Genomic DNA, 54364 nt, shown 5'->3' on the forward strand with positions numbered 1-54364 from the left:
CGGTGAGCCAGATCGTCGTCGCCGACGCCGTGGCCGCGCTCAGCGACCTCGCCCGCGACGTCGTGGGTCGCGTACGCGCCGGGGGAGACCTGAGGATCGTCGGCATCACCGGCTCCAACGGCAAGACGACGACCAAGAACCTGCTGGCCCGCATCCTCTCCGACGAGGGCGACACCGTCTCGCCCCGCGCCTCGTTCAACAACGAGGTCGGCGCTCCTCTCACGATGCTCCGCGTCACCGACGACACCCGCTACCTCGTGAGCGAGTTCGGCGCGAGCGGCCCCGGGGCCATCGCCCACCTCGCCGGCCTCGTCACCCCCGACATCGGCGTCGTGCTGATGGTCGGCATGGCGCACGCCGGGGGCTTCGGCGGCATCGAGTCGACCTTCCACGCCAAGAGCGAGCTCGTGCGGGCGACGCGTCCCGGCGGCCTCGCCGTGCTCAACGCCGACGACCCCCGGGTCGCCGCGATGGAGCCGATCGCGCGCGAGCGCGACCTCGAGGTGCGGTGGTTCGGCCGGGGCGAGCGCGCGCAGGTGCGGGCCGTCGACGTCGAGGTCTCGGCATCCGGCACCCGCGCCGATCTGCTGGTCGACGGCGAGCCCCACACCCTCACCCTGCACGTGCTCGGCGAGCACCACGTCATGAACGCTCTCGCGGCCCTCACGGCGGCCATCGCCCTCGGCGTGTCGGCGGCCGACGCGATCGCGCGACTCGAGACCGTCGAGATCGCCGAGCGGTGGCGCATGCAGCCGCTCGGCTCCGACCGGGTGCGCATCATCAACGACGCGTACAACGCCAGCCCCGACTCCATGGCCGCAGCTCTTCGTACCCTCGCGCAGATCACCGGGCCCGACGAGCGCACGGTCGCGGTCCTCGGCGCGATGAGCGAGCTCGGGGAGTACGCCGACGAGGAGCACGATCGCGTGGGCCTGCTCGCGGTGCGCCTGCGCATCCAGCGCATCGTCATCGTGGGGCCCGAGGCGCGGCGCATGTTCCTCGAGGCCATCGCCCAGGGGTCCTGGGACGGCGAGGCGGTCTTCTTCGCCGACGCCGACGCCGCCTACGACTATCTCTCGACCGAACTGCGCGACGGTGACCGCGTGCTGGTGAAGTCGTCGAACTCGGCGGGGCTCCGGCATCTCGGCGACCGTCTGGGAGACTTGTTCGCGTGAGATCACTTCTGACGTCGGCGGCGATCTCGCTGGCCTTCACCCTCTTCCTCACCCCGGTGTTCCTCCGGTGGTTCCGGAAGTGGGGCTGGGGTCAGGTCATCCGCACGCCCGAGAACGTGCACAACCCCTCGCACGGGGCCAAGCGCGGCACGCCCACCATGGGCGGCACGATCTTCATCCTCGGCACGATGATCGGCTACTTCATCGGCTCGTACGCGGGCAACAACCCGCCCACGATCTCGGGCCTGCTCGTGCTGTGGCTCATGCTCGGCTTCGGCGTGGTCGGCTTCATCGACGACTACATGAAGATCCGCCAGCAGCGCAGTCTCGGCCTCTCGGGCTGGCGCAAGATCGCCGGCCAGGTCATCGTCGTCGTCCCCTTCGCGATCGTGGCGCTGAACGCCCGGAACGCCTTCGGCCAGGCCCCCGCGTCCGAGTACATCTCGGTCTTCCGCGACATCCAGGTGCTGTCGCTGTTCGCCCTCGGCCCGATCCTCGGGTGGCTGCTGTACCTCGCGTGGATCTCGCTCATCGGCACGGCGGCGTCGAACTCCGTCAACGTCGCCGACGGCCTGGACGGGTTGGCCGCGGGATCGGGCATCTTCGTCGTCGGCGCGTACAGCCTGATGGCCTTCTGGCAGAACAAGCAGATGTGCGCCGACGTGCTCGACGCCTCGGTGCAGGCCGGATGCTATGCCGTCCGCGACCCGTTCGACCTCGCCATCGTCTCGGCGTCGTTCGTGGGCGCCCTGGTCGGATTCCTCTGGTGGAACGCCCCCAAGGCCAAGGTCTTCATGGGCGACTGCGGGTCGATGGCCATCGGCGGCGTCATCGCCGCGATGGCGATCTTCACCCGCACCGAACTGCTGCTCGTGCTCATCGCCGGCGTCTACGTCATCGCGTCGGGGTCGGTCATCCTGCAGCGCGCGTACTTCAAGATCACGCGCGGCAAGCGCCTGTTCCTCATGAGTCCGCTGCACCACCACCTCGAGATGAGGGGGTGGCCCGAGGTCACCATCGTGGTGCGCATGTGGATCATCGCGGGGCTCCTCGCCGTCTCCGGCATCGGTTTCTTCTACGTCGAATGGCTCGCACGCGTATGACCTCTCTCGCCTCCCTCACCAGCTGGCACGCCGACTGGAAGGGCCTGCGCGTCGTCGTGCTCGGCCTGTCGGTCACCGGGTTCTCGGCCGCCGACACGCTCAGCGAGCTCGGCGCCGACGTGCTCGTGGTGACCGAGCGGGCGGATGCCGAGTACTCGCGGTTGCTGCCCGTGCTCGGCGTGCGGCTGCACGAGGGCCCGCTCGACACCGTCCCGCACGAGCTCACCGCGTTCGCGCCCGACGTGGTCGTGGCCTCGCCCGGATTCGCGCCCCACCACCCCGTCATCCGGTGGACTCAGGAGCAGGGCATCGCGCTCTGGGGCGACGTCGAGCTCGCGTGGCGCGTGCGCGACAAGGTGGTGCGTCCCGACGGCCGCCCCGCCGACTGGGTGCTCATCACCGGCACCAACGGCAAGACCACCACGACCCGGCTCACGGCCGAGATGCTCGTGGCGGCGGGCCTGCGCGCCGCTCCCGTGGGCAACATCGGCACCCCGGTGCTCGATGCCGTGCGCGATCCCAACGGGTTCGACGTGCTCGTCGTCGAGCTGTCGAGCCACCAGCTCTGGTACCTCAACCTGCAGACCGGCGACGACGCGCTGTCGCCGCACGCGGCGGTGTGCCTCAACCTCGCCGACGACCACCTCGAGTGGCACGGCGGGGCCGACGCCTACCGCGACGCCAAGGCCGGCGTCTACGCCCGCACGCGCGTGGCGTGCGTCTACAACAAGGCCGACGACGCCACCCGCGAGATGGTCGAAGACGCCGAGGTCGTCGAGGGCGCCCGCGCCGTCGGCTTCGACCTGGGCGTTCCGGGGCCGAGCGACGTCGGTGTGGTCAACGGCATCCTGGTCGACCGCGCCTTCCTCGAGGAGCGCGCCACCTCGGCCCTCGAGCTGACGACCGTCGCCGACCTGGCCGCCCGCGGCCTCGCCGCCCCCCACGTCGTCTCCAACATCCTCGCCGCGAGCGCCCTCGCGCGCTCGCTCGGCGCGACGCCGGCGCAGATCCACGACGCGCTCGAGCGGTTCCGTCTCGATCCGCACCGCATCCAGGTCGTCGGCGCTCACGCGGGCGTCACCTGGGTCGACGACTCGAAGGCGACCAACCCGCACGCGGCGGCCTCGTCGCTCGCCGCGTACCCGGGCTCGGTCTGGATCGTCGGGGGTCTGCTGAAGGGCGTCGACCTCGGCGAACTCGTCCGCGCCCGCGGTGGTGCGGTGCGCGCCGCGATCGTGATCGGCACGGTGCGCGACGATATCGTCGCGGCGTTCGCGCGACACGCCCCCGCGGTGCCGCTGTTCGAGGTCGACCACGCCGAGACTGAAGACGTCATGGCGCAGGTCGTGGAACTGGCGGCGGCCGTCGCCCGGGACGGAGACACGGTTCTCCTCGCCCCGGCAGCGGCGTCGTTCGATCAGTTCTCGTCCTACTCCGACCGCGGCGAACGCTTCGCCGACGCGGTGCGGACGTGGATCTCGCGGCACGACGACGGAGCATCTCGATCGCAGGACTGAGGGGACACGCGTGACCACGACGGCGCCTCGTTCCCGGCAGACCCCCGACGAGCCCGCCCGCGCGGGTCTCGCGGCGCGGGTGTCGCTCGGTCGGGCCTTCCGGCCGGTGCCGAGCGAGTTCCTGCTCATCACGTCGGCGGCGCTCCTGCTCACCGGCTTCGGCCTGGTGATGGTGCTGTCGGCCACCTCGGCTCTCGACGGTGCGCAGAGCCCGTTCGAGCACGTGCTCAAGCAGGGCGTGTTCGCCGTCATCGGCATCCCCCTGATGTTCGTGCTCAGCCGCGCCCCGCTGAAGTTCTGGAAGCGCATGGCGTGGCCGGCGTTGATCCTGGCCACGATGTTCCAGCTGCTGGTGTTCACCCCGCTGGGCATCTCGGCCAACGGAAACCGCAACTGGATCAACCTCGCGGGTATCCAGGCCCAGCCCGCGGAGTTCCTCAAACTCGCGCTCGCGCTGTGGCTGGGCTACGTGCTCTTCCGCAAGCAGACGCTGCTCGGCAACTGGCGCCACGTCTTCATCCCCATCGTTCCGGTGGGGGCGCTCGTCATCGCCACCGTCATGGGGGGCAAAGACCTCGGTACCGCCATGATCCTCGTGCTCGTGCTGCTCGGGGCGCTGTTCTTCTCGGGGGTGCGACTGCGCATCTTCCTGCTGCCGGCGATCGGGGCGATCGGGGCGGTGGCGATGCTCGCCATCACCAGCGCCGACCGCATGCGGCGCATCATGAGCTTCCTCGACCAGGACTGCATCGCGAACTACCTCGGCGACTGCTACCAGCCGCTGCACGGCATCTGGGGTCTGGCCGCCGGGGGAGTGTTCGGGGTGGGCCTGGGCAACTCGGCCGAGAAGTACGACTGGCTCCCGGCCGCGGCGAACGACTACATCTTCGCCATCGTCGGCGAGGAGCTCGGTCTGATCGGCTGCATCGTCGTGCTCGCGCTGTTCGCGCTCTTCGCCGTGGGGGCGTTCCACATCATCCGCCGCACCGACGACCCGTTCGTGCGCATCGTGTGCGGCGCGATCACCATCTGGATCATCGGCCAGGCACTGATCAACGTCGCGGTCGTGCTGCGCGTGTTCCCCGTGCTGGGTGTCCCGTTGCCGTTCATGTCGCAGGGTGGAACCTCGCTGCTGTCGGTGCTCATCGCCTGCGGCGTGCTGCTGTCGTGCGCGCGCACGCTGCCCGACCGCCGCGCCGTCGCCGAGCTTCCCGCGCGCGCCCCGCGGCGCCGTGCGGCGACCGCCCCGGCGACGAAGACCCGCACGCGCTGAGACGCGGGGAGTCGGCGCCGGGCCGCACCGCGCCGTCCGGAACGCGCTCCCGCGTCTCTGAGTAGGCGAACAGCGCACCCGGCCGCGCCCCGCGCCGCCCGGAACGCGCTCCCGCGTCGCTGAGTGGGCGAACAGCCCACCCGTGTCCGCCTCGCGCGGAACGCTCCGCGGTTCTGGCTAGGGTCGTACGGTGACGACTTACCTCCTCGCCGGCGGCGGTACCGCCGGGCACGTGAACCCCCTCCTCGCCGTCGCCGACGGTCTGCGCGCGCGCGATGCGTCGGCCGACGTGCTGGTGCTGGGCACCCGCGAGGGTCTCGAGGCCCGCCTCGTGCCGCTGCGGGGCTACGAGCTGCTCACGGTGGCGAAGGTGCCGTTCCCGCGTCGACCCAACCGGGCAGCGGCCGTGTTCCCGGCCCAGTTCCTGCGGGCGGTCGCGGTGGTGCGCCGCCTGATCCGCGAGCGTGGTGTCGACGTCGTGGTGGGCTTCGGCGGGTATGCCGCTGCCCCCGCGTACGTCGCGGCGCGCCGCGAGCGGGTGCCCTTCGTGGTGCACGAGGCCAACGCCAAGCCGGGGCTGGCGAACGTGCTCGGAGCGCGGGGGGCGGCGGGGGTGGGCGTGGCCTTCGAGGACACACCGCTGCGCGGCGCGCGCGTGGTGGGCATGCCGCTGCGGCGCGAGATCGTCGAGCTCGACCCCGCGGCCCTCCGCGACGAGGCCGCCACCCATTTCGGGTTGGATGCCGCCCGCCCCACGCTCCTCGTCTTCGGCGGCTCGCTCGGGGCGTTGCGACTGAACGCGGCGTTCGGCGAGGCATGGCGAGACGTGCTCGACGCCGGTTGGCAGCTGCTGCACGTCACCGGGCAGAACTCCGACCTGCCCGACCCCGGCGTCGACGGGTACGCCGTCGTGCGGTACGTCGACCGCATGGACCTCGCGTTCGCCCTCGCCGACTTCATCGTCTCTCGCTCGGGTGCGGCCACCGTGAGCGAGATCAGCGCTCTCGGCATCCCCGCCGTGTACGTTCCCTACGCCGTCGGCAACGGCGAGCAGCGGCTGAACGCCGCGGCGGCGGTCCGCGCGGGCGCCGCCCTGCTCATCGACGACGCGGACCTCACCCCCGAGCGCGTGCGGAGCGAGGTGGTGCCGCTGCTGCGCGACGACGAGCGCCGCAACACCATGCGCTCCGCGGCCGCGCGCACCGGCATCCGGGCCGGGACCGAGAACGTCATCGCCCTCGTCGACGAGGCGCTCGCCCGCTGACGCACGCTCCCGGGCGCGCCGAGGCCTGGGCCCCGGGTGGGCGACGTAAACTCGCATTCGCCATGATCAGACCCGACCTGAGTCTCCCCCTCCCCGAGTCCATCTCCTCCGCGCACTTCATCGGTGTCGGCGGCTCGGGCATGTCCGGACTCGCGCGCATGTTCCTCGACCGCGGCATCCGGGTGTCCGGGTCCGATCGCTCCGACAGCGCGGCGCTGCGCGACCTCGCCGCGCGCGGAGCCACGGTGCACGTCGGCCACGACGCGGCGCACCTCGGCGACGCCGACACGGTCGTGCACACGGGGGCGATCTGGCCCGAGAACCCCGAGTTCGTCACGGCGAAGCAGCGGGGGCTGCACGTCATCCACCGCTCGCAGGCGCTGCACTGGCTCATCGGCGGTCGCCGTCTCGTGTCGGTCGCCGGCGCGCACGGCAAGACCACGTCGACCGGCATGATCGTCACGGCGCTGCGTGCCCTCGACGAGGACCCGACGTTCGTCAACGGCGGCGTGATCGCCGACCTCGGCGCCTCCAGCGGCACGGGGGGCGACGAGCTGTTCGTGATCGAGGCCGACGAGTCCGACGGCACGTTCGAGCTGTACGACACCTCGGTGGCGCTCATCACCAACGTCGACCCCGACCACCTCGACCATTACGGCTCGCGCGATGCGTTCGACGCCGCCTTCGCCCGCTTCGCCGATGCCGCGCGCGAGGCCGTCGTCATCTCGTCCGACGACGCCGGCGCCCGCGCGGTGCGCGAGCGCATCACGCACGCCCACGTCGTCACCTTCGGCGAGGATCCCTCCGCCGACGTCCGGCTGACCGGCATCCGCACCGACGGCCCCGTCGCCTTCACACTCACCGCCGACGGCGAGAGCGTCGAGGTGCAGCTGCGCGTCCCCGGTGCGCACAACGCGGTCAACGCCGCGGGTGCCGTCGCGGTGCTGCGCGTGCTCGGCCACCCGCTCGCCGCCGCCGCCCGTGCCGTCGAGGGCTTCGGCGGCACGGTGCGTCGCTTCGAGTTGCACGGGGTGTCGCAGGGCGTCAGCGTCTATGACGACTACGCGCACCACCCCACCGAGGTCGCCGCGGCCCTCTCCGCCGCGCGCACGGTCGTGGGCGAGGGGCGCATCATCGCGATCCAGCAGCCGCACACGTACTCGCGCACGCAGGAGATGTACCGCGAGTTCGCCGAGGTGCTCGAGACGCACGCCGACCACACCGTCATGCTCGACGTCTACGGCGCCCGGGAAGACCCGGTGCCGGGAGTGACGGGCGAGCTCGTCAGCGGCGCCTTCGCCGATCCGGCGCACGTGCACTACGTGCCCGACTGGCAGGCGGCTGCCGACTACACGGCCGACATCGCCCGCCCCGGCGACTACGTCATCACCCTCGGGTGCGGCAACGTCTACCAGATCATCCCGCAGGTGCTCGAGGCGCTCTCCCGCACCGAGGCCGCGGCGGTCTGAGCGTGCGCCGGCCGTCGCCCCTGCCCCCGCCCCCGGCGTCGGAGCAGCCCTCCCGCCGCCGGGTCGACGAGCCCGTCTCCGCACCGCCGACGCGGCATCCCGATCCCGCCGACGAGACCGCGCCCGTGGTGCCGCTCGTGCGGCCGAGCGTCTCGGATGCGAACGGTTCCGAGCCGACCGGCTCCGCGTCGTTCGCGGCGACTCCGGATGCCGAGGGCGCGAGCCTGCGCGACGTCTGGCGTGCCTCGCGCGCCCGTCGTCGTGCGCTCTCCGCCGAGGTGCGGCGCTTCACGGTGCGTCAGCGTCGGCGCCGGCGCGTGTGGATCGGGGTGGCGGCGGCGTTCCTCGTCATGGTGCTCGGCACGGCGGGCGCGGCGTACAGCCCCCTGTTCGCGGTCGAGCGCATCGAGGTCGTGGGCGCGTCGCAGCTCGATGTCGCCGCGGTCACCGACGCCCTCGACGGGCAGGTCGGTACGCCCCTGGCGCTGGTCGACGACAGCGCCGTGAAGGCGGCGCTGGTGCGCTTCCCGCTCGTGGAGTCGTACACGCTCGAGGCGCGGCCCCCGCACGACCTCGTCGTGCGGGTGATGGAACGCACTCCCATCGGCGTGCTGCAGAGCACCGCCGGCTTCACGGTGGTGGATGCCGCGGGCGTCGCCCTGTCGACCACGCCCGACGCGCCCGCGGGCCAGCCGCTGCTCGAGATCGCCGGCGGCACCGATTCCGACGCGTTCCGCGCGGCGGGGCGCGTCATGCGGGCGTTGCCCGATGCCGTGCGCGCGCAGGTGACCGGGGTGTCGGCCTCGACCCCCGACGACGTCACACTGACGCTCGGCGCGACCGGATCGCGTGTGGCCTGGGGCAGTTCCGACCGCTCGGCCGAGAAAGCCGTCGTGCTCGACCGACTGATGGCGAAGAGCCCGCCCGACCGCACGAAAGAGTACGACGTGACCTCGCCCGAGGCGGGCGTCGTCCGCTGATTCCGCCTCGGTCTCCGCGACCGTCTGCGCGCGACCGCTGCCGCGTCCGCGCGCGCCGAAGGGATTTTCCCGATGATCGTCGGGCGCCCCGCGTGTCGCCCCGGTGGCGTCGGGCTGGCCGCATACCTTCGAGCTAAGGAATTGCATACCGGGCAATTCTTTAACCCTCAACATGAGGTTTAAAGTTTCGGGTTCGGGGACAAACGGAGGCCGGCATGAGCCACAACCAGAACTACCTCGCTGTGATCAAGGTCGTCGGCGTCGGCGGTGGCGGCGTCAACGCCGTCAACCGCATGATCGAGCTCGGCCTGCGCGGCGTGGAGTTCATCGCGATCAACACCGACGCACAGGCGCTGCTGATGAGCGACGCCGACGTCAAGCTCGACGTCGGACGCGAGCTCACGCGCGGCCTCGGTGCCGGCGCCGACCCCGAGGTCGGCCGTCGTGCCGCCGAGGATCACGCGGAAGAGATCGAAGAGGCGCTGCGCGGCGCCGACATGGTCTTCGTCACCGCGGGCGAGGGCGGCGGCACGGGCACCGGCGGTGCGCCGGTGGTCGCCAAGATCGCCAAGTCGATCGGCGCCCTCACCATCGGTGTGGTCACCAAGCCGTTCTCCTTCGAGGGGCGTCGCCGACAGAGCCAGGCCGAGGCCGGCGTCGGACGCCTGAAGGAAGAGGTCGACACCCTCATCGTCGTCCCCAACGACCGTCTGCTCGAGATCAGCGACCGCGGCATCTCGATGATCGAGGCCTTCGCGACCGCCGACCAGGTGCTGCTCGCCGGTGTGCAGGGCATCACCGACCTCATCACGACCCCCGGTCTCATCAACCTCGACTTCGCCGACGTGAAGTCGGTCATGCAGGGCGCGGGCTCGGCCCTCATGGGCATCGGCTCGGCGCGGGGAGCGGATCGCGCCATCAAGGCCGCCGAGCTCGCCGTCGAATCGCCCCTGCTCGAGGCCTCGATCGAGGGTGCGCACGGTGTGCTGCTGTCGATCCAGGGCGGATCGAACCTCGGCATCTTCGAGATCAACGACGCCGCCCAGCTGGTGAAGGAGGCCGCGCACCCCGAGGCCAACATCATCTTCGGAACGGTCATCGACGACACCCTCGGCGACGAGGTGCGTGTCACGGTCATCGCCGCCGGATTCGACGGGGGAGAGCCCTCGCTGCGCATCGACGCCGTCGGAGCGCAGCGTTCGGTCGCCGCCCCCGTGGTGCCCGTGATCCCGAGCGACGACGTCGCGCGCGATCTCGACGCCGCCGAGGAGCAGAAGGCCTCGACCGATCGCCCCGCCGAGCGCGCCCCCGAGCGTCGCCCGGAGCCGGCCCCGGTCGCCGCCCGCGTTCCCGAGACGTCGTACGACAGCGGTTACGCCGACGACGACCTCGACGTGCCGGACTTCCTCAAGTAAGCACGAGCGTTAGATGCAGCGGGTCCGGTGATCACCGGGCCCGCTGCGTCGTCGAAGGAGCACCATGGATGCCGCCCTGTCCGATCGCCTCGCCGCCGTCGACGCCCGCATCGCGGATGCCGCCCGCGCGGCGCATCGTGACCCGCACGAGATCACGCGGATCGTCGTGACGAAGTTCCACCCCGTGTCGCTCATCGCCGACCTGTACGCCCTCGGGGTACGCGACGTGGGGGAGAACCGCCAGCAGGAGCTCACCGCCAAGCGAGCCGAGACCGGCGGGCTCGACGGTCTCGTCTGGCATTTCATCGGCCAGGCGCAGACGAACAAGGCCCGCGCGGTGCGGGCGGCGTCGCACGCCGTGCACTCCGTCGACCGGACGCGGATCGCCGACGCCCTCGACGCGGCCGAGGGCGACGGCATCCTGGACGTCCTGTTGCAGGTGAACCTCACCGACGACGCCGGTCGCGGAGGGGTGGCACCCGACGGGGTCGAGAAGCTCGCCGCCCATGTCGCGGGGCTCGAGACGGTGCGCCTGCGGGGTGTCATGGCCGTCGCCCCGCTCGACGAAGAGGCCGCTCACGCCTTCGAGCGTCTGCGCCGCTCGTCCGACGCCGTGCGCCGGGTGGTCGACGACGCGCACTGGATCTCGGCCGGAATGACCGGTGACTTCCCGGAAGCCGTGGCAATGGGCGCGACACACCTGAGGATCGGTTCCGCAATCACGGGCCCGAGGCCCCCGCGCGACTAGCCTCGGATCAGACGAGCGAACGGAGGATGCGATGTCGAACCCCCTCAAGAAGACGATGGTGTACCTGGGCCTCGCCGACGAGGAAGAGACCTATGAGGAGACTGCGCCGCAGCCCATTGCGCGGAAGCAGCCTCAGCAGACGGCTCCGGTCGAGAAGGCTGCTCCGGTGACCCCGCTGCACCGTCCCGCCGTGGTGCGTCAGCCCTCGGTGGGCCCCGTCAGCGAGATCCTCACCGTGCACCCCAAGCAGTACCGGGATGCGCAGACGATCGCCGAGAATTTCCGCGAGGGAATCCCGGTCATCATCAACCTGTCGCAGATGAGCGACGCCGACGCGCGTCGCCTGATCGACTTCGCGAGCGGCCTGTCGCTCGGGCTGTACGGCCGTATCGAGCGGGTGACGAGCAAGGTCTTCCTGCTCTCGCCCGAGAACATCGCCGTCTCCGGCGATGGAGCGATCGCACAGGCCGACCCCGAGGGTGCGCCCTTCGCGCCCCAGTAACCCCTCGTGGCCGTACTGAGCCTGGTCGGCTCGATCCTCAGCGCGATCCTGTTCATCTACATCGTCCTGCTGCTCGCGCGCCTCGTGCTCGAGTACATCCCGATGTTCAACCGGGAATGGCGTCCGCGTGGCGCCACCCTGGTGGCCGCAGAGATCGTCTACACCGTGACGGATCCGCCGATCAAGCTGATCCGCCGCATCATTCCCCCCCTGCGCATCGGGGGTATCGCGTTCGATTTCGGTTTCGCGATCACCCTGTTCGTCTGCTTCATGCTTCTCAGCGTCACCCGGTCGCTCGCGGCCGCCTGACATCCATAGCCGTCGCCCTTCGACACCGACGAAGGGCGACGGCTATGCTGTTCCGAAGCGGTACGCCCCGGTGCGACACCCTTAACAGTTCCGACTCAGAGCTCTCGAAAGAGGAAACACCATGGCACTGACCCCCGATGACGTCGTCACCAAGCAGTTCCAGCACGTCCGCTTCAAGGAGGGCTTCGACCCCGACGAGGTCGACGACTTCCTCGACGAGATCGTCGTCGAGTGGCGCAAGACGATCGCTGAGAACGAAGAGCTGAAGACGAAGCTCGCCGCTCTCGAGTCCGGTGAGGCCGCGCCCGCCGCTGCCGCTCCGGTGGCCGAGACCGCCCAGGTCGAGGAGCCCGTCGTCTCCGAGGTGCCGGCTCCGGCTCCCGTCGCCGCCTCGCCCGCAGCCTCCACCGCCGACGACGCGGCCCCCGTGGCCCAGAGCGCCGGCATCATCGAGCTCGCTCAGCGTCTGCACGACGAGCACGTCGCCGAGGGTAAGGCCCAGCGCGACCAGCTCATCGGCGAGGCGCAGGCGCAGGCGGCGTCCATCGTCGCCGAGGCCGAGCAGAAGGGCCGCGAAGAGCGCGCCCGTCTCGAGAAGGAGCGCACCACGCTCGAGGGACGCATCACCGAGCTCCGCAACTTCGAGCGCGACTACCGCTCGCAGCTGCGTTCCTACATCGAGGGTCAGCTCCGCGACCTCGACACCACGGCATCGTCCTCGGGCTCGACGCCGGTGTCGGCGATCGGTCTGTAGGACCACTCTTTGCGCAGTCGATCTCCTCTGCGTCCGGCGGCGGCCGGCATCGTCATCGCGATTCTCGCGGTGGTGGTGCTGGCCGCCGACCAGTTGGCGAAGACCGTCGCCATCGACAACCTCCCCCCGGAGCGCGTCGTCCCGGTGATCGGTGAAGCCCTGCAGTTCTACCTCGTCCGAAACCCCGGAGCCGCCTTCTCGCTCGGCGAGAGCGTGACCTGGGTGTTCACCATCGCTCTGGCCGTGGTCGCGGTGGTCATCGCGTATCTCGCGGTCCGACGGGTGCGCTCGCGCCTGTGGGCCGTCGTGCTCGGCCTGCTCCTCGGCGGTGTCCTCGGCAACCTCACCGACCGCCTGCTCCGCGAGCCCGGCTTCCCGGTCGGCCACGTCGTGGACTTCATCTCCACCCCGTGGATGATGCCGGCCATCTACAACGTCGCCGACATCTTCATCGTCTCGATGATGATCTCGGTGGCGATCCTCGTCCTCTCGGGTCTGCGACTCGACGGCACCCGTGAAACCCGCGCGTCGCGCGCCGCCGAGGCGGCTGCAGACGACGGCGTCGTCGATGCGTCGACCGACACGGGTGCGCGCTGACATGGAGTCGCGGAGCCTGCCCGTCCCCGACGGGCTCGACGGAACGCGCGTCGACCAGGCGCTCGCCAAGATGCTGGGGTTCTCCCGCACCTTCGCCGCCGAGGTCGCCGACGCCGGGGGAGTGAGTGTCGACGGTCGCCCCGCCGGCCGGTCCGACCGCCTGCGCGCGGGCACCTGGTTGAGCGTCGAATGGGAGCCCAAGCGCGACCCCGAGATCATCCCGGTCGCCGTGCCCGATCTGGGGATCGTCCACGACGACGACGACATCGTCGTGGTCGACAAGCCGGCGGGCGTCGCCGCGCACCCCTCCGTCGGGTGGGACGGGCCCACGGTGCTCGGCGCCCTGGCCGCGGGCGGCTTCCGCATCGCCACCAGCGGCCCGGCCGAGCGCCGGGGCGTCGTTCATCGTCTCGACGCCGGTACGAGCGGGCTCATGGTCGTCGCCAAGACCGAGCGCGCCTACACACTCCTCAAGAGCGCCTTCAAAGAGCGCGAGGTCGAGAAGATCTACCACGCGGTGGTGCAGGGGCACCCCGACCCCCTCGCGGGAACGATCGACGCACCCATCGGGCGGCATCCGCACCACTCGTGGAAGTTCGCCGTGACCCCCGAGGGAAAAGACTCGGTCACGCACTACGAGACCCTCGAGGCGTTCCCCCGCGCGTCACTGCTCGAGATCCATCTCGAGACCGGACGCACGCATCAGATCCGTGTGCACATGGCCGCGCACCGGCATCCGTGCGCGGGGGATCCGCTCTACGGCGCCGACCCGACCCTGTCGGCGCGCCTGGGGCTCACGCGGCAGTGGTTGCACGCCCATCGGCTGGCCTTCAGCCACCCCGGTACGGGGGAGTGGGTGTCGTTCGAGTCGCCGTACCCCGCCGATCTCGCGAGCGCGCTCGAGATCCTCTCCGACTCGATCTGATCTCGACATCGGGCGCGAACAGGATGCCGGACCCCGGCGACGCGCCCGGGGACGACACGCGAACTGGGCGTCCGCCGCGAACTTCCGGAACCGATGTCGGAGGCCGAACGTACACTCGGTACGTGGCAGCAGACTCCTTCGTTCACCTTCATGTTCACAGTGAATATTCGATGCTCGACGGTGCGGCCCGCATCGGACCGATGGTCCAAGAAGCGGCGAAGCAGGGCATGTCGGCCATCGCCGTCACCGACCACGGCAACACCTTCGCGGCCTACGAGTTCTACAAGACCGCGAAAGACGCCGGCATCAAGCCGATCATCGGCATCGAGGCGTACGTCACGCCGGGCACCCATCGTTCCGACAAGACCCGCGTGCGCTGGGGCACCCCCGAGCAGCAGGGCGACGACGTCTCGGGCTCCGGTGCGTACACGCACATGACGCTGCTGTCCGAGACCACCGAGGGCATGCACAACCTGTTCCGGTTGTCGTCCAAGGCGAGCATGGAGGGCTACTACTTCAAGCCCCGCATGGACCGCGAGCTGCTGCAGACCTACGGCAAGGGGCTCATCGCCACCACCGGGTGCCCCTCGGGCGAGGTGCAGACGCGTCTTCGACTCGGGCAGTACGAGGCCGCGCGCGCCGCGGCGGCGGAGTTCCAGGACATCTTCGGCAAAGAGAACTACTTCGCCGAGATCATGGACCACGGACTCTCGATCGAGCGTCGCGTCATGAGCGATCTGCTCAAGATCTCCAAGGACCTCGACATCCCCCTGGTCGGCACCAACGACCTCCACTACACCCACCAGCACGACGCCACGAGTCACGCGGCGCTGCTGTGCGTGCAGTCGGGATCGACGCTCGACGATCCCAAGCGCTTCCGCTTCGACGGCGACGGGTACTACGTCAAGTCGCCCGCCGAGATGCGGCAGGTGTTCCGCGACAACCCCGAAGCCTGCGACAACACGCTGCTCATCGCCGAGCGGTGCGAGGTCGAGTTCAACACCTCGGCCAACTACATGCCGCGCTTCCCGGTCCCCGCGGGCGAGACCGAAGACAGCTGGATGATCAAAGAGGTCGAGAACGGCCTCCACGACCGCTACCCGGGCGGTATCCCCGACGCCGTGCGCAAGCAGGCCGAGTACGAGACCGGCGTCATCCTGCAGATGGGGTTCCCGGGCTACTTCCTCGTCGTCGCCGACTTCATCAACTGGGCCAAGGACCACGGCATCCGCGTCGGCCCCGGCCGTGGATCCGGCGCGGGCTCCATGGTCGCCTATGCGATGAAGATCACCGACCTCGACCCGCTGCAGCACGGCCTCATCTTCGAGCGCTTCCTCAACCCCGACCGCGTCTCGATGCCCGACTTCGACGTCGACTTCGACGACCGTCGTCGTGGCGAGGTGATCCAGTACGTCACCGAGAAGTACGGCGACGAGCGCGTCGCGCAGATCGTCACGTACGGCACGATCAAGGCCAAGCAGGCGCTGAAAGACGCCGGGCGCGTGCTCGGTTTCCCCTTCAGCATGGGCGACCGGCTCACCAAGGCCATGCCCCCCGCCGTGATGGGCAAAGACATGCCGCTCGACGGCATGTTCAACCCCGAGCACCCGCGATACAAAGAGGCGAGCGAGTTCCGCACGCTGATCGAGACCGACGCCGAGGCGAAGACGGTCTTCGACACCGCCCTGGGCCTCGAGAACCTGAAGCGCCAGTGGGGCGTGCACGCGGCCGGCGTCATCATGTCGAGCGAGCCGCTGATCGACATCATCCCGATCATGCGCCGCGAGCAGGACGGCCAGATCGTCACGCAGTTCGACTACCCCGCGTGCGAGTCGCTCGGCCTGATCAAGATGGACTTCCTGGGGCTGCGCAACCTCACCATCATCAACGACGCCCTCGACAACATCGAGGCCAACCGCGGGCACCCCCTCGTGCTCGAAGACCTCGAACTCGACGACGTGGCCTCGTACGAGCTGCTCGCCCGCGGCGACACGCTCGGCGTGTTCCAGCTCGACGGTGGTCCCATGCGCTCGCTTCTGCGGCTCATGCGCCCCGACAACTTCGAGGACATCTCGGCGGTGCTCGCGCTGTACCGCCCGGGTCCCATGGGCGTGAACTCGCACATCAACTACGCCCTGCGAAAGAACCGGCAGCAAGAGATCGAGCCGATCCACCCCGAACTCGAGGAGCCCCTCGCCGACATCCTCGACACGACGTACGGGCTGATCGTCTATCAGGAGCAGGTGATGGCCGTCGCGCAGCGCGTGGCCGGGTACACCCTGGGCCAGGCCGACCTGCTGCGTCGCGCGATGGGCAAGAAGAAGAAGAGCGAGCTCGACAAGCAGAAAGAGACGTTCTTCGGTGGCATGACCGAGCGCGGGTTCGGCGACGCCGCGCAGCAGACCCTGTGGAAGGTGCTCGAGTCGTTCGCCGACTACGCCTTCAACAAGGCGCACACCGCCGCCTACGGTCTCGTCTCGTACTGGACGGCCTACCTCAAGGCGCACTACCCGGCCGAGTACATGGCCGCGCTGCTGACGAGCGTCGGCGACTCGAAAGACAAGATGGCGGTGTACCTCAACGAGTGCCGTCGCATGGGCATCAAGGTTCTGCCGCCCGACGTCAACGAGTCGATCCGGTTCTTCGCGGCCGTCGGCGAAGACATCCGCTTCGGCCTGGGCGCGATCCGCAACGTCGGCACCAACGTCGTCGACGGCATCGTCTCGGCGCGCCAAGACGCCCCGTACACCTCGTTCCACGACTTCCTGTCGAAGGTGCCCGTGCACGTGGCGAACAAGCGCACCGTCGAGTCGCTCATCAAGGCCGGGGCCTTCGACACGCTCGGGTCGACGCGACGGTCGCTCATCGAGGTGCACGAGGACGCCTGCGAGGGCGCCGTGCTCGACAAGCGGCGAGAAGCCAACGGCGAGGTCGGGTTCGACTTCGACTCGCTCTGGGACGAACCGCAGCAGGTGCAGAAGGTTCCCGAGCGGCCGGAATGGACGAAGAAGGACAAGCTCGCCTTCGAGCGCGAGATGCTCGGCCTGTACGTGTCCGATCACCCGCTCGCCGGGCTCGAGGTGCCGTTGGCCAAGCACGCGTCGACCTCGATCCACGACCTGCTGGCCTCCGAAGACGTCCAGGACGGCGACCAGGTCACCGTCGCGGGTCTGCTCACGAGCGTGCAGCACCGCGTCGCGAAGCAGAGCGGCAACCCCTACGGCATGGTCACCATCGAGGACTTCAACGGTGAGGTGACCGTGATGTTCATGGGCAAGACGTACGCCGAGTTCTCGCCGGCGCTCGTGGCCGACGGCATCATGGTCATCCGAGGGCGCGTATCGCGACGCGATGACGGTCTCAACCTGCACGCCCAGAGCGCCTTCGCGCCCGATCTTGAAGGTCTCGACGAGACCGGCGGGCTCACACTGATGGTGCCCGAGCAGCGGGCGAGCGAAGCGCTCGTCGGAGAACTGGCGCAGATGCTGCGTCGCCATTCAGGCAGTACAGAGGTCGTTCTCAAACTCCACAAGGGCAGCACAGCCAAGGTCTTCGAGGTGCCGATGCCGGTGCGGGTGACCGCCGACCTGTTCGGGGAGCTCAAGGGTCTGCTCGGCCCCAACTGCCTCGGCTGACGACCACTTCGCGCGCCGAAACGCGCGCGCCGCAATCCCCGGCGGTGCCGAACCCCCGCTGGTTACGATGACCGGGCGTTCCGCCGCCCTTCGGAAAGGACCACCGTGACCGATCACACCCCCCACGACCGCGCGACGGCGCCGGGTACTCCCGGCACCGCCCGCGACGTCGACCAGATCCTCGCGCCGGACGCCCCGGCGTACGACGCGTCCGCCTCCGCCGACACGGCTTCCTCCGACAGCGCCTCCGCCGCCGACGCCTCTTCCGAGAACGCCTCCCTCGACCACGCTTCCCCCGACGCCGCCGACCACGCGCACGATGGCGCGGCGAACCCCGCCTCCGCCGGCGACGACCCGCACGGCGACGCCGGGCGTGTCTCCACCGGCGACCGCGTCGACGAGGGTGCGCCGCCCCGCGCGTCCACCGCCGACGGCACCGCGCACCCGGGCGATGCGCCGCAGTTCGGCGTCGGACCGTTCTCGGTCCGCGAAGTCGCACTGCTGGGCACGTGGATCCTCGCCTTCTTCGTCTCGTTCTTCCGCACCAACATCCTCGATTCGCCGTCGGGAGTGCTCGTCGGTGGGGTCAACGTGTGGTCTTCGGGGCTGTGGTGGATCCCGGCGATGGCTCTGCCGACGGCAGCTGTCGGTCTGATCGCGCTGCGCCGCCTGTCGCCCCAGGGCATTCGTCGCGTCGGTTCGCTCGGGATCGACCAGTTCGCCTCGGTGGCGTTCTCGATCTCCGCCCTCGTGTGGGTCGCGTGGGTGTGGGACACCGTCGCGGTGTTCGGTGACACGGGCATCTGGACGCGCTCGTGGGTGGTCTGGGTCGAGGCCGTGCTCCTTCTCGCGGGTGTGGTGCTCACCGTGGCGGGTCCGTGGATCCCGCCGTTCTCGCGCGACTTCCGCGGTCGTGACGAGGTCGCCGCGCACCGCAACGCGCGCCCGATCCGCCCGGTCGTGCCGCGCCCGCGCACCCCGCGGCCCGTGCACGTCGCCGCCGGTGCGCCCGTGACCGACGACCACGACGGGTCGCGCCCCGACTCCGCGTCGGCGCACGACGAGGCGCCGGTGCCCGGCAGCTACACCGGTTCGACCGACCTGACGCACGAGGGCGCCCCGGCCACCAGCGTGCTCCCCACGCACGCCGACGACCACAACGACACCGACGTCTTCGCTCCCCTCCGCGGCGACGACCACGATGGTCGTGGAGTCCGCGACGAAGATCCCCGGCACGATCACACGTCCGATGCGTCGAGCCAGGATGGTCAGGACGACCACCGGCACGCGCCCCACCACGCCCAGGCGTTCTGGGCGCTGGCCCCCGTCGAGCGCGAGGTCGTCGACGACTACGGCACGCCCATCTTCCGGGTCGGGCCGACCGCCTGGGCCCTGGTGGTCGAGGACCGCGGCGAGACGTTCGTCATCCGTCACGATGACGGTCGCATCGGCTACCTCCACGACGTCTCGGGCGTCACCCGCGGCTGACCCGCGCGGCTGAGGACCGCCTGCGAGCCGCCCGCCGCGCGCGGAGCGGCTCGCAGGCGGCCGGTAGCCTGGACTCATGCTTCGCACGATCGATCTCCGCGGCCGCGTGCTCTCGCCGGCCGAGCTCCTCGCTGTGGTTCCGCGCGCCGAGGCCGCCCGCGATGAGGCCCTCGCCACCGCCGCCCGTCTGGTCGACGATGTCGCGCGACGGGGCGAAGAGGCGCTCCGCGAACAGGCCGCCCGTTTCGACCGCGTCAGCGACCACGTCATCCGCGTGCCCGCCGCGCACCTCGACGAGGCCCTGCGCGATCTCGACCCGGCGATCCGGGCCGCCCTCGATGAGGCGATCTCGCGTGTGCGCGCGGCATCCGCCGCTCAGGTTCCGGCCCCCGTGGTCACCGAGCTGGGCGCGGGTGCGCGTGTCACGCAGCGGTGGCAACCCGTGCGCCGCGTCGGTCTCTACGTTCCGGGCGGTAAGGCCGTCTACCCGTCGAGCGTGGTGATGAACGTCGTTCCCGCGCAGGTCGCGGGCGTGCGCGAGGTGGCACTGGCCTCTCCCGCGCAGTCGGCCTTCGGGGGGCGTGTGCACCCCGTGATCCTGGCCGCCGCGCGTCTGCTCGGCGTCACCGAGGTGTACGCGATGGGCGGGGCCGGTGCCATCGGCGCCTTCGCGTACGGCGTGGCCGAGATCGGTCTCGACCCGGTCGATGTCGTCACCGGACCGGGCAACAACTTCGTGGCCTCGGCCAAGCGCGCGGTCGCCGGCCGGGTGGGAACCGACTCCGAGGCCGGTGCGACCGAGATCCTCGTCGTGGCCGATGCCTCGGCGCGCCCCGATCTGGTCGCCGCCGACCTCGTCAGCCAGGCCGAGCACGACGAGCAGGCCTCGGCCGTCCTCGTCACCGACTCCGTCGAGCTCGCCGACGCCGTGCGGGCGGCGCTGCCGGACCGGGTCGCCGCCACCCGTCACACCGACCGGGTCATCGCCGCGTTCGACGGTCCGCAGTCGGCCGTGGTGCTCGTCGACGACATCGCCCAGGCCACCGCGTTCAGCAATGCCTACGCGCCCGAGCACCTCGAGCTGCAATTGTCCGACCCCCGCCCCGAGGACTTCGTCAACGCGGGTGCCGTTTTCGTCGGTCCCTACACGCCGGTGAGCCTCGGTGACTACCTGGCGGGCAGCAACCACGTGCTGCCGACCGGGGGACAGGCCCGGTACGGAGCCGGGCTGTCGGCGTCGACGTTCCTGCGACCTCAGCAGGTCATCGAGTACGACCGCGCGGCGCTCGCCCAGGTGCGCGACGCCATCGTCGTCCTCGCCGAGGCCGAGGCGCTGCCCGCGCACGGCGAGGCCGTGACCGCGCGTTTCGACGCGTAGTCTGGCGCCGTCATGCACTGCCCGTTCTGCCGCCACCCCGACTCCCGCGTCATCGATTCGCGCACGAGCGACGACGGTCTGAGCATCCGTCGTCGTCGTCAGTGCCCCAACTGCGGAGGGCGCTTCTCGACGGTCGAGACGGCCGGCCTGAACGTCATCAAACGCTCGGGCGTGGTCGAACCCTTCAGCCGCGAGAAGGTCATGTCGGGTGCCCGAAAGGCCTGTCAGGGTCGACCCGTCACCGACGCCGACCTCGCCGTGCTCGCCCAGAAGGTCGAAGAGGCCATCCGCCAGACGGGGTCGTCGCAGATCGAGGCCAACGAGATCGGCCTCTCGATCCTCGGACCGCTCCGCGAGCTCGACGAGGTCGCCTACCTGCGCTTCGCCAGCGTCTACCAGGCGTTCGACTCGCTCGACGACTTCGACGCGGCCATCGCGCAGCTGCGCGCCGACCACGCGGCACGACCGACCGCGGCGCCCGACGACAGCGACGACGTCCAGTAACCTGGCGGGGATGTATCCCCTTCTCTTCCGCACGGTCCTGACCCGCCTCGACCCCGAGTTCGCCCACCACCTCGGTGCGCTCGTGATCCGTGTCGCGGGCGTCGAGCCGGTGGCATCCGTCGTCCGTCGGTTCACGGCGCCCCCCGCGGGCCACGGAGTGGATGCGCTCGGACTGCACTTCGATTCGCCGTTCGGAGTCGCGGCGGGCTTCGACAAGAACGTCACCATGGTGCGGGGACTCGGCGCGCTCGGGTTCGGACACGTCGAGGTCGGAACGGTCACGGCGCTCCCGCAGCCCGGCAACCCCCGTCCGCGTCTGTTCCGCCTCGTCGCCGACCGTGCGGTCATCAACCGCATGGGGTTCAACAACGACGGCGCGGCGGCGGCGGCGGCGAAGCTGCGGCGGCTGCGTCGTGCGCGGCGTCGTCCGGTGATCGGCGTCAACATCGGCAAGAGCCGCGTGGTCGCCGTCGACGACGCCACCACCGACTACGTGCGCAGCGCCCGCCTGTTGGCGCCGCTGGCCGACTACCTCGTGGTGAACGTGTCGTCGCCGAACACCCCCGGCCTGCGCGGACTGCAAGCGGTCGAGACGCTCCGCCCCCTGCTGACGGAGGTTCGGGATGCCGCGGGGGACACCCCGCTGCTGGTGAAGATCGCTCCGGATCTCGACGACGCCGAGGTGCAGGACATCGCGCGCCTCGCGGTCGATGCGGGACTCGCCGGCATCATCGCCACCAACACCACCATCTCGCGTTCGGGGCTCTCCACCGATGCCGCGAAGGTCGAGGCAGCGGGAGCGGGTGGCCTGTCGGGGGCGCCCCTCAGAGCGCGTGCCGCCGAGGTGCTCCGACTCGTGCGGACCGCCGTTCCGGCGGAGTTCGTGGTCATCTCGGCCGGGGGAGTAGAGACCGCCGACGACGTGCGCGACCGCCTCGCCGCCGGCGCGACGCTGGTGCAGGGCTACACCGGCTTCCTGTATCGCGGTCCACTGTGGGCCCGGCAGATCAGCCGCGGTCTCGCCGCGCGACGCTGACCCGGAGCGCGCCGGCCCGATTTGCCGACCCGGAGGGCGCGGGCTGCGATTCGCTGACCCGGAGCGCGCCGGTGGCGGCCCCGGAAACGACGAAGCGGCGCGCCCGGAGGCGCGCCGCTTCGAGGAGATCGGTCGTGTCAGACGGGGTACTGCCCGCGCTTGACCTGCGGCTTGGGCAGACGCATGAACCGCATCTGCACGGTGCGCATCGCCGCGTACCAGCCGAGACCCTTCTCGAGCTTGCTCTCGCCGAACTTCTCTTTCGCGGCGCGCTTGACGCGGATCGAGGTGATGATCATGTCGCCGACGACGAACAGGATGAAGATCCACAGCGCCACGAACGACCAGTACTGGAAGAACGCGACGGGGATCAGCGTCGCCACGATCACGAGGACCATGAACGGCATGACGCCCTCACCGAGGTGCCAGCCCGCGTCGACGAAGTCGCGTCCGAAGCGGCGCTGCGGACCGCGGTCGCGCACCGGGAGGTAGCGCTCCTCGCCGGCGGCCATGCCGACGCGGGCCTTCTCGCGCTGGGCGGCGAGCTCGGCTCGGGCGCGGGCCTTGGCCTCTTTGGTGTCGGGGACGAGCGGGCGCTTGCGGGCGGCCTCTTGCTCGGCGCGCGACGGGGTCGCGCGACCCTTACCCGATCCGAGGACCGTCGGCTCGACGGGGGTGTCGTTGGGGGCGGGGGCGGGGGACTTGGCCACGGGTTACCTCGGCAGTTCGCGGATCGGGAGATCTAAGATTACCCGCATGACCCCCGACCTGTCCCGGCACGAGGCTGTGCATCGCGCAGCCGACGCCGGCATCCCCGCCGCCCTGTCCGATCTCGGCTCCCTCGTACGCATCCCGTCGATCGCGTGGCCGTCGTTCGATCAGTCCGCCCTCGTCGAGAGCGCTGACGCCGTCGCCGCCCTGTTGAGGGGCACCGGCGTCTTCGATTCCGTCGAGGTAGCGCGTGCCGCGATTCCCGGCACCGACGAGATGGGACAGCCCGCCGTGCTGGCGTCGCGAGCCGCTCGCAACGGTCGGCCCACCGTTCTTCTGTATGCGCACCACGACGTCCAGCCTCCCGGCGACGAAGCCCTGTGGGACTCACCGCCCTTCGAACCCACCGTGCGCGACGGCCGCCTCTACGGCCGCGGCGCCGCCGACGACAAGGCGGGGGTCATGGCCCACGTCGGTGCCATCCGCGCCGTGAGCGAAGTCCTCGGAGACGACCTCGACCTGGGCATCGCGGTGTTCATCGAGGGCGAAGAGGAGTACGGCTCGCGCTCGTTCGGGCAGTTCCTCTCCGACAACGCCGAGGTGCTGCGCTCCGACGTGATCGTCGTCGCCGACTCGGGCAACTGGGACGACCGCACCCCCGGTCTCACGGTGTCGCTCCGCGGGAACGCGCGCTTCACGCTCACCGTGCGCACCCTCGAGCACGCATCGCACTCCGGCATGATGGGCGGCGCCGTCCCGGATGCCATGCTCGCCACGGTGAAGCTGCTCGCGACGCTGTGGGACGACGACGGCGCCGTCGCCGTCGACGGTCTCCTCGAGCGCGACGCCCCCACGCCCGACTACAGCGAAGAGACCCTGCGCGCCGAGTCGGGACTGCTCGACGGGGTGCGGCCGATCGGCCGCGACGCCATCCTCAGCCGGATCTGGAACAAGCCGTCGGTCACGATCACCGGCTGGGACGCCACGCCCGTCGACTCGGCGTCGAACACCCTCGCCCCGCAGACCCGCGTGGTGATCAGCGCCCGCGTCGCCCCGGGGCAGGACGCCCATGAGGCCTACCGGGCGATCGAGGCGCACTTGCGCGCCCATGCGCCGTTCGGCGCGCAGCTGGAGTTCACCGACGTCGACTGCGGCGACGCGTTCCTCGTCGACACGAGCGGATGGGCCGTCGAAGACGCTCGCGCCTCGTTCGCCGACGGGTACGGCGTGGACTCGGTCGACGTCGGCGTCGGCGGATCGATCCCCTTCATCGCCGACCTCGTGCGCGAGTTCCCGAGCGCCCAGATTCTCGTGACCGGTGTCGAGGACCCCCACGCTCGCGCGCACAGCCCGAACGAGTCGCTGCACCTCGACACGTTCCGCAACGCCCTGGTGTCGGAGGCCCTCCTGCTGACGCGTTTGAACGAGCGCACCGTCTGAGCGGACCGCGGGGCCGTGGCGGGCGTAGACTCGTCACGTCCCCGCGACCGATCAACCGAAGGGCATCGCCATGACCGACACCACACTGTCGTCCTCCGCCGAGACCCGCGAGCACGGTGTCGGCCTCACCGCCGCCGCCTCCGACAAGGTGAAGAGCCTGCTCTCGCAGGAGGGTCGCGACGACCTTCGTCTGCGCGTGGCCGTTCAGCCCGGCGGATGCTCCGGACTCATCTACCAGCTCTACTTCGACGAGCGTTACCTCGACGGTGATAAGGTCGCCGATTTCGACGGCGTCGAGGTCATCGTCGACGACATGAGCGTTCCGTACCTCGACGGTGCGAACATCGACTTCAAGGACACGATCTCGGAGCAGGGCTTCACGATCGACAACCCCAACGCCGGCGGTTCCTGCGCCTGCGGCGACAGCTTCCACTGATCTCAGCCGCCGTTTCACGGCGCCCCATCGAGAACCCCCGGACCCCGGATCACACCGCGGAACCCGGGGGTTCTCGATGTCTCGGCACTGGACGAATGGCCTGAGAACGGTGAGAGGTTGCCGTAGACTGTCAAAGCTTCATCCACGACCCGGAAAGGTGCACTGTGCCCTCCAAACGTCGCCTTCGCTGGGCTGCGCTCCCCGTCGGGATCGCCTCGGTTGCGCTCCTGTCCGGCTGCACCACGACACAGCTCCACGGCTTCCTGCCCGGCTTCGTCGATGACGGTACGCCCGCCACCAACCACACCGACATGGTCGCCGGTCTGTGGGTCAACTCGTGGATCGTGCTCCTCGCCGTGGGTGTCGTCACCTGGGGCCTCATGCTGTGGTCGGTCATCGCGTACCGCCGTCGCAAGGGGCAGTCCGGTCTGCCGGTCCAGCTGCGCTACAACATGCCGGTCGAGATCTTCTACACGATCGTTCCTCTGATCCTGGTCGTCGGCTTCTTCGCCTTCACGGCGCGCGACCAGAACACGCTCGAGACGCAGTACGACGACCCCGACGTGTCGATCACGGCGTACGGCAAGCAGTGGGCGTGGGACTTCCAGTACAACGGCACGCAGGAAGACAACTCCGACGCCGTCTACTCGATGGGTGTCCAGGCCAAGGCCACGTCCGACGGCTACGATCTGCAGGACGTGCCCACCCTGTACCTGCCGGTGAACAAGACGGTCAAGATCGACCTCCGCTCGCGCGACGTCATCCACTCGTTCTGGATCATCGACTTCCTCTACAAGAAAGACATGTACCTCGGCCGTGACAACGAGTGGTCGTTCACGCCCACCCGTGAGGGCACCTACGAGGGCAAGTGCGCCGAGCTGTGCGGTGAATACCACTCCGCCATGCTCTTCAACGTCAAGGTCGTCAGCGACGCCGAGTACGAGGACTACCTCGACTCGCTGCGCTCGGCCGGCGACGTGGGCGACATCAGCGACCTGTCGCGCCTGCAGAACCTGAGCACGGCCGGCACCGAAGGGAACGAGTGATCATGGCCACGACGCTTCCGCTCCAGGAGAAGGGGGCCTCGCGCCCCACGACTCTCCCGCCGCGTCAAGCCGCTCTGCTGAGCACCACGCGTGTTGAGCAGAAGGGCAACCTGGTCGTCAAGTGGATCACCTCCACCGACCACAAGACCATCGGGTACATGTACCTGATCGCCTCCGTCATGTTCTTCATGCTCGGTGGCGTCATGGCGCTGATCATCCGCGCAGAGCTCTTCGAGCCCGGCATGCAGATCATCCCGACGAAAGAGCAGTACAACCAGCTCTTCACCATGCACGGCACGATCATGCTGCTCATGTTCGCGACGCCGCTGTTCGCGGGCTTCGCCAACGCGCTGCTGCCGCTGCAGATCGGTGCGCCCGACGTGGCGTTCCCGCGGCTGAACGCCTTCGCCTTCTGGCTGTTCCTGTTCGGATCCACGATCGCCGTCTCCGGCTTCCTCACCCCGCAGGGTGCGGCCGGCTTCGGATGGTTCGCCTATCAGCCGCTCGCCAATGCGAGCTTCTCGCCGGGCGTCGGTGGAAACCTCTGGATGCTGGGACTCGGCATCAGCGGTTTCGGCACGATCCTCGGCGCGGTGAACTTCATCACGACGATCCTCACGATGCGCGCGCCCGGCATGACCATGTGGCGCATGCCGATCTTCTCGTGGAACACGCTGATCACGAGCATCCTGATCCTGCTGGCGTTCCCCGTCCTCGCCGCGGCGATCTTCGCCGCCGCGTCGGACCGCGTGCTCGGCTCGCACATCTACAGCCCCGAGAACGGCGGCGTCCTGCTCTGGCAGCACCTGTTCTGGTTCTTCGGTCACCCCGAGGTGTACATCATCGCGCTGCCGTTCTTCGGCATCGTCTCCGAGATCTTCCCGGTCTTCAGCCGCAAGCCGATCTTCGGGTACAAGACCCTCGTCTACGCCACGATCGCGATCGCGGCGCTGTCGGTGGCGGTGTGGGCCCACCACATGTACGTCACGGGTGGTGTGCTGCTGCCCTTCTTCGCTCTGATGACGATGCTCATCGCGGTGCCGACCGGCGTGAAGATCTTCAACTGGATCGGTACGTTGTGGCGCGGCTCGGTCACCTTCGAGACCCCGATGGTCTTCGCCCTGGGCTTCCTGGTCTCGTTCGTCTTCGGCGGTCTGACCGGTGTCATCCTCGCGTCGCCCCCGCTCGACTTCCACCTGTCGGACTCGTACTTCGTCGTCGCGCACTTCCACTACGTCGTCTTCGGAACCGTCGTGTTCGCGATGTTCGCGGGCTTCTACTTCTGGTGGCCGAAGTGGACCGGCAAGATGCTCAACGAGCGTCTCGGCATGGTGCACTTCTGGATGCTGTTCGTCGGCTTCCACATGACCTTCCTCATCCAGCACTGGCTGGGCGTCGACGGCATGGTGCGTCGCTACGCCGACTACGCGGCCGCAGACGGATGGACGTGGGAGAACCAGCTGTCGACGGTGGGATCGATGATCCTCGGTGCGTCGATGATCCCGTTCCTGCTGAACGTCTGGATCACCGCGCGCAAGGCGCCGCGCGTGACGGTCGACGACCCGTGGGGCTACGGAGCGTCGCTCGAGTGGGCCACCTCGTGCCCGCCGCCGCGTCACAACTTCACCTCCATCCCGCGTATCCGTAGCGAGCGCCCCGCCTTCGACCTGAACCACCCCGAGGCCGGCATTCCGGTCGGTGTGGGTCCGGCCAAGGATGCCCCCGACGCGCCTGTCGTCGACGCCGCTGCCGGAGAGGTCAAGTAACGATGCGTACCAATGTCGGACTCTGGTGGCTCCTGGCCGTCTTCGCGTTCGTGATCGCCGGCGTCTACACCGTGTGGAGCTTGCTCCAGCACGGTGGCGTCGAGTGGGTCGGAACGGTCGCCCTGGCCTTCCTCGGCCTCATGTCGACCATGATCGCCTTCTACATCGGCCGCGTGCTCAAGGCGCAGAACGGTGAGCTGCCCGAGGACACTCTGACGGCCGACATCGACGACGGTGACCCCGAGATGGGCGAGTTCAGCCCGTGGTCGTGGTGGCCCATCGTCCTGGCCGGTTCCGCCGCGATCGCCGTGATCGGTCTCGCTGTCGGTAGCTGGCTCGTCCCCGTCGGATTCCTGGTCTTCGTCATCGCCATCGTCGGATGGGTGTACGAGTACTACCGCGGGTACTTCGCACGCTGATCCTGTGCCCGTTCGGCTGATCGCGGCCGCCGTCTCCGACGCCGGCTCCCACCGTCCCACCAACCAGGACGCCGCCTTCGCGGCGTCCTGGGGTGCGGCGGTGGCAGACGGCGTCGGGGGAGGCCCCTCGGGAGACCTCGCCTCCGCGGCGCTCCTGCATAGACTCGTCGCGACTCGGGGCGGTGGCCTCGACGCCGATGGACTCCTGGTGCGCATTCGCGAGGCGAACTGGGACATCCGCGCCCATGTCGAGCGTGACCCCGCGCTCCAGGGCATGGCGACGACCTTCACGGGTCTGTTCCTCAGCACGGGCGGCGACCTGCTGCTGGCGCACACCGGCGACTCTCGCGCCTACCTGCTCCGCGACGGCGAGTTGACTCGCGAGACGCGTGATGACTCGTACGTGCAGGCTCTCGTCGATCACGGCATCATCCCGCCGGAGGCCGCCGCGGCCCACCCGCGTCGTAACATCATCACGGCGTCGCTCGGAGGCGCCGAGGGAGATGTCGTGTCCGTCGCCGAGCGCCCCCCGGTCGTCGGTGACCGCTGGGTGCTGTGCAGCGATGGACTGACCGACTACGTCCCCGAAGCAGACGTCGCCCGGATCATCGCCGAGGCTTCGGATCCCCGCGCCGCGGCCGCCTCCGCCGTCGCGCTCGCTCTCGAAGCCGGAACGCGTGACAACGTGACGGTCGTCGTGTGCGACGTCGTCGACGACGACGAACCGATCGCGAGCGAGCCCGTCTTCTCGGGTTCTGCTGCGCGCTGGTTCGCTGAGGACGTCGAAACAGCCTGAGGCGTACGACGTCTGGCCGGGCCGGGCCTGGCGGGGACCCGTCGTGTTGATCATGCGACGACGCCGACGGGTCACAGCTCACTTGTCACGCCGCCGCACGTGGAAATCCCCGTCATCTCTGTGGTGCGGAACTGATGGGTTCCGCATCGCCTCTCATCCTGCAAAGCTGTCCCGGTGCGCGGGATCATCTGGGGGCTACTCACTGCGGCGATCGGACTGACCATGATTGCGCTGCTTGTCGTCTACGGCACGCAATACGGCACGTGGCTCGATGAGATTGGGTCGTCTCTCGACCTGGAAGACCGGGCGGCGGCACCGACTATCTTGCTGCCGGCCATAATTGGCCTGTTGGCCATCGGGCTGGTGGTTGGCGGGTTAGCGGTGGGGCTGACAATCTCGCGTGGTGGACGCTCTCACGACGCTGCGCTGTTGTCTCGTGTTGATACTCACGGGATGCAAGGCGGTCGGCGAGGCCGGTCGCGGTCAGCCCGGAACGGAATCCATGAGCACCTCCGCGGGGAAAGCGCGCACGCGGTGGGTCTTGAGATTCGTGGTCGCAGCTGCAGGAGCCCTGTGGTCGGTGGGTGCGGCTGCGGGTCTCTGGTGGGCGGGCATACTCGTGTGGCGCGGGGTGGCACAGTGCAGTTTGCTCGACCCGGTGACGCTCGGAGGCTCCGCGATCGGAGTGAGCCTCCTCGCTGTGTGCGCGGGTGTGATGCCGATGATGGCCGCCCGCGTCAGCGGGGCGGCGTGGATCGGCGGGTTCGCCCTTGTCTGCTCCATCATCGTGCTCGGTCTCTACGGCATGGTGATAACCGCTTCGCTGTCCTTCGGTCTCAGCGGCGGTTCGTCACGGTGGTCGGAAATGATGTCGGGCGCACTCGTCACCGTGGCACCGTCGCTCGCGCGAACGTGATTGCGCTTCTCGCGACGCGGTCTGTGCAGCGCACGGTCGTCTCCTCGCTGGTGTGGACCTTCATTGTGTCGATCATCATCGTCCTGGCAGGTGGAGTTGCCCAGTCGACGTGCTGAGGTAGCTCGGTCAATACTGCTTACCGCGTCCGCGCGGCTTTTGCGTCACTGACTTTCTGTCAGTTCGGTGGCGAGCAGTGCGGCGGTGACAGCGCCGACGAGACGGTGCGACGATGCTCTCAGAGGCCGTGCGCCGCCTTCCCTGATGGACGCGGCGGCCCGCGCTGGCGCGTTGCGAGGAAACGGGGCCCCGGTCTCCTAGGAGCCGCCGGTCAGTGTCAGCGGCGCACCACCATGACGGTCGGGTCGAACACCCGCTCGCACGGACCCTCGTCGTTCTCGAAGGGCTGCCCCTCGCGCACCCAGTACTCGTACCCGCCGATCATCTCGCGGACCTCGTAGCCCAGTCGCGAGAACTCGAGTGCGCCCTTCTGCCCGGCGTTGCACCCGGGGCTCCAGCAGTAGACCACGACGGGCATGTCGGCCGGGATCTCGGTGGCGGCCCGCTCGGCGATGTCTCGGTACGGCATGTGGACGGCGCCCGAGACGCGGCCCTGAATCCACGCGTCATCTCCTCGCACGTCGACGAGGACGAAGCGCTCTCCCGCCTTCTGCGCCGCGTAGACATCGGAGGGGTCCGTCTCGAAGGCGAGGCGTGTCGAGAAGTACTCGTGTGCGAGGGCCATGCCCACACGCTACGGTCGGGAGCCGACGCAGGGGAGGGGTGTATGTGCCAGCCCTCGGCGGCATCCTGCCACGTCGGTCTCGCGCGCTGTCGCGGGTGTGCGGGCCCGCGGATGCCGAAGAACGTGCGTCGCGACGCCGGGTGGGGCACGCGCACGCCGGTGTGCACGTGCGCCGGGATGCGTCCGCCGTGCATCGGAGCATGCTGGCAGAAACGACGAAACCCCGGTGCCGAAGCACCGGGGTTTCGCATAGAGGGTTACTCGCTCTTGTCACCCTGAGGGCGGTTGCGCTCCTCGAGGCCCTTCGGAGCGGGAAGCTCGACCTCGGTGCGCTCACCGATCGCCATGGGCGGGCGGCCGTCTTCGTCGGCACGGGCGTTGGCGCCGGCGATCTCGTCGGCTTCCTCGTGCGCGATGTGGTCGAGCTCGTGGTGCTGGTGGGCGACCGCCGCGTCGAGCTCGGCCTGAGTCAGCGGCGCGAGACGGTCCTCGAAGAACCAGCGCGACACCGACGCACGAAGGTTCTCGTGCCAGGGGATCTGCCCGTTCGCGTTCGGGCGGACGACGAGGGGAGCGTACTCCTCGTTGTCGACCAGCTTCCAGCGCTCGAACTCGTCGACGGGCTGGTGCACCTCGATGTACTCGCCACCGGGGAGACGCACGATGCGTCCGGACTCGTAGCCGTGCAGTGCGATCTCGCGGTCCTTCTTCTGCAGCGCGATGCAGATGCGCTTGGTGACGAAGTAGGCGAGGATCGGGCCCACGATCAGCAGGGCCTGCAGGACGTGGATGACACCTTCCATCGTGAGGTGGAAGTGCGTGGCGATGATGTCCGACGACGCCGCCGCCCACATGACCGCGTAGAACGTCACACCCGCCGCACCGATGGCGGTGCGGGTCGCCGCGTTGCGCGGACGCTGAGCGATGTGGTGCTCACGCTTGTCGCCGGTGACCCACGCCTCGATGAAGGGGTAGATCAGCACGAGGACGATGAACAAGCCCAGCACGCCGACGGGGATGATGATGTTCCACGAGAACGTGTGATCGAACAGCACGAACTCTAGGTGCGGCGGGATGAGGCGCAGCATGCCGTCGGCGAAGCCGATGTACCAGTCGGGCTGGGTTCCGGCCGACACCGGCGACGGGTCGTACGGTCCGTAGTTCCAGATCGGGTTGATCGTCACGAGCGCGGCGATCAAGACGATCACACCGAACGTGATGAAGAAGAAGCCACCCATCTTGGACGCGTAAACGGGGAGGATCGGGTAGCCGACGACGTTGCTGTTCGTACGGGCGGGGCCGGCGAACTGCGTGTGCTTGTTGATGATCATCAACATGAGGTGCACGGCCAGCAGCGCGACCAGGATGGCCGGCAGCAGCAGGATGTGCAGCGTGTACAGACGGCCCACGATCGCGGTGCCGGGGAACTCCCCGCCGAACAGCAGGAACGAGGTCCACGTGCCGATGATCGGCAGACCCTTGATCATGCCGTCGATGATGCGGAGGCCGTTGCCCGAGAGCAGGTCGTCGGGGAGCGAGTAGCCGGTGAAGCCCTCGGCCATCGCCAGGATGAAGAGGATGAAGCCGACGACCCAGTTGAGTTCGCGGGGCTTGCGGAACGCACCGGTGAAGAACACGCGCAGCATGTGCACGCCGATACCGGCCACGAACACCAGGGCGGCCCAGTGGTGGATCTGACGGACGAGCAGTCCACCGCGCAGGTCGAACGAGATGTGCAGCGCCGATTCCATGGCCGCCGACATCGCGATGCCGCGCATGGGCTCGTAGGCGCCGTTGTAGTGCGTCTCGACCATCGACGCCTGGAAGAAGAACGTCAGGAACGTGCCGGACAGCAGCACGACGACGAAGCTCCACAGCGCGATCTCACCCAGCATGAACGACCAGTGGTCGGGGAAGATCTTGCGACCCATCTCTTTGACGATGCCCGAGATGCTCGTGCGCTCGTCGAGATAGTTCGCCGCGGCACCGACGAAGCGTCCGCCCAGGGGCTTGCCGTCGCGTCCGGCGGTCGCCGGGGCACCTGCGTGCACCGCGGGTGCGGAGGTGACGTTCTCGGTGGGATGGGTACCGGTGCTCATGAGCGCTCCCAGAAGCTGGGGCCGACGGGCTCGTGGAAGTCACTCTGCGCGACGAGGTAGCCCTCGGCGTCGACGGAGATGGGGAGCTGCGGCAGGGGACGGGCGGCCGGGCCGAAGATGACGGCCGCGCCATTGGCGACGTCGAACTGCGACTGGTGGCAGGGGCACAGGAGGTGGTGGGTCTGCTGCTCGTACAGCGCCACGGGGCAGCCGACGTGCGTGCAGACCTTGGAGTACGCGACGATGCCGTCGTACGACCAGTCCATGTTGTTGGTGTCGGGGTTCAGCTGCTCGGGCTGCAGACGCATCAGCAGCACGATCGCCTTGGCCTTCTCTTCGAGGTAGCCCTCGTCGTGGCCGAGGCTGGCGAGCTCTTCCGGGATGACGTGGAAGGCGGAGCCGATGGTGACGTCGGCCGCACGGATCGGACGACCGGACGGGTCGTGCGACAGGCGGGAGCCCTCTTTCCACATGGTGTGGCTGAGGAGCTTCACGGGGTCCTGATCCTGCGGAGCAAGACCGCGGAACAGCGTGATGCCGGGGATGACGGAGGCGGCGAGAGCGGCGAACAGCGAGTTGCGGATGATCTCGCGACGGCCGAAGCCGGACTCCTTGTCGCCCTCGACGAACACGTTGATGGCGGCTTCGCGCACCTCGTCGCGCCCACGGGTGGCGTGGCGGTCCTCGATGTACTCCTTGTCGGACATGACCGACTTGGACCAGTGGATGGCGCCGATACCGATCGAGAGCAGCGCGAAGGCGATGCCCAGACCGATGAAGAGGTTGTTGTAGCGGATGTCGATCAACGCGCCCGACTCGATCGGGAAGATCATGTAGGCGATGCTCGCCCAGATGCTCGCCGCGACCGAGAAGTAGAACAGGGTGTAGACCGTGCGAACCGCACGCTTCATCGCCTGCGGGTCCTGATCGGTCATGCGCTGACGGTGCCCCGGGAGGCCGGGGTTCTGAACGGCGTCGGGAACCGCGACGGCGAGCCCCGAGCCGGGCTTCCAGGAAGCCCTCTCGTGCTCGAGTGCGTCGTCCTCGTGTGCCATGGTGCTCCTCGTGCGTTTACGTAATGTCGAGAACGACGGTCAGTTGGACTTCGCCGTGATCCACACGGTGAGGGCGATCAACGCCCCGATACCGAAGATCCAGATGAACAGACCCTCCGAGACCGGACCCAACGACCCGAGGGCGTAACCGCCGGGGGATTCGGACTTCTGGAGGTACATCAGGTACGAGATGACGTCGCGCTTGTCTTCGGGGGTGAGGTTCAGGTCGTTGAAGACCGGCATGTTCTGCGGGCCGGTGACCATCGCGGCGTACATGTTGACCGGGCTGACGGTGTGCAGGTCGGGGGCCCACTTGCCCTCGGTGAGCGCGCCACCGGCGCCGGCGACGTTGTGGCACATCGCGCAGTTGATGCGGAACAGCTCGGCACCGTGCGACAGGTCGCCCTCACCGTCGACCAGCTCGTCGGTGGGGTACGTCGGGCCGGGGGCCGACGACTGCACGTACGCGGCGATCGCGTTGATCTGCTCGTCGGTGAACTGCACCGGCTTCACGGGAGCCTGGGGACCCTGCGCCTGCAGGGGCATGCGGCCGGTGGACACCTGGAAGTGCACCGACAGCTCACCGACGCCGAACAGCGACGGGCCCTGCTGGCTGCCCTGCAGGTCGAGGCCGTGGCAGGTGGCGCAGTTGGCCTGGAAGAGCTTCTGGCCCTCTTCGACCGCCGTGGCCGAGTTCGCTTCGCTCGTGGGGGTGGCGTTGGTCGCCGCCATCGCGGCCGATGCGCCGGCGTAGACGCCTCCGGTGAGGAGGAGTCCGATGCCGATCAGTGCAGCGGCGGCCAGGGGACTACGGCGTCCGGACGCCCGACGAGTCTTCTTCTCGCGTGCCATGTGAAGTGCAGCTCTCTTACTTGAGGAAGTAGATGACGAAGAACAGGGCGATCCAGACGACGTCCACGAAGTGCCAGTAGTACGACACGACGATCGAGGTGGTCATCTCTTTGCGGCCGAAGTTCTTCACGGCGTAGGCGCGACCGATCACGAGCAGGAAGGCGATGAGGCCACCCGTCACGTGCAGGGCGTGGAAGCCGGTGGTGATGTAGAAGGCCGAGGCGTAGGGGTTGGCGCTGATGGGCATGCCCTCGGCGACCAGCGTCGCGTACTCCCACACCTGACCCGACACGAAGACCGCGCCGAGGATGAAGGTGAGGTAGAACCACTCCACCATTCCCCACTTCAGGATGCCGGTGGCCTTGCCGGTGCGGTACGGCTGGTACCGCTCCGCGGCGAAGACGCCCATCTGGCACGTGACCGAGGACAACACGAGGATGATCGTGTTGACGGTCGCGAAGGGGACGTTGAGCAGCTGCGTCTCTTCGGCCCACAGGGGCGCGGAGGTGCTGCGCAGGGTGAAGTAGATCGCGAACAGGCCGGCGAAGAACATGACCTCGCTGCCCAGCCACACGATGGTGCCCACCGCGACCGGGTCGGGCCGCTTCACGGCACGCACGGCCTGGGAATACGTCGCTGAGGTCGTCACCGTTCCATTATGCGCGATGACGGAGCCCGATATTCCCATCCTCAACTTGAGATATTCCATCGTCGAGACTTAGGGAAGCCTCAGAATCTGCAAGGAATCCCCGGTAGGCGTGGGTTCCATCAGGCGTGCGGACCGCGCGGATCGGCGACACGCGTGTGGAAGGATCATGGCATGGCGGAACGTTTCACCTGGCCCGATCTGCTCTCGGCGCTGCTGGCCGGCAACGACCTCAGCGTGTCCGAGTCGACGTGGGCCATGCGCAAGGTCATGGCGGGCGAGGCGACGCCCTCGCAGCTGGGCGGATTCCTGATGGCACTGCGGGCCAAGGGCGAGACGGTCGAAGAGATCGTCGGCTTCCGCGACGCGATCCTCGAGGCGGCCGTGCCGCTCCCCGTGCGAGCCGAGGTGCTCGATATCGTGGGCACCGGTGGCGACAGGTACGGCACCGTGAACGTGTCGACCATGGCGGCGGTGGTGGCGGCGGCGTCGGGAGTCCCCGTGGTCAAGCACGGCAACCGGGCGGCGAGCTCGGCATCCGGATCCTCCGACGTGCTCTCTTCGCTGGGCGTCGCGCTGACGCTGACTCCGGAGCAGGTCGCCGAGACGCTCGAGCGCACCGGCATCACCTTCGCCTTCGCCTCGGCGTTCCACCCGGGATTCCGCCACGCGGCTTCGACGCGCGCGGAGCTGGGCGTTCCCACCGTCTTCAACTTCCTCGGGCCGCTGTGCAACCCGGCGCGCGCCGAGGCGAACGCCGTGGGTGTCGCGCACCTCGACCGCGTTCCGCTGATCACCGGCGTGTTCCGCACCCGCGGCGCGACGGCGCTCGTGTTCCGCGGCGACGACGGCCTCGACGAACTGACCACGACCGGCCACAGTCGCGTCTGGGAGATCAGCCGCGGAGACGTGCACGAGCACGATCTCGATCCCCGGGATCTCGGCATCCCCCTCGCCGAGATCGACGACCTGCTCGGTGGTTCCCCCGATCACAACGCCGAGGTGGTGCGGCGCGTGCTGGGAGGCGAGACCGGTCCGGTGCGCGACATCGTGCTGCTCAACGCCGCCGCGGGTCTGGTGTCGTACCGACTGTTCCAGGATGCCGCCGAGGTTCAGCGTCCGATCATCGAACGTCTCGCCGAGGCGATGGCCGACGCCGCCGCCGCCGTCGACGACGGCCGTGCCGCGGCCAAGCTCACCGACTGGGTGGACACCACGAAGGCCCTGGCGGAGTAGCCGATCGTGCATCCGCTCGACGCGCTCACCGAGATCGCCTATCTGCTCGAGCGGGAACGGTCGTCGCGGTACAAGTCGAAGGCGTTCCGCACCGCCGCGGCCGCGATCGAGGGGCTGAGCGACGACGAGTTGCGCGACCCGGGTCTGCGGCGCCGCGCGGGGATCGGCGAGTCGACCTTCGCGGTGATCCAGCAGGCTCTGGCCGGCGGTGTCCCGGAGCGACTGGCGGCCCTGTGGGCCGAGAACGCGCCCGTGGGCGGTGCGGAGGTGCGGGCGAAGCTGCGCGGCGACCTGCACAGCCACAGCGAATGGTCGGACGGGCTCACCCCGATCGAGGCGATGGTCGAGGCCGCGCGGGGACTCGGTCACGAGTACCTGGCTCTCACCGACCATTCGCCGCGTCTCACCGTGGCCAACGGCCTCTCGCCCGAGCGTCTGCGGGCGCAGATGGAGATCGTGCGGGGGCACCGCGGTGACGGTTTCACGCTGCTCACCGGGATCGAAGTCGACATCCTCGACGAGGGCGACCTCGACCAGGAAGACGCGTTGCTTCACGAGCTCGACGTGGTGGTGGCATCCGCTCATTCGAAGCTGCGCATGGAACGCGGTCCGATGACACGACGGTTGGTCGCTGCGGCGGGGGACCCGCGGGTCGACGTGCTGGGACACGTCACCGGGCGGCTCGTCGAGGGGGCGCGGGGGACGCGCCCGCCTTCGGACTTCGACGCCGAGGCCGTCTTCGCCGCGTGCGCGGCCTCGGGGGTGGCGGTCGAGATCAATTCCCGTCCGGAGCGTCAGGACCCGCCCGACGAGCTGCTGGCCCTGGCGATCGAGGCGGGGTGCCTCTTCTCGATCGACTCCGACGCGCACGCACCCGGGCAGCTGTCGCTGCTGGACTACGGAGCCGCACGAGCGGAGGCGGCGAAGGTGCCCGTCGACCGCATCGTCACGACGTGGCCCCTCGACCGCCTGCGGGAGTGGCTGGAGCGCTCGCGCTGAGACTCAGCGGTCGAGAGCGGTCAGCGCGCGGGTCATCGAGGATCCCAGGTTCCACTTCTCGGCCAGTGCGTGAGCGGCGGTCTCGTCCGCGGCGCCCAGGTGATCGTCGAAGGGCGCGAAGGTGAGGTCGCGGGCGACGCGGACCACGGTGGGCGCGACGTCGAGGTAGTCGGCGGCGGCGGCGATCTTCGCGCGCTGGCTCGGGGTGCCCGCGGAACCGTCGGCGACCGCCGCCCGGATGCCGTCGAGCGAGCCGTGGGCGGTGAGCAGCGACGCCGCCGACTTCTCGCCGATGCCCGAGACACCGGGCAGGCCGTCGGAGGGGTCGCCGCGCAGCACCGCGAAGTCGGCGTACTGCGCGGCGTGCACGCCGTACCTGCCCAGCACGGCCGCGTCGTCGACGATCTCGAGGTTGCTCATGCCGCGGGCCGTGTAGACGATGCGCACGCCGCGCTCGTCGTCGATCAGCTGGAACAGATCGCGGTCGCCCGTGACGATGTCGACGGGCACGTCGGCGTGGGTCGCGAGGGCGCCGATCACGTCGTCGGCCTCGTGTTCGGCCGCGCCGACGACGGGGATGCCGAGCACGGCGAGAGCCTCGCGGATGAGCGGGATCTGGGCCTCGAGCGGATCGGGGACCTCTTCGACGTCGGCGCCGACGGGAACGGCCTCGACGACGCGGTGGGCCTTGTAGCTCGGGATCAGGTCGACGCGCCACGCCGGGCGCCAATCGTCGTCCCAGCAGGCGACGAGACGCGTGGGTTCGTAGGTGGAGACCAGCTTCGCGATCATGTCGAGCAGGCCGCGCACGGCGTTCACGGAGGTGCCGTCGGCCGCCGTGACCTTGTCGGGAACGCCGTAGAATGCGCGGAAGTACAGCGACGCGGTGTCGAGGAGCATGATGCGGTCGGTCACGGGAGTCATCCTGGCACGGGGGCACGGCCTCCGTCCTAGGCTGTCGGGATGTCCTTCGGCTCGGCATCCCGTCGTCCTCCCGCGGCGGCACCCTGCCCGTGCGGCGGTGGGATCTTCGCCACGTGCTGCGCGCCGATCCTCGACGGGGGAGCGGCGCCGAGCGCGGAGCGGCTCATGCGGTCGCGCTACACCGCCTTCGCCGTGGGTGACACGACGCACCTGGTGCGGTCGTGGCATCCGCGGACCCGCCCCGACGAGGTCGTCGCCGACGACGGCACCGAGTGGACGGCTCTCGAGGTGGTCGAGGCCCGCGAAGACGGGGATGCCGCGATCGTGGAGTTCCGTGCCCGGTACCGCCACGACGGGCGGGCTGGGGAGCTGCACGAACGCAGCCGGTTCGTCCGCCGCGGGGGCCGCTGGGTCTACGTGGACGGAGACGTCGAGTAAGGGCGTCAACCCCGCCCGCGGCTGTCGGTGGTGCGGCGTACGGTCGATCACGAACGACGATCGACAACGCGGGAGGACAACGACATGGAACGCATCGTGATCATCGGGGGCCACGGAAAGGTGGCCCTGCATCTCGCTCGGCTGCTGGCCGAGCGCGGAGACGAGGCCACCTCGGTCATCCGCAACCCCGACCAGGCGGCAGACATCGAGCAGGCCGGCGCGACGCCGCTCGTGCTCGACGTCGAGAACGCCGACACCGATGAGATGGCCGAGGCCTTCTCGGGCGCCGACGCCGTGATCTGGTCCGCGGGAGCGGGCGGAGGCAGCGCGGAGCGCACCTACGCCGTCGACCGCGACGCTGCGCAGCGCGCCGTCGACGCCGCATCTCGCGCGGGCGTGCGCCGGTTCGTCATGGTGTCGTGGATCGGATCCACCCCCGACCACGGCATCGACCCCGACGACGCGTTCTACGCGTACGCCGACGCCAAGCTCGCCGCCGACGACCACCTGCGCGCGAGCGACCTCGACTGGACGATCCTGGGCCCCGGCACCCTGACCGACGACCCCGCCTCGGGGCGCATCACGACCGCGCCGCAGGGCAAGGCCGAGGTCGGCCGTGCCGATGTCGCCGCCGTCGCCGCGGCGGCGCTCGTGCAGCCCGCCACGATCGGACGGTTCATCCGGTTCGGCGGGGGAGAGACCCTCATCGCCGAAGCCCTCGTCGACGGCTCGGACAACGACGGGAGCGTGCACGCATGAGCGCTCTCAGCGACAAGGCGCAGTCGTTCGCGCGGTTGCACACCGCCCCCGAGATCCTGCGGGTCGTGAACATCTGGGACGTCGTCTCGGCGCGGGCGATCGCCGCCCTGCCCGAGACGAAGGCCCTCGCGACGGCCGGTCACTCGATCGCCGCGACCTTCGGCTACGAAGACGGCGAGAACATCCCCGTCGAGCTCATGCTCGACATGGTCGGTCGCATCGTCGCCGCCGTCGACGTGCCGGTCACGGCCGACCTCGACTCCGGCTTCGGCAACCCCGGTGAGACGACCCGCCGCGCCATCGGCGTGGGTGTGGTCGGCGCCAACGTCGAAGACAAGGTGAAGCCGCTGGCCGACGCGGTCGCCGCGGTCGAGGCCGTCATCGCGGCGGGTGAGGCCGAGGGCGTGCCGTTCGTGCTGAACGCCCGCACCGACGTGTTCCTCAAGGGCGCCGACCGTCCGCTCGACGACAAGGTGGCGGATGCCATCGAGCGCGGCCGCGCCTTCCTCGCTGCCGGGGCGACCTCGGTGTTCGTGCCCGGACTGCTCGACGCCGAGACCACCCGGCGCCTGGTCGAGGGTCTGGGGGAGCGCACGCTCAGCGTCATCGGCGTGCCGGGAGCCCTCACCGCGGCCGAGTACGAGGCGCTCGGCGTCGCCCGCATCTCGTACGGTCCGCAGACCCAGCGCGTCGCCCTGACCGCCCTGCAGGATCTGGCGATCGACCTCTACGGCGACGGCGTCATCCCCTCCTCGGTGCGCGCACTGAACTGACGACTCATCTGTACGGCGAGGTCGGTCCCGAACCGGGGGCCGGCCTCGCCGTCGTCGTGGGGGTCGCGGAGGACGAGCCCGTCACGCCGGGGGTCAGAGGCTGTCGTCGTCCTCGTCGTCGACGACGATCACGCCGTCGGGCACGGGATCGGCCAGCAGGGGCTCCGCGGCGAGGGTGAGGTCGATCGTGGCGCGCAGCAGACCGCCGAGGGTCGCCGAGCGCAGCAGCTCCATCTGGTCCAGCTCGCCGAGCGGCGCGATCGCGGCGATCTGCCAGGCCCGGGGCAGGGGTTCCTCCGACAGTTCGACTTCGGCATCCCACCGGGTGCCGCCGAACTGCTGAGCACGCCCCAGCACCCGCCGCACGATGCGCTCGGCCTCCTCGAGCAGAGGGGCGAGCGCGTCGTTCCACTCGAGGTCGGGGAGGGCCCGCACATCGGCCCGGGGGTACGGTGCGTCGTCGAGCCACCCCGTGATCTCGAAGCGCTCCGTGCCGCGGGCGACGATCTGCATCTGGCCGGCCTGCGGCACGACGTGGCTCAGCTGCGCCATCGTGCCGACGGCGAAGCGCTGGTCGCCCCCACCGGTCTCGCTGCCGCGCTCGATGAGGACCACGCCGAACGAGGGGTCGGTCTCATCGAGCAGCCGACCGAGCATGACGAGGTAGCGCTCCTCGAAGATGCGCAGCGCCAGAGGCGTGTGCGGGAAGAGGACGGCGCCCAGGGGGAACATCGCGGTACCCATGGTTCCAGTCAACCAGCGTGCGTGCGCGTCGGGGCCGCGGCTGCGGCATCCGCGGTGCGAGCAGTCCGCGCGAGCGGGGTCACGCGTCGTCGTCGCGCAGGGTCTCGTGGATGCGGTGCAGATCCATGAGCAGCGACCCGACGAGCACCCAGTGCGCCGTCGAGGGCGTGCGGATCTGCAGGGGGCGGGTGAGCGCGGGCTCCTCGACGACCACCCGCTCGGGACCCGCGTCGAGGGCGAACGCGCGGCGGACGTCGTGAGCCGCGCGGTGCAGCTGCTCGGCGATCGCGCGCACGGCGGGCTCGTCGACGATCGTCTTCTCGTACCCGTCGTACACCGCTCGGGTCATGCCGATCGTCTGCGTGACGACGGGGGTGAACCGCTCGAGCAGGTCGCCCATGGCGGCCAGATCGCTGCGGTGACGGCCGCTGCGGGGATTCAGGGCCAGGGAGTCCGCCGCATCGCGGATCGCATCGGCGGCGCCGTCGCGCACGGGGCGCAGCAGACGGGCCTGGAGCAGCAGTTCCTCGAGCGAGCCGGGGGTCTGCGGCGCCTCGAGCGCGTCGGCCAGGCGTTCGAGTGCTTCGGCGAGCTCCCGCCCCAGCACGTCGACCTTCGCGCGTGCGGCGGGGACGAGCACGGGCGGCACGAGCGCGGCGTTGACGACGATGCCGATCGCCGCGCCGATGAGGGTCTCGAGCACGCGGTCGAGGGCGTAGTTGGGGGTCGCCGTCCCGAGGGCGAGCACCAGCAGGGCGCTGATCGCGATCTGGTTCGTGGCTCCGGGCGAGATGCGCGCGGCCCAGGCGACGACGAGTGCGACGCCCGCCGACAGCAGCGCCACCCACGGCTGGGAGCCGAACACGAGCCCGAGCAGTGCGGCGATAACGACGCCGACGATCACGCCGACGCTGCGCTCGACCGCGCGCGTGAACGACTGGTTGATGCTCGGCTGCACCACCAGCAGCGCCGCGATGGCGGCGAAGATCGGCGGCGGACCCTGCACGAGCCACCCGGCCAGCAGCCAGGCGGCCACGACCGCGACGGCCGATTTCGCGACCTGCAGGAGCGGGATGCGCCGGGCGGAGCGGAACGTCAGGCTGTCGCGCATGAATCGAGCCTAGGCGGCGCGCACGCCTCAGCTGCGGCGCGAGACGATGTCGTCGGCGTGCGTGGCGACCCACTGCATGAGCGGGATCACCCGTTCCATCAGATCGCGCCCCCGGTCGGTGAGGCGGTACTCGACGCGCGGGGGCACCTCGGGGTAGGCGGTGCGGTCGACGAGGCCGTCGGCCTCGAGGGTCTTCAGCGTGCTGGCGAGCATCTTCTCGCTGATCCCCGAGACGTTGCGCCGCAGCACGCCCCACCGCTGGGTGCCGTCGGACAGGGCCATCAGCACGAGCACGCCCCACTTGCCCATGACGTGGTCGAGCACCGTGCGGGTGGGGCACCCGTCTTGGAAGACACCCGGTTGTTCGGCGCGGAGATCCGCAAGACTGACGTTCATGTGAGTACCTAACCAGAAAGTGGGTACCTGCATTCCGGAATGCACTGAACGGATCGACGTTGGCTTCGTCGTACCGATCGAAAGGACACCTCATGACCCTCCTCGTCACCGCCGCCTCCGGACACCTCGGCCGTCTCGTCATCGACGCCCTGCTCGAACGCGGGGTCTCGGCATCCGACATCGTCGCGGGCGTGCGCACCCCCGCCAAGGCCGACGACCTGGCCGCTCGCGGCGTGGGTGTCGTCGAGCTCGACTACTCCCGCCCCGAGACGCTCGCCCCGGCGTTCGAGTCGGTGACCCGTGTGCTGCTCATCTCGGGAACCGATGCGGATCGCGTCGCGGGGCACCGCAACGTCATCGACGCCGCGCGCGCGGCCGGCGTCGAGCGCCTCGTCTACACCAGCGCCCCGCGCGTCGACGAGGTCGACTACGCCCTCGGCGCCGACCACAAGGCGACCGAGGCCGCGATCGCCGCTTCGGGGGTGGAGGCCACGATCCTCCGCCACAACTGGTACACCGAGAACTACCTCGACGCCGTCGCCCGGGCGACCGAGACGGGCGAGATCGTCGCCGCCGTCGGCGAGGCCCTCGTGGCCAGCGCCAGCCGGCGCGACTACGCCGAGGCCGACGCCGTGGCGCTCATCGGCGACGAGTTCCGCGGTCAGACGCTCGAGCTCGGCGGCGACGTCGCCTGGGACTACGACGAGCTGGCGCGGGCGGCATCCGAGGTCGTGGGTCGTCCCGTGACCTACACGCCGGTGTCGGTGGAGCAGCTCACCGCGGGGCTGCAGGCGGCGGGACTGGATGCCGGTACGGCGGCGTTCGTCGCCGGTATCGACGACGCGATCGCCCGGGGCGCGCTGTCGCGCACCGACGGCACGCTCGCGCGCATCATCGGGCGCCCCACGACTCCGCTGGTCGAGGGCCTGCGCGCCGGTCTCGCCGCGCGCTGAGCGCGGTGACCACCGCGTGAGGAGCCGGAATTCGTCGCTTCGCGCCCCCACGAAGCGACGATTCTCGGCTCCTCACGCCGTTCTGCGATCGGGGTGCGCCGTCAGGTGACGCTGGCGCATCGCCAGGAAGAGCGGGAAGGTGAACGCGAACGCCGTCACCCCCGACAGCACGACGTACAGCCAGCCGAAGCGCATTCCGATACGACGCGCCTCGACGATGACGAAGATGCTCCCCGCCACGGCGACGACCAGCAGGTCGACGGTGATCGACGACACGGCCGGTCCGCTCGAGACGAGGTCGCCGACGAAGTCGCGCATCTGCACGATTGCGAAGACGTTGAAGGTCCACGTGCCCACGAGGCCGGCGACGGCCAACGCGAGGAAGACGACGGCGGTCGGGGTCCAGTGACGACGGAGCTCTCTCATGACCCGATCCTCGCGCACCCCGGGTGTCGGAGGTGGGGGCTAGCGTCGGGGGATGGATGCCGAACGAGCCGCCCGCATGCTCGACGAGCGCCAGCGCGAGGTCGACCACCGGCTGTCGCGCCTGCGCGAAGACGAAGCGAGCCTGCGTCACGACCGCGCCGACGCCACGGCCGACGACGAGCACGACCCCGAGGGCTCGACCCTGTCGGGTGAGTGGGCCCAGGTCGACGCGCTGCGGCGCGGCGCCGAGGCCGAGCGCGACGAGATCCTCGCGGCGCGGGAACGCGTGGCCGCCGCGACGTTCGGCATCTGCGAGAACTGCGGCCGCCCGATCGCCGAGGCCCGGCTCGAGGCCCGCCCCTTCGCCCGCCGCTGCATCGACTGCGCGAGCGGGCGACGCCCGTAGGCTCGACGCATGGAACCCGTGCTCATCACGCTGCTGTTCGCCAATGCCGTCTTCAACGCGGTCGTCTGGCCGCGCTTCTACGTGCGCGTCGCGAAAGACCCCCGTGCCAAGAACGCCGCGGGCAAGGCCACGCCGTTCCTCATCGTGCACACCGTGCTGATCGCCCTGGCATTGACCCTCGCGCTCGCCTCGCTGATCGCCGGCATCGCCGCCCTCGTCGGCTGATCGGGGCGGTCATGCGCGCCCCACGGTAGAATCGGGTCGCGGGTTCGCCCGCCGCACATTGTGCAACTACCTACCTCACCGGCAAGGCGGCACGTTCCATCGCCCCCACCGGAGAACGCTCCATGACCACGCCCGTCGCCGCCCATCGCCCGCTGATCCACCACACCGGGTTCTGGTACTTCCCCGTCGCGTTCGTCGCACGACTGCCGTTCGCGATGATGACGGTGGGCGTGCTCGCCCTGGTCGTCGCGATGCGCGGCTCCGTCGCTCTCGGCGGTCTCACCTCGGCGGCCGTGGGCCTGGGCGTGGTGATCGCCGGTCCCGTGCTCGGCGACCTCGCCGACCGCTTCGGGCAGCGGCGCGTGCTCGTGCCGGTCGGTGTGGCCAACGGCATCCTGCTCGCGATCTTCCCCCTGGTCGTGGCGAACGCGGGCGCCGACGCGCTCCTGCTGTCGGCGGCAGCCGCCATCGGCCTGACCGGACCGCAGACGGCGGCGATGTCGCGCAGTCGTGTGATGGCCCTGATCGGCGACCGAGTGGACCCCGCGCGTCGCGAACGCACCTTCTCGCGGGCCATGGCCTACGAGTCCGCCGCCGATGAGACGGCCTTCGTCATCGGACCGTTCGTCGTCGGTGTGCTCGCCGCCCTCATCGCCCCGTGGGCGCCCATCGCCGGTGCCGCGGTGCTGAGTTTCGTCTTCGTCACCGCCTTCGCGCTGCACCCGACCGGGCGGGCCGTGCCCGAACGCTCGGCGCGTGCGGCGATGGCCCCCTTCCGCGAGCTGGTGCATCCGCGCATGCTCGTGCTGGTGGCCGCGGTCTTCGGCGTCGGGCTGTTCTTCGGTTCGACGCTCACCTCGCTCACCGCGTTCATGGAGGCGCAGGGGGCACCCGAGGCGGGGGCACTGCTGTACGGCGTGATGGGGGTGGGGTCGGCCGTGCTCGCGCTGGCCGTCGCCGCGCTTCCCGTGCGGTTCTCACTCCGGTGGCGCCTGGTCGCGTTCTCGATCGTCCTCACGGCTTCGGCCGGGGCGTACACGGTCGGCGGCTCGGTCGCGACCGTGACCACCGTGCTGTGCCTGATGGGGATCGGCGTCGGCCCCTCGCTCGTGACGCTCTTCAGCCTCGCCGGAAACCGCGCACCACGCGGGCGCACGGCGTCGACCATGACGATCCTCGCCTCGGCCCTCACCCTCGCGCAGGCGCTGTCGTCGGCGGTGACGGGCGCCGTCGCCGAGAGCGTCTCGGTGCAGACCGCGATGCTGTTCCCCGCGGTCGCGGCCCTGCTGGTGCTGGCGATGGCCGCGCTGAACGCCTCCGCCGCCCCACGATGGGATGCCGTCACGACGGCAGCGGGTACCGGCGTCGCAGCAGCACACGCTGCACCAGGGTCCACACCGTCGTCACGGTGAGATAGAGCCCGGCCGCGAGCGGCACGAACAGGGCGACGACGGCGGTGGTGAACTGCAGCGCGCCCACCATGCCCGTCGTCCACGCGGGGGCCGAGGGGTCGACGGGAGGCCGCATGAGCCGCCGCGTGAGCTCGGCCACGCCCGCGATCACCACGACGAGCGCTCCGATCAGGGCGAGGGTCGCGGCATCCACCGTTCCCGAGCCGAGCGCGCCGATGAGGCTGCGTCCGAGCGGCACGCCCAGCAGATCGTGCGAGAGCAGGGCGTTGGACTGACCTCCGACGTTCGGATGCAGGAACACGGCGTAGAGCAGTCCCACGATCGGAGCCTGCGCGAGCATCGGCAGACATCCCGCCGCGGGAGAGGTTCCCTCGTCGCGGTACAGCTGCAGGGTCTCGCGCTGCAGGCGCTCGGGATTCTTCCCCCAGCGTTCGCGCAGCGTCCGCAGGCGCGGAGCGAGACGCGCGCGCGTCTGCTCGGCCCGGGCCTGCGAGACGCCGACGGGAATGAGCAGGAGGCGCACGGCGAGTGTCACGACGACGACCGCGAGAGCGGCCGCGGCGGTGCCGGCGACGGGATCGAGGGCGGCGGTGAGGGCGAGCATCGCTCGCGTGGTGAGGTCGAGGAGCAGGGCGAGGGGAGGAAGAGCGAAGAGGTCCACGGGTGTCCGTTCGGTGCGGCGATCACGGGTCGATCGGTCGCGGGGCGCGGGCGCGACGGCACGCATCCGGGGACGGGCGTGCGGCGCGCGTGAGCGCGGGCGACCGGCATCGCGGATCCCGGCACGCCGTGGACACCGTCGCGAGAGACGGCTCGGGGCGCGGGACTACGCGGTGCGGACCGTGTGCCCCGGCGCGCGGGGACGAGGATGCCCGGCCGCGTCGGGGTCGCTCTGCGCGACGGGCGCCGACGGATCGATCGGCCGCGACGACGGCGGTGAGACGGACGCCAGCAGTGCGGGGAGGACCACGAGCACCACGACCGCGGTGACCACGACCGCCGCGGCGAGCACGATCGCCAGGAGCGGTGCACCGTCGCCGGGGGTGAGGGCGAGCTCGGCCGAGGCGAGCAGCACGGTGAGCATGCTGATCAGCGATGCGAACACGTGGCCACCCCCTCTGCGGTCGGGCTCCACGCTAGCAGGGCCCGCTCGCTACGCTGGGGCGATGACCACCCTCGTGCTCACCGTCGTCGGCGACGATCGCGCCGGACTCGTCTCGGCGGTCGCCGACATCGTCGACGCCCACGGCGGCAACTGGGAGAACAGCGAACTGGCCGAACTGGCCGGGGCGTTCGCCGGGATCGTCGAGGTGTCGGTGGCGCCCGACCGCGCCGATGGCCTGCGCGCCGCCCTCGAGGGCCTGGCCGGAACCCTCACCGTCACCGTGCATGCCCGCACGCCCGCGCCGGCGGCATCCGTTCCCCGCACCGTCACTCTCGACGTGGTCGGCAACGACCGGCCGGGGATCGTGCGCGAGATCTCGACCGCGCTGAGCGCGCGGGGCGCCAGCATCGAACGCATGTCGACGCAGACGACGGATGCCGCGATGGCCGGCGGTCGCCTGTTCGAGGCCGTGATCACCGCCACGCTCGGCCCCGACGTCGTCGTCGACGACCTGGTGGCCGACCTCGAGCACCTCGCGGCGGAGATCCAGGTCGACGTCTCACTGTTGGAGTAGTCCGAACGCGGAGGCGGCGGGGACTCCTCCCCGCGGCGGGGAGCGTCGGGCTGCTGCTCAGCGTCGGCGTGACCGCACGACCAGCCGCGCGATGCCGCGCCACCCGACGAGCAGGAGCGCCAGGGTGATCGCGGCGACGATGACGAACGCCACCGCGACGCCCTGACCGCTCACCACGCGCAGCACCATGCCGAGCGCGACCGTGATGGCCCACAGCGGCAGGCCCGCGCGCACGACCGCCAGCGGGTCACGCCAGGCGCGCGTGACGAGCCAGCCGATGGCCAACGCGGCGAGGAACGGCCACGCCGTGATCGCGAGCTGCGAGCCGAACGGTCCGAACACGTCGCCGTCGTGCGTGGAGCGACCGATGCCGGCGAAGACGACCACGAGCACGGCGTCGAGGACGAACGGCAGGACGGGGGAGCGGCGAGGAGTCGGCACCCCACCATTGTCCTCGCCCCGCAGGGCGACCGCGCGCACGCACCCGCGCGCACGCACCCGCGCGCACTCACCGAGCGCACGGGCTCGTGCGGAGAGAACGCGCGCGCGGGATATCGCGGATGTATCGCCGGGCGCAGACGTTCCGGCAACGCCGCGGGCGATGGACTGAGGTTCCCGTTCTGCTGGAGGTTTCCGTGTCCGATCGCTCCGCGCCCTCTCCGACCACCGCGCGCATCCTGCTCGCCACCGCCGTGCTCACCGTCGTGGCGGGGCTGACGCTCGCTCCGCGGGCCGTCGCCTGGCCCGCGCGCACGCTCGTCCTCGATGCGCTCGACCACCTCCCGCCGCGGTGGAACGACCTGCTGCTCGGCGGCAACGCCGACACCGCGCTCAACATCGCGTTCTTCGTGCCGCTCGGCGCCGCGCTCGCGCTCCTGCTGCCGCTGCGATGGTCTCCGGCATCCGTCCTCGTGGCGGCCGCGGTGTCGCTCACGGTGGAGGTCGCGCAGACGGTGCTGCCCGGTCGCGTGTCGGATCCGGGCGACGTGGTGGCGAACGCCGCCGGCGCCCTGGTCGGCACGGTCGTCGTGGTCTTCGCGCGGGTGATGTTCCGCGGGGATCGCGGGTCGGCTCAGCGGGGCAGCCGCAGACGGGCGTGAAGCCCGCCGTCCGCCCTCGGCCACAGCTCGAGCCGGCCCCGGTGCGCCCGGGCGACCGAGGCGACGATGGCGAGTCCGAGACCCGTTCCGTCGGACCGGCCTCGGGTGCGGCCCGCTCCCCGCACGAAGGGCTCGGCGAGCGTGGCGACGAGTTCGCGCGGGAGCGGGGCCCCCGAGTTCGCGACGTCGACGATGACGTCGGTCTCGTCGCCGCCCACCGCGACCCGCACCCAACCGCCGGCGACGTTGTGCACGACGGCGTTGCGGACGAGATTCCCCACCGCCTGGCGGACCAGGGTCGCATCGACGCGCGCCACGACACCCGTCGCGGCAGGGACGGCGAGATCGATGCCGGCGGCGGCGGCCCCGTCGCGTTCGTCGTCGACCGCCGCGGTGACCAGGGCTCCGACATCGGTCGTGTGCCGCGGCCGTTCACCGGCTCGTCCGGCGACCGCGAGGTCGACCCGCGCGAGATCGAGGAGCGCCTCGGTGAGGTCGATGGCGCGTTCGTTGGTGACCTCGAGGCGGTGCAGAAGTGTCGGCAGGTCGACGCCCGCGGGATCGGCGTGCGCCACTTCGAGCAGCGCGCGCATCGTGGCGTGGGGGGTGCGCAGCTCGTGCGACGCGTTGGCCGCGAAGCGCTTCTCCTCGTCGAGGGTCTCGCCCACGCGGGTGAGCATCGCGTCGAAGGTGTCGGCGAGATCGGTGAGTTCGTCGCGGCGCCCGGGCAGCGCCGCGCGGTGTTGCAGGTCGCCGTCGCGCACGGCACGGGCAGCGTCCGTGATGCGCGTCAGCGGGCGCAGCATGAGGCCGGCCACGAACCACCCGCCGCCGAGGCCGAGGGCCGCGAGGCCGATCACCGTGTACCAGGCGTATCGCACGAACGCCTCGACCAGATCGCGCCGGCCGGGGGTGAAGGCCCCGCTCTCGGACGAGAGGTTGCCCTCGGGCAGGAACCGCAGCACGAGGAAGCCCAGCACGAACACCGCCACGCCCACGACCACGACGAAGGCCGCGTAGCTGAGAGTGAGCTTGAGCCGGACCGAGAGTCCCGCCGGGCGCTCACTCATCGGCGGACCCGACGCGGTAGCCCACCCCGGCGACCGTCTGGATCAGCCACGGCTCGCCGAGCCGTTTGCGCAGCGTCGAGATCGTGATGCGGACGGCGTTGGTGAAGGGATCGGCGTTCTCGTCCCACGCGCGTTCGAGCAGCGTCTCGGCGCTCACGACCCCGCCGGCCGCGGCCAGCAGCACCTCGAGCACCGCGAACTGCTTGCGGGTGAGCGACACATAGCGTCCGTCGCGGTAGACCTCGCGCCGGAAGGGGTCAAGGCGGATGCCGTCGCGCTCGAGCACCGGGGGAGTCCCGGCCGCGGGGCGCCGGGCGAGGGCGCGCAGGCGCAGCACGAGCTCCTTGAGCACGAAGGGCTTGGTGAGGTAGTCGTCGGCGCCGCTCTCGAACCCGCGGGCCTTGTCGTCGAGTCGGTCGGCGGCGGTGAGCATGAGCACGCGCGGGGCCGCCGGCCGAGCCGAGAGCTCGCGCGCGATCTCGTCGCCGTTGGGGCCGGGGATGTCGCGGTCCAGCACGACGACGTCGTAGGCGGTGTACCCGAGCAGTTCCAGAGCGGTGTCGCCGTCGCCGGCGATGTCGGCCGCGATCGCCTCGAGCCGCAGACCATCGCGGATCGCTTCGGCGAGGTAGGGCTCGTCCTCGACGATCAGCACACGCATACCGCGATCGTAGGCCGACCGGTGTATTGCGGGCGTATGTAGCGTGGGGGGCATGGCGACGCGACTCCTCCTGCTGGCCGACACCCACGTGCCGAAGCGGGCGCGCGTGCTTCCGGATGCCGTGCGGCGGGCGGCATCCGGAGTCGACCTCATCGTGCACGCGGGCGACTGGGTCGAGGCGGCGGTCCTCGACGAGCTGAGCGCCCTCGGACCGGTCCTCGGCGTGTGGGGCAACAACGACGGCGACGACCTGCGGGCGCGTCTGCCCGAGGTCGCCCGCGCCGACATCGAGGGCGTGCGCGTCGCCGTGGTGCACGAGACGGGCGCGGCGGCGGGGCGCGAGCGGCGAATGGACGCGGCGTTCCCCGACACCGATCTGCTGGTGTTCGGGCACAGCCACATCCCCTGGGACACCGTGACTCCGCGAGGCCTGCGACTGCTCAACCCCGGGTCGCCCACCGACCGGCGACGTCAGCCGGCGTGCACGGTGATGACGCTGACCCTCGCCGACTCCGGGGTGCACGACGTCGAATTGCACGAGGTGTCGCGCGACTGAACGCGGTATCGGCGGCGTATGCGTCGTCGCATACGATCCTGCAACGCGGTGGGCGCTCGACTGGGTCCATGGCACCCCCGACCTCTGCTCCCTCTTCTTCTCGACACCGACGCCGTCTGGCGCTGCTCACCATCGGCGGCGGCCTCGTCGTCGTCCTCACGGCGGCGATCACCCTGGCCGCCTCGACGACGGCCATCTCGTTCACCTCGGGCGTGCTCGCGGCGACGGGATACGCCCCCACGATCGACGACGGCGTCGTCGACGCGGCACTCCCGCTGAGCGTCGACGAAGACGAACATCCCGCGATGGTGCGCCTCGACGAAGGTCTGCGTGAGGCCCTGCGCGCGGCGCAGGTCGCCGCCCTCGACGACGGCGTCACCTTCGACATCACGAGCGGGTGGCGCAGCGCCGATTATCAACGGTGGCTGCTGGCCGACGCGATCGCCACCTCCGGCAGTGAAGAGACGGCGCGGGAGCTCGTGGCCACACCCGAGCGGTCGAGTCATGTGACGGGCCGGGCGGTGGACATCGGCTCGCTCGACGCGCAGCTGTGGCTCATCGAGCACGGTCGCGCGTGGGGGCTCTGCCAGACGTACGCGAACGAGCGGTGGCATTTCGAGCGCGCGACCCGCGACGGGGAGGACTGCCCCGAGCCGCGCACCGACGCCCGCGGGTGACAGCCCGCGGGTGAGAGCCCGCGGGTGATACAGCGACGGCGCCGTCCCCTGGAGGGGGCGGCGCCGTCGTGGTGCTGCGTGCTGCTACTTGACCGCGAGGTGACGCGACGAGCCGGTCAGCGGGCAGTCGAACGGGTCGCGGGCCGCGAGTCCGACCTCGTTGAGGTAGCGGATGACGATTCCGTAGGACTGCAGCAGGGTCGTCTCGACGTACGGCACACCTAGGGTCTGGCAGTGCTCGCGGACGATGGCGCGGGCGCGGCTGAGCTGCGGGCGGGCCATGTTCGGGAACAGGTGGTGCTCGATCTGGTAGTTCAGACCGCCCATGAGCCAGGTGGCCCACCAGCCGCCGGAGATGTTGCGCGAGGTGCGCACCTGCTTGCTGAAGAAGTCCAGCTTTGCTCCGGGTTCGATGACGGCCATGCCCTTGTGGTTGGGGGCGAAGGACGCTCCCATGTACACGCCGAAGACGGCGAGCTGCACACCCAGGAAGGCGAACGCCATGCCGAGGGGCAGGAACACGAAGATGGGCGTCAGCACCAGCGCGTGGCGCACGGCCAGCAGAGCCAACTCGCGCCAGCGGCCCTTGACCTCTTGACGAGAGAACAGGTGGCGGAAGGCGAGGGCGTGCAGGTTCAGGCCCTCGAGCGTGAGCAGGGGGAAGAACAGCCATCCCTGTCGCCGGGTGATCCAGCGCTGGATGCCGCGGGCCTTGGCGGCGTCTTCGTCGAGGAACGAGATCGTGTCGATCTCGATGTCGGGGTCTTTGCCGACGCGGTTCGGGTTGGCGTGGTGCCGCGTGTGCTTGGACGCCCACCACGACTGGCTCATGCCGACGACGCCGTTGCCGATCCACAGTGCCAACCGGTCGTTCGCGGGACCGGATGCCAGGATCTGGCGGTGGTTCGCCTCGTGGGCGAGGAACGCGACCTGGGTGAACAGGATGCCGAGTGCCGCGGCGATCAGAAGCTGGAACCAGCTGTCACCCAGAAGAATGGAACCGGTGATGGTGGCGGCGAACCCGAGGGTGATCGCGATGCCCACCACGAGGTAGAACCGGGGGGTGCGGGCCAGGAGGCCGCTCTCGCGGACGACCGACGACAACTCTGTGTAGGCCTTCGCGATCGGGGGGAATTCGGTGGTGCCGGAGTACGTCTGACGAACGGGGCCGAGGCGGGACTCGACGATGGTGGAGGCGATGGACTGCTCCTCTAATCGGGTTGACCGTGGTCGGGAGCCGAGGTGGATACCCCGGTCTGAGGATCACACTACGGGGGACCGTATGGGGCGTTCGGAATACATCCACATGTGCAGGAGGCTCACGGGAAATGCGAAGAGACGCAGACGACGCCGGCGCGGACGCGAAGGTCGCCGACGCCCCCCGGGAACGACGAAAGCCGGGTCCGTCGCGAGGCGACGGGTCCCGGCTTCCGAGGTAAGCGGAGCTTAGAGGGGCTGGATGTTCGCAGCCTGCATGCCCTTGGGGCCCTGCTCGGCGTCGAATTCGACCTTCTGCGCTTCCTGCAGCTCCTTGAAGCCGTTGCCCTGGATCGCGCTGAAGTGCGCGAACAGGTCGGCGGAGCCGTCATCGGGAGCGATGAAGCCGTAGCCCTTTTCGGAGTTGAACCATTTCACGGTGCCAGTGGCCATCGTGTTCTTCCTTTATTCATGTTGGGCCGCAGTCGCGGCCGTGGGCGCCGCTCCGGCGCGTGCGGAGCGGACGGGTTACGCCGAGTCACCGTACTGGTGGCTCGTACGCGATGCCCGTTGACGGCGGCCTGAGCCGCGTCGACGGACGTGTGGACACCGAGATTCTCGCCGAGCGGACCCTGGGCTTCGAAGCCCGAGGTGCCCGCGCCGACGAAACCGGCGTAGTCGGATCCGGCCATCGCGACGAAGACGTCGAGATCGGCCTGGCGCCACGATAGTGGCGAAAGGTGAAGCAAGGACACAGAAACTTTCCGCGAGTGCGAGGCGAGGACCGAAGCCGTCGAGCGAGGCACGCGATGGTAGGGGGAGGGAATGCTGTCACTCACGGCTCGGCGCTGTGCGCCCGGCATCTCTGCGATGAGGCGGTCGTCCATGAAGCAAGTCCCAGAATTAATGCCTCCACGTTATCACGGATACCGGTTCTGTGCCCGAGAGGATGCTGACGGCGTCGAACGTGTGCACTGGAGTCATGGCATCCGGCGATCCTTCCCCCTCCGACGATGAACGGTGGCTCGTGATCGACGGCCGTCGCTGGCGGCGTACCGACCCCGCCCTGCCCGACGACCTCGCCGCACGTCTGCGTTCGCATCTGGGCCGGGCGCGCTCCGCCGTGCGCACCGGGAAGCGCGCGGGCGACGACGCCGCGGTCGCCTCGGCGCGCCGTCGGGTGGGCCTGGCGAAGACGGGCCTCGGAGAGCGCGGCCCGCGCTGGTGGGACGAGGAGGTCGACGCGCGCATCGGTCGCGCGGCCGACGCCGTCGAGGAGCTCGACGGGCTCGCACCGCCCGCCTCGGGAGCAGATGCCGGCGGCGAGGTCAATCCGTAGCGTGCCGCTCGCCGTCGGGGTCTGCTGAGAGTTCCGATGAAAGGAACCGTCATGTCCTCCACCCCGTCCGAGCTCGAGAAGCTCAACGATCTGCTCAAGAAGTTCCGTTTCGCGATGGTCACCACGCGGGCCGAGGGCGGCGACCTGCATGCCCACCCGCTCACGGTGCAGGAGACCGAGTCCGACGGTGACCTGTGGTTCATCGTGGGGACGCACGCGTCGGCCGTCGAGCACGTGCGGCGCGACCCGAAGGTGGGCCTGTCGTTCAGCTCCGACGGTCTCTGGCT

59 protein-coding genes (2 of these 59 only partly in view) are annotated in these 54364 nt (G+C 70.0%); 41 read left to right on the top strand and 18 right to left on the bottom strand.

The features are described 5' to 3' along the window. The 19 genes from ASG45_RS08505 to ASG45_RS08595 form a co-directional block, all read left to right on the top strand. On the top strand, positions 1-1175 hold the 3' portion of the coding sequence (locus ASG45_RS08505; RefSeq protein ID WP_055835523.1) for a UDP-N-acetylmuramoyl-tripeptide--D-alanyl-D-alanine ligase. 238 nt of this gene lie to the left of the window's left edge; 1175 of the gene's 1413 nt are visible here — the last part of the coding sequence; its start codon lies beyond the left edge, outside the window; it ends in the stop codon at positions 1173-1175. Beyond that, the gene (gene mraY / locus ASG45_RS08510) at positions 1172-2278 is read left to right on the top strand and encodes a phospho-N-acetylmuramoyl-pentapeptide-transferase (RefSeq protein ID WP_055835525.1); all 1107 of its coding nucleotides are present in this window, start codon (positions 1172-1174) and stop codon (positions 2276-2278) included. The genes ASG45_RS08505 and mraY overlap by 4 nt, the downstream gene beginning before the upstream one ends. Continuing rightward, positions 2275-3795 carry a UDP-N-acetylmuramoyl-L-alanine--D-glutamate ligase gene (gene murD / locus ASG45_RS08515; RefSeq protein WP_055835528.1) on the top strand — a complete coding sequence of 507 codons (1521 nt, stop codon included), beginning with the start codon at positions 2275-2277 and terminating at the stop codon, positions 3793-3795. Before mraY ends, murD begins: the two co-directional genes overlap by 4 nt. Before the next feature lie 10 nt (positions 3796-3805). Then, a complete protein-coding gene (ftsW, locus tag ASG45_RS08520; protein ID WP_055835531.1) occupies positions 3806-5068 on the top strand; it encodes a putative lipid II flippase FtsW in 1263 nt (420 codons plus the stop codon). Between the two features lie 190 nt (positions 5069-5258). After that, positions 5259-6332 carry a UDP-N-acetylglucosamine--N-acetylmuramyl-(pentapeptide) pyrophosphoryl-undecaprenol N-acetylglucosamine transferase gene (locus ASG45_RS08525; protein ID WP_055835532.1) on the top strand — a complete coding sequence of 358 codons (1074 nt, stop codon included), beginning with the start codon at positions 5259-5261 and terminating at the stop codon, positions 6330-6332. Between the two features lie 62 nt (positions 6333-6394). Then, positions 6395-7801, top strand: coding sequence for a UDP-N-acetylmuramate--L-alanine ligase (murC, locus tag ASG45_RS08530; protein WP_055835535.1), 1407 nt, complete (start codon positions 6395-6397; stop codon positions 7799-7801). 2 nt (positions 7802-7803) lie between these two features. Next, complete coding sequence (locus ASG45_RS08535; RefSeq protein WP_055835538.1) at positions 7804-8781, top strand: FtsQ-type POTRA domain-containing protein; 978 nt, start codon at positions 7804-7806, stop codon at positions 8779-8781. Between the two features lie 215 nt (positions 8782-8996). Then, the gene (ftsZ, locus tag ASG45_RS08540) at positions 8997-10196 is read left to right on the top strand and encodes a cell division protein FtsZ (protein WP_055835541.1); all 1200 of its coding nucleotides are present in this window, start codon (positions 8997-8999) and stop codon (positions 10194-10196) included. 64 nt (positions 10197-10260) lie between these two features. Further along, on the top strand, positions 10261-10944 hold the full coding sequence (locus ASG45_RS08545; RefSeq protein ID WP_055835544.1) for a YggS family pyridoxal phosphate-dependent enzyme: 684 nt from the start codon (positions 10261-10263) through the stop codon (positions 10942-10944). 31 nt (positions 10945-10975) lie between these two features. After that, positions 10976-11446: a cell division protein SepF gene (locus ASG45_RS08550; protein WP_055835547.1), complete on the top strand. Its 471-nt coding sequence runs from the start codon at positions 10976-10978 to the stop codon at positions 11444-11446. 6 nt (positions 11447-11452) lie between these two features. Beyond that, entirely contained in the window at positions 11453-11755 is a 303-nt protein-coding gene (locus ASG45_RS08555) for a YggT family protein (protein ID WP_055835550.1), read from the top strand. Between the two features lie 121 nt (positions 11756-11876). Beyond that, complete coding sequence (locus tag ASG45_RS08560) at positions 11877-12509, top strand: DivIVA domain-containing protein (RefSeq protein ID WP_055835553.1); 633 nt, start codon at positions 11877-11879, stop codon at positions 12507-12509. Between the two features lie 9 nt (positions 12510-12518). Next, complete coding sequence (gene lspA / locus ASG45_RS08565; RefSeq protein WP_055835556.1) at positions 12519-13106, top strand: signal peptidase II; 588 nt, start codon at positions 12519-12521, stop codon at positions 13104-13106. A 1-nt stretch (position 13107) separates the two neighbouring features. Beyond that, positions 13108-14031 carry an RluA family pseudouridine synthase gene (locus ASG45_RS08570; RefSeq protein ID WP_055835559.1) on the top strand — a complete coding sequence of 308 codons (924 nt, stop codon included), beginning with the start codon at positions 13108-13110 and terminating at the stop codon, positions 14029-14031. Between the two features lie 170 nt (positions 14032-14201). Further along, entirely contained in the window at positions 14202-17666 is a 3465-nt protein-coding gene (gene dnaE, locus ASG45_RS08575) for a DNA polymerase III subunit alpha (protein ID WP_055835562.1), read from the top strand. A 105-nt stretch (positions 17667-17771) separates the two neighbouring features. Further along, entirely contained in the window at positions 17772-19154 is a 1383-nt protein-coding gene (locus tag ASG45_RS16615; RefSeq protein WP_055835565.1) for a hypothetical protein, read from the top strand. 76 nt (positions 19155-19230) lie between these two features. Beyond that, a complete protein-coding gene (hisD, locus tag ASG45_RS08585) occupies positions 19231-20532 on the top strand; it encodes a histidinol dehydrogenase (protein ID WP_055835567.1) in 1302 nt (433 codons plus the stop codon). Between the two features lie 12 nt (positions 20533-20544). Next, positions 20545-21036, top strand: a complete 492-nt coding sequence (nrdR, locus tag ASG45_RS08590; RefSeq protein WP_055835570.1) for a transcriptional regulator NrdR — start codon at positions 20545-20547, stop codon at positions 21034-21036. A 10-nt stretch (positions 21037-21046) separates the two neighbouring features. After that, positions 21047-22072: a quinone-dependent dihydroorotate dehydrogenase gene (locus ASG45_RS08595; protein ID WP_055835573.1), complete on the top strand. Its 1026-nt coding sequence runs from the start codon at positions 21047-21049 to the stop codon at positions 22070-22072. Positions 22073-22209: 137 nt separating this feature from the next. Here ASG45_RS08595 and ASG45_RS08600 read toward each other — a convergent pair whose 3' ends face one another. Then, a complete protein-coding gene (locus ASG45_RS08600; protein ID WP_055835576.1) occupies positions 22210-22782 on the bottom strand; it encodes a DUF3043 domain-containing protein in 573 nt (190 codons plus the stop codon). A gap of 46 nt (positions 22783-22828) precedes the next feature. On the opposite strand from ASG45_RS08600, the gene ASG45_RS08605 reads away from it, so the two are divergent. From ASG45_RS08605 to ASG45_RS08635, 7 genes are all read left to right on the top strand, one after another. Beyond that, complete coding sequence (locus ASG45_RS08605; protein ID WP_055835579.1) at positions 22829-24223, top strand: dipeptidase; 1395 nt, start codon at positions 22829-22831, stop codon at positions 24221-24223. Between the two features lie 70 nt (positions 24224-24293). Beyond that, positions 24294-24659 (top strand): HesB/IscA family protein, encoded by a 366-nt coding sequence (locus ASG45_RS08610; protein WP_055835582.1) that lies wholly within the window; start codon positions 24294-24296, stop codon positions 24657-24659. Between the two features lie 164 nt (positions 24660-24823). Further along, positions 24824-25705, top strand: a complete 882-nt coding sequence (ctaC, locus tag ASG45_RS08615) for an aa3-type cytochrome oxidase subunit II (protein ID WP_082509361.1) — start codon at positions 24824-24826, stop codon at positions 25703-25705. Between the two features lie 2 nt (positions 25706-25707). Further along, the gene (ctaD, locus tag ASG45_RS08620; RefSeq protein WP_055835588.1) at positions 25708-27471 is read left to right on the top strand and encodes an aa3-type cytochrome oxidase subunit I; all 1764 of its coding nucleotides are present in this window, start codon (positions 25708-25710) and stop codon (positions 27469-27471) included. A 2-nt stretch (positions 27472-27473) separates the two neighbouring features. Beyond that, a complete protein-coding gene (locus ASG45_RS08625; RefSeq protein ID WP_055835591.1) occupies positions 27474-27890 on the top strand; it encodes a cytochrome c oxidase subunit 4 in 417 nt (138 codons plus the stop codon). A gap of 4 nt (positions 27891-27894) precedes the next feature. Then, on the top strand, positions 27895-28686 hold the full coding sequence (locus tag ASG45_RS08630) for a PP2C family protein-serine/threonine phosphatase (RefSeq protein ID WP_055835594.1): 792 nt from the start codon (positions 27895-27897) through the stop codon (positions 28684-28686). Between the two features lie 403 nt (positions 28687-29089). Continuing rightward, positions 29090-29602, top strand: coding sequence for a hypothetical protein (locus ASG45_RS08635; protein ID WP_156459410.1), 513 nt, complete (start codon positions 29090-29092; stop codon positions 29600-29602). A 334-nt stretch (positions 29603-29936) separates the two neighbouring features. Here ASG45_RS08635 and ASG45_RS08640 read toward each other — a convergent pair whose 3' ends face one another. From ASG45_RS08640 to ctaE, 5 genes are all read right to left on the bottom strand, one after another. Next, positions 29937-30344 carry a rhodanese-like domain-containing protein gene (locus ASG45_RS08640; protein WP_055835600.1) on the bottom strand — a complete coding sequence of 136 codons (408 nt, stop codon included), beginning with the start codon at positions 30342-30344 and terminating at the stop codon, positions 29937-29939. Positions 30345-30601: 257 nt separating this feature from the next. Continuing rightward, entirely contained in the window at positions 30602-32443 is a 1842-nt protein-coding gene (gene qcrB / locus ASG45_RS08645; protein WP_055835604.1) for a cytochrome bc1 complex cytochrome b subunit, read from the bottom strand. Continuing rightward, complete coding sequence (gene qcrA / locus ASG45_RS08650) at positions 32440-33498, bottom strand: cytochrome bc1 complex Rieske iron-sulfur subunit (RefSeq protein WP_055835606.1); 1059 nt, start codon at positions 33496-33498, stop codon at positions 32440-32442. The genes qcrB and qcrA overlap by 4 nt, the downstream gene beginning before the upstream one ends. A gap of 39 nt (positions 33499-33537) precedes the next feature. Further along, on the bottom strand, positions 33538-34350 hold the full coding sequence (gene qcrC / locus ASG45_RS08655) for a cytochrome bc1 complex diheme cytochrome c subunit (protein WP_055835609.1): 813 nt from the start codon (positions 34348-34350) through the stop codon (positions 33538-33540). 16 nt (positions 34351-34366) lie between these two features. Then, on the bottom strand, positions 34367-35038 hold the full coding sequence (gene ctaE / locus ASG45_RS08660) for an aa3-type cytochrome oxidase subunit III (protein ID WP_055835614.1): 672 nt from the start codon (positions 35036-35038) through the stop codon (positions 34367-34369). A gap of 132 nt (positions 35039-35170) precedes the next feature. On the opposite strand from ctaE, the gene trpD reads away from it, so the two are divergent. Both trpD and ASG45_RS08670 read left to right on the top strand, forming a co-directional pair. Next, positions 35171-36232, top strand: coding sequence for an anthranilate phosphoribosyltransferase (gene trpD / locus ASG45_RS08665; RefSeq protein WP_055835617.1), 1062 nt, complete (start codon positions 35171-35173; stop codon positions 36230-36232). A gap of 6 nt (positions 36233-36238) precedes the next feature. Next, positions 36239-37231 (top strand): PHP domain-containing protein, encoded by a 993-nt coding sequence (locus ASG45_RS08670; RefSeq protein ID WP_055835620.1) that lies wholly within the window; start codon positions 36239-36241, stop codon positions 37229-37231. A 3-nt stretch (positions 37232-37234) separates the two neighbouring features. Here the strand turns inward: ASG45_RS08670 and ASG45_RS08675 are convergent, their stop codons facing one another. Further along, positions 37235-38146 (bottom strand): 5'-3' exonuclease, encoded by a 912-nt coding sequence (locus ASG45_RS08675; RefSeq protein ID WP_055835621.1) that lies wholly within the window; start codon positions 38144-38146, stop codon positions 37235-37237. Between the two features lie 48 nt (positions 38147-38194). Between ASG45_RS08675 and ASG45_RS08680 the strand changes: the two genes are divergently transcribed. From ASG45_RS08680 to ASG45_RS08690, 3 genes are all read left to right on the top strand, one after another. Then, positions 38195-38593 carry a YchJ family protein gene (locus tag ASG45_RS08680; protein ID WP_055835625.1) on the top strand — a complete coding sequence of 133 codons (399 nt, stop codon included), beginning with the start codon at positions 38195-38197 and terminating at the stop codon, positions 38591-38593. Positions 38594-38677: 84 nt separating this feature from the next. Continuing rightward, on the top strand, positions 38678-39352 hold the full coding sequence (locus ASG45_RS08685) for an SDR family oxidoreductase (protein ID WP_055835629.1): 675 nt from the start codon (positions 38678-38680) through the stop codon (positions 39350-39352). Then, positions 39349-40125 (top strand): isocitrate lyase/PEP mutase family protein, encoded by a 777-nt coding sequence (locus ASG45_RS08690; RefSeq protein WP_055835633.1) that lies wholly within the window; start codon positions 39349-39351, stop codon positions 40123-40125. The genes ASG45_RS08685 and ASG45_RS08690 overlap by 4 nt, the downstream gene beginning before the upstream one ends. Positions 40126-40218: 93 nt before the next feature. Here ASG45_RS08690 and ASG45_RS08695 read toward each other — a convergent pair whose 3' ends face one another. From ASG45_RS08695 to ASG45_RS08705, 3 genes are all read right to left on the bottom strand, one after another. Beyond that, positions 40219-40869: an LON peptidase substrate-binding domain-containing protein gene (locus ASG45_RS08695; protein ID WP_055835636.1), complete on the bottom strand. Its 651-nt coding sequence runs from the start codon at positions 40867-40869 to the stop codon at positions 40219-40221. Positions 40870-40948: 79 nt separating this feature from the next. Continuing rightward, entirely contained in the window at positions 40949-41980 is a 1032-nt protein-coding gene (locus ASG45_RS08700; protein ID WP_055835639.1) for an FUSC family protein, read from the bottom strand. Between the two features lie 27 nt (positions 41981-42007). Then, positions 42008-42376: a winged helix-turn-helix transcriptional regulator gene (locus tag ASG45_RS08705; RefSeq protein WP_055835642.1), complete on the bottom strand. Its 369-nt coding sequence runs from the start codon at positions 42374-42376 to the stop codon at positions 42008-42010. Positions 42377-42468: 92 nt separating this feature from the next. On the opposite strand from ASG45_RS08705, the gene ASG45_RS08710 reads away from it, so the two are divergent. Next, complete coding sequence (locus ASG45_RS08710) at positions 42469-43329, top strand: SDR family oxidoreductase (RefSeq protein WP_055835644.1); 861 nt, start codon at positions 42469-42471, stop codon at positions 43327-43329. Positions 43330-43401: 72 nt separating this feature from the next. Here the strand turns inward: ASG45_RS08710 and ASG45_RS08715 are convergent, their stop codons facing one another. Next, complete coding sequence (locus tag ASG45_RS08715; protein ID WP_055835647.1) at positions 43402-43755, bottom strand: DUF2834 domain-containing protein; 354 nt, start codon at positions 43753-43755, stop codon at positions 43402-43404. Between the two features lie 52 nt (positions 43756-43807). Here ASG45_RS08715 and ASG45_RS08720 point away from each other — a divergent pair, with 52 nt between their 5' ends. The 3 genes from ASG45_RS08720 (at position 43808) to ASG45_RS08730 (ending at position 45798) form a co-directional block, all read left to right on the top strand. After that, positions 43808-44161 (top strand): TraR/DksA family transcriptional regulator, encoded by a 354-nt coding sequence (locus ASG45_RS08720; RefSeq protein ID WP_082516519.1) that lies wholly within the window; start codon positions 43808-43810, stop codon positions 44159-44161. A 9-nt stretch (positions 44162-44170) separates the two neighbouring features. Beyond that, positions 44171-44386 carry an SCO4848 family membrane protein gene (locus ASG45_RS08725; RefSeq protein WP_055835654.1) on the top strand — a complete coding sequence of 72 codons (216 nt, stop codon included), beginning with the start codon at positions 44171-44173 and terminating at the stop codon, positions 44384-44386. A gap of 122 nt (positions 44387-44508) precedes the next feature. After that, positions 44509-45798 carry an MFS transporter gene (locus tag ASG45_RS08730; protein ID WP_082516520.1) on the top strand — a complete coding sequence of 430 codons (1290 nt, stop codon included), beginning with the start codon at positions 44509-44511 and terminating at the stop codon, positions 45796-45798. Here ASG45_RS08730 and ASG45_RS08735 read toward each other — a convergent pair. Both ASG45_RS08735 and ASG45_RS08740 read right to left on the bottom strand, forming a co-directional pair. Next, positions 45728-46459 carry a YidC/Oxa1 family membrane protein insertase gene (locus ASG45_RS08735; RefSeq protein ID WP_055835658.1) on the bottom strand — a complete coding sequence of 244 codons (732 nt, stop codon included), beginning with the start codon at positions 46457-46459 and terminating at the stop codon, positions 45728-45730. The genes ASG45_RS08730 and ASG45_RS08735 overlap by 71 nt on opposite strands. Before the next feature lie 165 nt (positions 46460-46624). Next, entirely contained in the window at positions 46625-46903 is a 279-nt protein-coding gene (locus ASG45_RS08740) for a DUF6412 domain-containing protein (RefSeq protein WP_055835661.1), read from the bottom strand. A 61-nt stretch (positions 46904-46964) separates the two neighbouring features. Here ASG45_RS08740 and ASG45_RS08745 point away from each other — a divergent pair, with 61 nt between their 5' ends. After that, positions 46965-47477, top strand: coding sequence for a glycine cleavage system protein R (locus ASG45_RS08745; protein WP_055835664.1), 513 nt, complete (start codon positions 46965-46967; stop codon positions 47475-47477). Between the two features lie 57 nt (positions 47478-47534). Here ASG45_RS08745 and ASG45_RS08750 read toward each other — a convergent pair whose 3' ends face one another. After that, a complete protein-coding gene (locus ASG45_RS08750) occupies positions 47535-47918 on the bottom strand; it encodes a DUF3054 domain-containing protein (RefSeq protein WP_055836009.1) in 384 nt (127 codons plus the stop codon). 194 nt (positions 47919-48112) lie between these two features. On the opposite strand from ASG45_RS08750, the gene ASG45_RS08755 reads away from it, so the two are divergent. Then, positions 48113-48577 (top strand): VanZ family protein, encoded by a 465-nt coding sequence (locus ASG45_RS08755; RefSeq protein WP_055835668.1) that lies wholly within the window; start codon positions 48113-48115, stop codon positions 48575-48577. On the opposite strand, the gene ASG45_RS08760 is transcribed toward ASG45_RS08755, so the two are convergent. Together ASG45_RS08760 and ASG45_RS08765 are read right to left on the bottom strand one after the other, a co-directional pair. Further along, the gene (locus ASG45_RS08760) at positions 48550-49647 is read right to left on the bottom strand and encodes a sensor histidine kinase (RefSeq protein WP_055835672.1); all 1098 of its coding nucleotides are present in this window, start codon (positions 49645-49647) and stop codon (positions 48550-48552) included. The genes ASG45_RS08755 and ASG45_RS08760 overlap by 28 nt on opposite strands. Then, a complete protein-coding gene (locus ASG45_RS08765; protein WP_055835675.1) occupies positions 49640-50308 on the bottom strand; it encodes a response regulator transcription factor in 669 nt (222 codons plus the stop codon). Before ASG45_RS08765 ends, ASG45_RS08760 begins: the two co-directional genes overlap by 8 nt. A 52-nt stretch (positions 50309-50360) precedes the next feature. On the opposite strand from ASG45_RS08765, the gene ASG45_RS08770 reads away from it, so the two are divergent. Then, positions 50361-50864 carry a metallophosphoesterase family protein gene (locus ASG45_RS08770; RefSeq protein WP_055835678.1) on the top strand — a complete coding sequence of 168 codons (504 nt, stop codon included), beginning with the start codon at positions 50361-50363 and terminating at the stop codon, positions 50862-50864. 68 nt (positions 50865-50932) lie between these two features. Continuing rightward, the gene (locus tag ASG45_RS08775) at positions 50933-51541 is read left to right on the top strand and encodes a M15 family metallopeptidase (RefSeq protein WP_055835681.1); all 609 of its coding nucleotides are present in this window, start codon (positions 50933-50935) and stop codon (positions 51539-51541) included. 84 nt (positions 51542-51625) lie between these two features. On the opposite strand, the gene ASG45_RS08780 is transcribed toward ASG45_RS08775, so the two are convergent. After that, the gene (locus ASG45_RS08780) at positions 51626-52741 is read right to left on the bottom strand and encodes a fatty acid desaturase family protein (protein ID WP_082516521.1); all 1116 of its coding nucleotides are present in this window, start codon (positions 52739-52741) and stop codon (positions 51626-51628) included. A 246-nt stretch (positions 52742-52987) separates the two neighbouring features. After that, positions 52988-53191: a cold-shock protein gene (locus ASG45_RS08785; protein ID WP_055835690.1), complete on the bottom strand. Its 204-nt coding sequence runs from the start codon at positions 53189-53191 to the stop codon at positions 52988-52990. A gap of 529 nt (positions 53192-53720) precedes the next feature. Here ASG45_RS08785 and ASG45_RS08790 point away from each other — a divergent pair. Together ASG45_RS08790 and ASG45_RS08795 are read left to right on the top strand one after the other, a co-directional pair. Continuing rightward, positions 53721-54077, top strand: coding sequence for a hypothetical protein (locus ASG45_RS08790; protein ID WP_055835693.1), 357 nt, complete (start codon positions 53721-53723; stop codon positions 54075-54077). A 51-nt stretch (positions 54078-54128) separates the two neighbouring features. Further along, on the top strand, positions 54129-54364 hold the beginning of the coding sequence (locus tag ASG45_RS08795) for a pyridoxamine 5'-phosphate oxidase family protein (RefSeq protein ID WP_055835696.1). Its footprint extends 256 nt past the window's final position; the window shows 236 of its 492 coding nt (coding positions 1-236); the start codon lies at positions 54129-54131; the stop codon falls past the right edge of the window.

Origin of the sequence: Microbacterium sp. Leaf436 (assembly GCF_001424715.1) — a bacterium.
In the GTDB taxonomy this organism is placed as follows: domain Bacteria; phylum Actinomycetota; class Actinomycetes; order Actinomycetales; family Microbacteriaceae; genus Microbacterium.

What these genes read in the sequence shown, in the direction of transcription:
- trpD (WP_055835617.1), top strand. Translation starts at nt 35,171, where the DNA reads ATGGCGGAACGTTTCACCTGGCCCGATCTGCTCTCGGCGCTGCTGGCC.
- ASG45_RS08695 (WP_055835636.1), bottom strand. Translation starts at nt 40,869, where the DNA reads ATGGGTACCGCGATGTTCCCCCTGGGCGCCGTCCTCTTCCCGCACACG.
- qcrB (WP_055835604.1), bottom strand. Translation starts at nt 32,443, where the DNA reads ATGAGCACCGGTACCCATCCCACCGAGAACGTCACCTCCGCACCCGCG.
- ASG45_RS08610 (WP_055835582.1), top strand. Translation starts at nt 24,294, where the DNA reads ATGACCGACACCACACTGTCGTCCTCCGCCGAGACCCGCGAGCACGGT.
- ASG45_RS08685 (WP_055835629.1), top strand. Translation starts at nt 38,678, where the DNA reads ATGGAACGCATCGTGATCATCGGGGGCCACGGAAAGGTGGCCCTGCAT.
- ASG45_RS08700 (WP_055835639.1), bottom strand. Translation starts at nt 41,980, where the DNA reads ATGCGCGACAGCCTGACGTTCCGCTCCGCCCGGCGCATCCCGCTCCTG.
- murD (WP_055835528.1), top strand. Translation starts at nt 2,275, where the DNA reads ATGACCTCTCTCGCCTCCCTCACCAGCTGGCACGCCGACTGGAAGGGC.
- ASG45_RS08745 (WP_055835664.1), top strand. Translation starts at nt 46,965, where the DNA reads ATGACCACCCTCGTGCTCACCGTCGTCGGCGACGATCGCGCCGGACTC.
- ASG45_RS08760 (WP_055835672.1), bottom strand. Translation starts at nt 49,647, where the DNA reads ATGAGTGAGCGCCCGGCGGGACTCTCGGTCCGGCTCAAGCTCACTCTC.
- ASG45_RS08570 (WP_055835559.1), top strand. Translation starts at nt 13,108, where the DNA reads ATGGAGTCGCGGAGCCTGCCCGTCCCCGACGGGCTCGACGGAACGCGC.
- ctaE (WP_055835614.1), bottom strand. Translation starts at nt 35,038, where the DNA reads ATGGGAATATCGGGCTCCGTCATCGCGCATAATGGAACGGTGACGACC.
- ASG45_RS08545 (WP_055835544.1), top strand. Translation starts at nt 10,261, where the DNA reads ATGGATGCCGCCCTGTCCGATCGCCTCGCCGCCGTCGACGCCCGCATC.
- dnaE (WP_055835562.1), top strand. Translation starts at nt 14,202, where the DNA reads ATGCTCGACGGTGCGGCCCGCATCGGACCGATGGTCCAAGAAGCGGCG.
- hisD (WP_055835567.1), top strand. Translation starts at nt 19,231, where the DNA reads ATGCTTCGCACGATCGATCTCCGCGGCCGCGTGCTCTCGCCGGCCGAG.
- ASG45_RS08560 (WP_055835553.1), top strand. Translation starts at nt 11,877, where the DNA reads ATGGCACTGACCCCCGATGACGTCGTCACCAAGCAGTTCCAGCACGTC.
- ASG45_RS08605 (WP_055835579.1), top strand. Translation starts at nt 22,829, where the DNA reads ATGACCCCCGACCTGTCCCGGCACGAGGCTGTGCATCGCGCAGCCGAC.
- ASG45_RS08725 (WP_055835654.1), top strand. Translation starts at nt 44,171, where the DNA reads ATGGAACCCGTGCTCATCACGCTGCTGTTCGCCAATGCCGTCTTCAAC.
- nrdR (WP_055835570.1), top strand. Translation starts at nt 20,545, where the DNA reads ATGCACTGCCCGTTCTGCCGCCACCCCGACTCCCGCGTCATCGATTCG.
- ASG45_RS08730 (WP_082516520.1), top strand. Translation starts at nt 44,509, where the DNA reads ATGACCACGCCCGTCGCCGCCCATCGCCCGCTGATCCACCACACCGGG.
- ASG45_RS08765 (WP_055835675.1), bottom strand. Translation starts at nt 50,308, where the DNA reads ATGCGTGTGCTGATCGTCGAGGACGAGCCCTACCTCGCCGAAGCGATC.
- ASG45_RS08595 (WP_055835573.1), top strand. Translation starts at nt 21,047, where the DNA reads ATGTATCCCCTTCTCTTCCGCACGGTCCTGACCCGCCTCGACCCCGAG.
- ASG45_RS08785 (WP_055835690.1), bottom strand. Translation starts at nt 53,191, where the DNA reads ATGGCCACTGGCACCGTGAAATGGTTCAACTCCGAAAAGGGCTACGGC.
- ASG45_RS08775 (WP_055835681.1), top strand. Translation starts at nt 50,933, where the DNA reads ATGGCACCCCCGACCTCTGCTCCCTCTTCTTCTCGACACCGACGCCGT.
- ASG45_RS08770 (WP_055835678.1), top strand. Translation starts at nt 50,361, where the DNA reads ATGGCGACGCGACTCCTCCTGCTGGCCGACACCCACGTGCCGAAGCGG.
- ASG45_RS08625 (WP_055835591.1), top strand. Translation starts at nt 27,474, where the DNA reads ATGCGTACCAATGTCGGACTCTGGTGGCTCCTGGCCGTCTTCGCGTTC.
- murC (WP_055835535.1), top strand. Translation starts at nt 6,395, where the DNA reads ATGATCAGACCCGACCTGAGTCTCCCCCTCCCCGAGTCCATCTCCTCC.
- ASG45_RS08715 (WP_055835647.1), bottom strand. Translation starts at nt 43,755, where the DNA reads ATGAGAGAGCTCCGTCGTCACTGGACCCCGACCGCCGTCGTCTTCCTC.
- ASG45_RS08680 (WP_055835625.1), top strand. Translation starts at nt 38,195, where the DNA reads ATGTCCTTCGGCTCGGCATCCCGTCGTCCTCCCGCGGCGGCACCCTGC.
- qcrA (WP_055835606.1), bottom strand. Translation starts at nt 33,498, where the DNA reads ATGGCACACGAGGACGACGCACTCGAGCACGAGAGGGCTTCCTGGAAG.
- ASG45_RS08710 (WP_055835644.1), top strand. Translation starts at nt 42,469, where the DNA reads ATGACCCTCCTCGTCACCGCCGCCTCCGGACACCTCGGCCGTCTCGTC.
- ASG45_RS08705 (WP_055835642.1), bottom strand. Translation starts at nt 42,376, where the DNA reads ATGAACGTCAGTCTTGCGGATCTCCGCGCCGAACAACCGGGTGTCTTC.
- ASG45_RS08690 (WP_055835633.1), top strand. Translation starts at nt 39,349, where the DNA reads ATGAGCGCTCTCAGCGACAAGGCGCAGTCGTTCGCGCGGTTGCACACC.
- ASG45_RS08720 (WP_082516519.1), top strand. Translation starts at nt 43,808, where the DNA reads ATGGATGCCGAACGAGCCGCCCGCATGCTCGACGAGCGCCAGCGCGAG.
- ASG45_RS08550 (WP_055835547.1), top strand. Translation starts at nt 10,976, where the DNA reads ATGTCGAACCCCCTCAAGAAGACGATGGTGTACCTGGGCCTCGCCGAC.
- ctaD (WP_055835588.1), top strand. Translation starts at nt 25,708, where the DNA reads ATGGCCACGACGCTTCCGCTCCAGGAGAAGGGGGCCTCGCGCCCCACG.
- ASG45_RS08790 (WP_055835693.1), top strand. Translation starts at nt 53,721, where the DNA reads ATGGCATCCGGCGATCCTTCCCCCTCCGACGATGAACGGTGGCTCGTG.
- ftsZ (WP_055835541.1), top strand. Translation starts at nt 8,997, where the DNA reads ATGAGCCACAACCAGAACTACCTCGCTGTGATCAAGGTCGTCGGCGTC.
- ASG45_RS08640 (WP_055835600.1), bottom strand. Translation starts at nt 30,344, where the DNA reads ATGGCCCTCGCACACGAGTACTTCTCGACACGCCTCGCCTTCGAGACG.
- qcrC (WP_055835609.1), bottom strand. Translation starts at nt 34,350, where the DNA reads ATGGCACGCGAGAAGAAGACTCGTCGGGCGTCCGGACGCCGTAGTCCC.